The organism is Zoogloea sp., from assembly GCF_023150065.1.
In the GTDB taxonomy this organism is placed as follows: domain Bacteria; phylum Pseudomonadota; class Gammaproteobacteria; order Burkholderiales; family Rhodocyclaceae; genus Zoogloea.
Genome location: NZ_JAKLLN010000004.1, coordinates 1 through 55,073, shown reverse-complemented (window position 1 = coordinate 55,073; position 55,073 = coordinate 1). Strand labels below are relative to the sequence as shown.

The 55,073-nt window shown below is 66.3% G+C and carries 54 protein-coding genes, 1 tRNA gene and 3 pseudogenes (1 of these 58 running past the window's edge); 21 read left to right on the top strand and 37 right to left on the bottom strand.

Annotated features, from left to right (window positions below; translation table 11 throughout):
- Positions 1-179, top strand: partial view of a cupin domain-containing protein gene (locus tag L6Q67_RS06685; protein ID WP_296567166.1) — the 3' portion only. The gene continues 139 nt to the left of window position 1, outside the view; only the last 179 of its 318 coding nucleotides appear in the window; its start codon lies off the left edge, out of view; it ends in the stop codon at positions 177-179.
- 62 nt (positions 180-241) lie between these two features.
- Entirely contained in the window at positions 242-1,219 is a 978-nt protein-coding gene (locus tag L6Q67_RS06680) for an MBL fold metallo-hydrolase (protein WP_296567164.1), read from the top strand.
- A 66-nt stretch (positions 1,220-1,285) separates the two neighbouring features.
- Here the strand turns inward: L6Q67_RS06680 and metK are convergent, their stop codons facing one another.
- Positions 1,286-2,452 carry a methionine adenosyltransferase gene (metK, locus tag L6Q67_RS06675; protein ID WP_296567162.1) on the bottom strand — a complete coding sequence of 389 codons (1,167 nt, stop codon included), beginning with the start codon at positions 2,450-2,452 and terminating at the stop codon, positions 1,286-1,288.
- Positions 2,453-2,667: 215 nt separating this feature from the next.
- On the opposite strand from metK, the gene L6Q67_RS06670 reads away from it, so the two are divergent.
- Both L6Q67_RS06670 and L6Q67_RS06665 read left to right on the top strand, forming a co-directional pair.
- Positions 2,668-3,528, top strand: coding sequence for a lysophospholipid acyltransferase family protein (locus L6Q67_RS06670; RefSeq protein WP_296567159.1), 861 nt, complete (start codon positions 2,668-2,670; stop codon positions 3,526-3,528).
- A gap of 10 nt (positions 3,529-3,538) precedes the next feature.
- The gene (locus L6Q67_RS06665; RefSeq protein WP_296567156.1) at positions 3,539-4,411 is read left to right on the top strand and encodes a lipid A biosynthesis acyltransferase; all 873 of its coding nucleotides are present in this window, start codon (positions 3,539-3,541) and stop codon (positions 4,409-4,411) included.
- Between the two features lie 169 nt (positions 4,412-4,580).
- On the opposite strand, the gene L6Q67_RS06660 is transcribed toward L6Q67_RS06665, so the two are convergent.
- From L6Q67_RS06660 to thiS, 4 genes are all read right to left on the bottom strand, one after another.
- A complete protein-coding gene (locus L6Q67_RS06660; protein WP_296567153.1) occupies positions 4,581-4,808 on the bottom strand; it encodes a hypothetical protein in 228 nt (75 codons plus the stop codon).
- Between the two features lie 2 nt (positions 4,809-4,810).
- On the bottom strand, positions 4,811-5,536 hold the full coding sequence (trmB, locus tag L6Q67_RS06655; protein ID WP_296567126.1) for a tRNA (guanosine(46)-N7)-methyltransferase TrmB: 726 nt from the start codon (positions 5,534-5,536) through the stop codon (positions 4,811-4,813).
- 39 nt (positions 5,537-5,575) lie between these two features.
- Positions 5,576-6,361, bottom strand: coding sequence for a thiazole synthase (locus tag L6Q67_RS06650; protein ID WP_296567124.1), 786 nt, complete (start codon positions 6,359-6,361; stop codon positions 5,576-5,578).
- Between the two features lie 80 nt (positions 6,362-6,441).
- Positions 6,442-6,648 carry a sulfur carrier protein ThiS gene (gene thiS, locus L6Q67_RS06645; RefSeq protein ID WP_296567122.1) on the bottom strand — a complete coding sequence of 69 codons (207 nt, stop codon included), beginning with the start codon at positions 6,646-6,648 and terminating at the stop codon, positions 6,442-6,444.
- A gap of 94 nt (positions 6,649-6,742) precedes the next feature.
- On the opposite strand from thiS, the gene L6Q67_RS06640 reads away from it, so the two are divergent.
- Together L6Q67_RS06640 and L6Q67_RS06635 are read left to right on the top strand one after the other, a co-directional pair.
- Positions 6,743-6,816, top strand: a tRNA-Gly gene (locus L6Q67_RS06640).
- A gap of 238 nt (positions 6,817-7,054) precedes the next feature.
- On the top strand, positions 7,055-8,908 hold the full coding sequence (locus L6Q67_RS06635; protein WP_023085019.1) for an integrase arm-type DNA-binding domain-containing protein: 1,854 nt from the start codon (positions 7,055-7,057) through the stop codon (positions 8,906-8,908).
- 35 nt (positions 8,909-8,943) lie between these two features.
- Here the strand turns inward: L6Q67_RS06635 and cadR are convergent, their stop codons facing one another.
- A complete protein-coding gene (gene cadR, locus L6Q67_RS06630; protein WP_013721909.1) occupies positions 8,944-9,387 on the bottom strand; it encodes a Cd(II)/Pb(II)-responsive transcriptional regulator in 444 nt (147 codons plus the stop codon).
- 162 nt (positions 9,388-9,549) lie between these two features.
- On the opposite strand from cadR, the gene L6Q67_RS06625 reads away from it, so the two are divergent.
- The 3 genes and pseudogenes from L6Q67_RS06625 to L6Q67_RS06615 all read left to right on the top strand — a co-directional run.
- Complete coding sequence (locus L6Q67_RS06625; RefSeq protein ID WP_224787484.1) at positions 9,550-11,871, top strand: heavy metal translocating P-type ATPase; 2,322 nt, start codon at positions 9,550-9,552, stop codon at positions 11,869-11,871.
- The gene (gene lspA / locus L6Q67_RS06620; RefSeq protein ID WP_013721907.1) at positions 11,868-12,947 is read left to right on the top strand and encodes a signal peptidase II; all 1,080 of its coding nucleotides are present in this window, start codon (positions 11,868-11,870) and stop codon (positions 12,945-12,947) included. The genes L6Q67_RS06625 and lspA overlap by 4 nt, the downstream gene beginning before the upstream one ends.
- 12 nt (positions 12,948-12,959) lie before the next feature.
- Positions 12,960-13,184 (top strand): annotated as a pseudogene (locus L6Q67_RS06615) (Tn3 family transposase); the annotation flags it as partial.
- On the opposite strand, the gene L6Q67_RS06610 reads toward L6Q67_RS06615, so the two are convergent.
- Complete coding sequence (locus L6Q67_RS06610; protein ID WP_025991876.1) at positions 13,129-13,755, bottom strand: substrate-binding domain-containing protein; 627 nt, start codon at positions 13,753-13,755, stop codon at positions 13,129-13,131. The pseudogene L6Q67_RS06615 and the gene L6Q67_RS06610 sit on opposite strands and share 56 nt — an antisense overlap.
- 106 nt (positions 13,756-13,861) lie before the next feature.
- Here L6Q67_RS06610 and L6Q67_RS06605 point away from each other — a divergent pair, with 106 nt between their 5' ends.
- On the top strand, positions 13,862-14,161 hold the full coding sequence (locus tag L6Q67_RS06605; protein WP_003282197.1) for a helix-turn-helix transcriptional regulator: 300 nt from the start codon (positions 13,862-13,864) through the stop codon (positions 14,159-14,161).
- A gap of 26 nt (positions 14,162-14,187) precedes the next feature.
- Here the strand turns inward: L6Q67_RS06605 and mobH are convergent, their stop codons facing one another.
- The 3 genes from mobH to L6Q67_RS06590 all read right to left on the bottom strand — a co-directional run bounded on the left by mobH (position 14,188) and on the right by L6Q67_RS06590 (position 17,913).
- Entirely contained in the window at positions 14,188-16,038 is a 1,851-nt protein-coding gene (gene mobH / locus L6Q67_RS06600; RefSeq protein WP_054022056.1) for a MobH family relaxase, read from the bottom strand.
- Between the two features lie 203 nt (positions 16,039-16,241).
- The gene (locus L6Q67_RS06595) at positions 16,242-17,162 is read right to left on the bottom strand and encodes a nucleotidyl transferase AbiEii/AbiGii toxin family protein (RefSeq protein WP_013721904.1); all 921 of its coding nucleotides are present in this window, start codon (positions 17,160-17,162) and stop codon (positions 16,242-16,244) included.
- The gene (locus L6Q67_RS06590; RefSeq protein WP_296567106.1) at positions 17,155-17,913 is read right to left on the bottom strand and encodes a type IV toxin-antitoxin system AbiEi family antitoxin domain-containing protein; all 759 of its coding nucleotides are present in this window, start codon (positions 17,911-17,913) and stop codon (positions 17,155-17,157) included. Before L6Q67_RS06590 ends, L6Q67_RS06595 begins: the two co-directional genes overlap by 8 nt.
- Positions 17,914-18,136: 223 nt before the next feature.
- Here L6Q67_RS06590 and L6Q67_RS06585 point away from each other — a divergent pair, with 223 nt between their 5' ends.
- Positions 18,137-18,505 carry a DUF3742 family protein gene (locus L6Q67_RS06585; protein WP_029133618.1) on the top strand — a complete coding sequence of 123 codons (369 nt, stop codon included), beginning with the start codon at positions 18,137-18,139 and terminating at the stop codon, positions 18,503-18,505.
- 28 nt (positions 18,506-18,533) lie between these two features.
- On the opposite strand, the gene L6Q67_RS06580 is transcribed toward L6Q67_RS06585, so the two are convergent.
- From L6Q67_RS06580 to L6Q67_RS06505, 16 genes are all read right to left on the bottom strand, one after another.
- The gene (locus L6Q67_RS06580; protein ID WP_296567100.1) at positions 18,534-20,066 is read right to left on the bottom strand and encodes a conjugal transfer protein TraG N-terminal domain-containing protein; all 1,533 of its coding nucleotides are present in this window, start codon (positions 20,064-20,066) and stop codon (positions 18,534-18,536) included.
- A 15-nt stretch (positions 20,067-20,081) separates the two neighbouring features.
- On the bottom strand, positions 20,082-20,435 hold the full coding sequence (locus tag L6Q67_RS06575) for a hypothetical protein (RefSeq protein WP_296567098.1): 354 nt from the start codon (positions 20,433-20,435) through the stop codon (positions 20,082-20,084).
- Positions 20,436-20,514: 79 nt separating this feature from the next.
- Positions 20,515-21,921, bottom strand: coding sequence for an integrating conjugative element protein (locus L6Q67_RS06570; RefSeq protein WP_296567095.1), 1,407 nt, complete (start codon positions 21,919-21,921; stop codon positions 20,515-20,517).
- A 10-nt stretch (positions 21,922-21,931) separates the two neighbouring features.
- Positions 21,932-22,876, bottom strand: coding sequence for a TIGR03756 family integrating conjugative element protein (locus L6Q67_RS06565; RefSeq protein ID WP_296567092.1), 945 nt, complete (start codon positions 22,874-22,876; stop codon positions 21,932-21,934).
- Positions 22,873-23,322: a TIGR03757 family integrating conjugative element protein gene (locus L6Q67_RS06560; protein WP_296567089.1), complete on the bottom strand. Its 450-nt coding sequence runs from the start codon at positions 23,320-23,322 to the stop codon at positions 22,873-22,875. The genes L6Q67_RS06565 and L6Q67_RS06560 overlap by 4 nt, the downstream gene beginning before the upstream one ends.
- 168 nt (positions 23,323-23,490) lie before the next feature.
- Positions 23,491-23,985: a DNA repair protein RadC gene (gene radC, locus L6Q67_RS06555; RefSeq protein WP_003292123.1), complete on the bottom strand. Its 495-nt coding sequence runs from the start codon at positions 23,983-23,985 to the stop codon at positions 23,491-23,493.
- Positions 23,986-24,180: 195 nt separating this feature from the next.
- Complete coding sequence (locus tag L6Q67_RS06550; protein ID WP_132657242.1) at positions 24,181-24,924, bottom strand: thioredoxin domain-containing protein; 744 nt, start codon at positions 24,922-24,924, stop codon at positions 24,181-24,183.
- Positions 24,925-24,937: 13 nt separating this feature from the next.
- Positions 24,938-27,826, bottom strand: coding sequence for a conjugative transfer ATPase (locus tag L6Q67_RS06545; RefSeq protein ID WP_296567081.1), 2,889 nt, complete (start codon positions 27,824-27,826; stop codon positions 24,938-24,940).
- Complete coding sequence (locus tag L6Q67_RS06540; RefSeq protein WP_012584734.1) at positions 27,826-28,260, bottom strand: TIGR03751 family conjugal transfer lipoprotein; 435 nt, start codon at positions 28,258-28,260, stop codon at positions 27,826-27,828. The genes L6Q67_RS06545 and L6Q67_RS06540 overlap by 1 nt, the downstream gene beginning before the upstream one ends.
- Positions 28,241-29,674 carry a TIGR03752 family integrating conjugative element protein gene (locus tag L6Q67_RS06535; protein ID WP_134240565.1) on the bottom strand — a complete coding sequence of 478 codons (1,434 nt, stop codon included), beginning with the start codon at positions 29,672-29,674 and terminating at the stop codon, positions 28,241-28,243. The genes L6Q67_RS06540 and L6Q67_RS06535 overlap by 20 nt, the downstream gene beginning before the upstream one ends.
- A complete protein-coding gene (locus tag L6Q67_RS06530; RefSeq protein ID WP_073672131.1) occupies positions 29,664-30,578 on the bottom strand; it encodes a TIGR03749 family integrating conjugative element protein in 915 nt (304 codons plus the stop codon). The genes L6Q67_RS06535 and L6Q67_RS06530 overlap by 11 nt, the downstream gene beginning before the upstream one ends.
- Complete coding sequence (locus L6Q67_RS06525) at positions 30,575-31,267, bottom strand: PFL_4703 family integrating conjugative element protein (RefSeq protein ID WP_010792125.1); 693 nt, start codon at positions 31,265-31,267, stop codon at positions 30,575-30,577. The genes L6Q67_RS06530 and L6Q67_RS06525 overlap by 4 nt, the downstream gene beginning before the upstream one ends.
- The gene (locus L6Q67_RS06520; RefSeq protein ID WP_034005115.1) at positions 31,264-31,674 is read right to left on the bottom strand and encodes a TIGR03750 family conjugal transfer protein; all 411 of its coding nucleotides are present in this window, start codon (positions 31,672-31,674) and stop codon (positions 31,264-31,266) included. Before L6Q67_RS06520 ends, L6Q67_RS06525 begins: the two co-directional genes overlap by 4 nt.
- Positions 31,675-31,686: 12 nt before the next feature.
- Positions 31,687-32,061 (bottom strand): TIGR03745 family integrating conjugative element membrane protein, encoded by a 375-nt coding sequence (locus L6Q67_RS06515; protein WP_108080580.1) that lies wholly within the window; start codon positions 32,059-32,061, stop codon positions 31,687-31,689.
- Positions 32,062-32,083: 22 nt separating this feature from the next.
- Positions 32,084-32,323: a TIGR03758 family integrating conjugative element protein gene (locus tag L6Q67_RS06510; protein WP_010792128.1), complete on the bottom strand. Its 240-nt coding sequence runs from the start codon at positions 32,321-32,323 to the stop codon at positions 32,084-32,086.
- Positions 32,320-32,685: an RAQPRD family integrative conjugative element protein gene (locus tag L6Q67_RS06505; protein ID WP_029133612.1), complete on the bottom strand. Its 366-nt coding sequence runs from the start codon at positions 32,683-32,685 to the stop codon at positions 32,320-32,322. The genes L6Q67_RS06510 and L6Q67_RS06505 overlap by 4 nt, the downstream gene beginning before the upstream one ends.
- Before the next feature lie 224 nt (positions 32,686-32,909).
- On the opposite strand from L6Q67_RS06505, the gene L6Q67_RS06500 reads away from it, so the two are divergent.
- From L6Q67_RS06500 to L6Q67_RS06485, 4 genes and pseudogenes are all read left to right on the top strand, one after another.
- The gene (locus L6Q67_RS06500; RefSeq protein WP_009397209.1) at positions 32,910-33,110 is read left to right on the top strand and encodes a helix-turn-helix domain-containing protein; all 201 of its coding nucleotides are present in this window, start codon (positions 32,910-32,912) and stop codon (positions 33,108-33,110) included.
- Between the two features lie 61 nt (positions 33,111-33,171).
- Positions 33,172-34,596 (top strand): annotated as a pseudogene (locus L6Q67_RS06495) (DNA cytosine methyltransferase); the annotation flags it as partial.
- Between the two features lie 34 nt (positions 34,597-34,630).
- Positions 34,631-34,825: pseudogene (locus L6Q67_RS06490) on the top strand (ATP-binding protein); the annotation flags it as partial.
- An 85-nt stretch (positions 34,826-34,910) separates the two neighbouring features.
- Positions 34,911-35,672: an AAA family ATPase gene (locus tag L6Q67_RS06485; RefSeq protein WP_296567045.1), complete on the top strand. Its 762-nt coding sequence runs from the start codon at positions 34,911-34,913 to the stop codon at positions 35,670-35,672.
- A gap of 91 nt (positions 35,673-35,763) precedes the next feature.
- Here L6Q67_RS06485 and L6Q67_RS06480 read toward each other — a convergent pair whose 3' ends face one another.
- The 11 genes from L6Q67_RS06480 to L6Q67_RS06430 form a co-directional block, all read right to left on the bottom strand.
- Positions 35,764-36,513: a TIGR03747 family integrating conjugative element membrane protein gene (locus L6Q67_RS06480; RefSeq protein WP_043496613.1), complete on the bottom strand. Its 750-nt coding sequence runs from the start codon at positions 36,511-36,513 to the stop codon at positions 35,764-35,766.
- Complete coding sequence (gene traD, locus L6Q67_RS06475; RefSeq protein ID WP_134240558.1) at positions 36,510-38,666, bottom strand: type IV conjugative transfer system coupling protein TraD; 2,157 nt, start codon at positions 38,664-38,666, stop codon at positions 36,510-36,512. Before traD ends, L6Q67_RS06480 begins: the two co-directional genes overlap by 4 nt.
- 8 nt (positions 38,667-38,674) lie before the next feature.
- Positions 38,675-39,208: an integrating conjugative element protein gene (locus L6Q67_RS06470; RefSeq protein ID WP_054019004.1), complete on the bottom strand. Its 534-nt coding sequence runs from the start codon at positions 39,206-39,208 to the stop codon at positions 38,675-38,677.
- Positions 39,205-39,825, bottom strand: coding sequence for a lytic transglycosylase domain-containing protein (locus L6Q67_RS06465; RefSeq protein WP_296567031.1), 621 nt, complete (start codon positions 39,823-39,825; stop codon positions 39,205-39,207). Before L6Q67_RS06465 ends, L6Q67_RS06470 begins: the two co-directional genes overlap by 4 nt.
- Positions 39,810-40,529, bottom strand: a complete 720-nt coding sequence (locus L6Q67_RS06460; protein WP_296567028.1) for a TIGR03759 family integrating conjugative element protein — start codon at positions 40,527-40,529, stop codon at positions 39,810-39,812. Before L6Q67_RS06460 ends, L6Q67_RS06465 begins: the two co-directional genes overlap by 16 nt.
- A 9-nt stretch (positions 40,530-40,538) precedes the next feature.
- Positions 40,539-41,186, bottom strand: coding sequence for a hypothetical protein (locus tag L6Q67_RS06455; protein WP_062798477.1), 648 nt, complete (start codon positions 41,184-41,186; stop codon positions 40,539-40,541).
- Positions 41,183-41,752, bottom strand: a complete 570-nt coding sequence (locus tag L6Q67_RS06450) for a PilL N-terminal domain-containing protein (RefSeq protein ID WP_296567024.1) — start codon at positions 41,750-41,752, stop codon at positions 41,183-41,185. The genes L6Q67_RS06455 and L6Q67_RS06450 overlap by 4 nt, the downstream gene beginning before the upstream one ends.
- 198 nt (positions 41,753-41,950) lie before the next feature.
- Positions 41,951-44,224, bottom strand: coding sequence for a helicase-related protein (locus L6Q67_RS06445; protein WP_296567022.1), 2,274 nt, complete (start codon positions 44,222-44,224; stop codon positions 41,951-41,953).
- Between the two features lie 98 nt (positions 44,225-44,322).
- Positions 44,323-44,628 (bottom strand): hypothetical protein, encoded by a 306-nt coding sequence (locus L6Q67_RS06440; RefSeq protein ID WP_059400668.1) that lies wholly within the window; start codon positions 44,626-44,628, stop codon positions 44,323-44,325.
- A 101-nt stretch (positions 44,629-44,729) separates the two neighbouring features.
- Positions 44,730-45,839, bottom strand: a complete 1,110-nt coding sequence (locus tag L6Q67_RS06435) for a DUF6094 domain-containing protein (protein ID WP_059400667.1) — start codon at positions 45,837-45,839, stop codon at positions 44,730-44,732.
- A 65-nt stretch (positions 45,840-45,904) separates the two neighbouring features.
- Positions 45,905-46,555 (bottom strand): hypothetical protein, encoded by a 651-nt coding sequence (locus tag L6Q67_RS06430; protein ID WP_059400666.1) that lies wholly within the window; start codon positions 46,553-46,555, stop codon positions 45,905-45,907.
- An 869-nt stretch (positions 46,556-47,424) separates the two neighbouring features.
- Between L6Q67_RS06430 and L6Q67_RS06425 the strand changes: the two genes are divergently transcribed.
- From L6Q67_RS06425 to L6Q67_RS06400, 6 genes are all read left to right on the top strand, one after another.
- The gene (locus tag L6Q67_RS06425; protein ID WP_296567013.1) at positions 47,425-49,443 is read left to right on the top strand and encodes a TonB-dependent siderophore receptor; all 2,019 of its coding nucleotides are present in this window, start codon (positions 47,425-47,427) and stop codon (positions 49,441-49,443) included.
- A 33-nt stretch (positions 49,444-49,476) separates the two neighbouring features.
- On the top strand, positions 49,477-50,199 hold the full coding sequence (locus L6Q67_RS06420; protein WP_082136813.1) for an ABC transporter ATP-binding protein: 723 nt from the start codon (positions 49,477-49,479) through the stop codon (positions 50,197-50,199).
- Positions 50,196-51,608: a DUF3526 domain-containing protein gene (locus tag L6Q67_RS06415; RefSeq protein WP_059400664.1), complete on the top strand. Its 1,413-nt coding sequence runs from the start codon at positions 50,196-50,198 to the stop codon at positions 51,606-51,608. The genes L6Q67_RS06420 and L6Q67_RS06415 overlap by 4 nt, the downstream gene beginning before the upstream one ends.
- Positions 51,605-53,005 (top strand): DUF3526 domain-containing protein, encoded by a 1,401-nt coding sequence (locus tag L6Q67_RS06410; RefSeq protein ID WP_260633975.1) that lies wholly within the window; start codon positions 51,605-51,607, stop codon positions 53,003-53,005. Before L6Q67_RS06415 ends, L6Q67_RS06410 begins: the two co-directional genes overlap by 4 nt.
- Before the next feature lies 1 nt (position 53,006).
- Positions 53,007-53,738: a PepSY-associated TM helix domain-containing protein gene (locus tag L6Q67_RS06405; protein WP_059400662.1), complete on the top strand. Its 732-nt coding sequence runs from the start codon at positions 53,007-53,009 to the stop codon at positions 53,736-53,738.
- A gap of 135 nt (positions 53,739-53,873) precedes the next feature.
- Entirely contained in the window at positions 53,874-54,908 is a 1,035-nt protein-coding gene (locus L6Q67_RS06400) for an IS630 family transposase (RefSeq protein WP_059400766.1), read from the top strand.
- The last annotated feature ends 165 nt before the right edge of the window (positions 54,909-55,073 follow it).

Sequence of the window (55,073 nt, the reverse complement as noted above, 5' to 3'; positions counted from 1 at the left end):
AGCAGGCCGACGACGAGTGGGTGATGCTGGCCCAGGGCAGCGCCGAACTCGAATTCGACGACGGCGAACACCTGGCGCTCACCCCCGGCGACTGGCTGCTGATCCCCGCCGGGCGCCGCCATCGGGTCGCGGCCACCGGCCCCGATACCGTCTGGCTGGCCATCCACATGGCACTCTGAACTCCGCAGCGGGCGGATATTTGGGTACTCTCTTGTCCTTTTGCACGCTGGAGCCCAGACCCATGATCCGTCATCGTCTCACCCGCCTGGCCCTCGCCCTGGCCCTTGGCATCACCCTCCTCCCCGCCACCCCGGCACTGGCCGAAGCCCCGGCCGTGCGCACCCAGGTGCCCGGTTTCTACCGCCTCGCCGTGGGTGATGTGGAAGTGACCGCCCTCTACGACGGCTTCATCGATCTCGACACCAAGATCCTCAGCAACACCAGCCCGGCCGAAGTCCAGCGCCTGCTGGCCCGCATGTTCCTGGGGGGCCAGAAGGTCCAGACCGCCGTCAACGCCTTCCTGGTCAACGCCGGTGGCAAGCTGATCCTCGTGGATGCCGGCGCCGCCAAGGCCTTCGGGCCGACCCTCGGCTACATCGGCGACAACCTGAAGGCCGCCGGCTACAGCCCGGAGCAGGTCGATGTGGTGCTGCTCACCCACCTGCACGCCGACCACGCCGCCGGCCTGCTTGGCGCCGACGGCAAGCCCCTGTTCCCCAACGCCCAGGTCCGGGTGGCCCAGGCCGACCACGACTTCTGGCTGTCGGAAGAGATCGCCGCCAAGGCGCCGGACGGCTTCAAACCCTTCTTCAAGCTGGCCCGGGAGGCCGCCGCCCCCTACCAGGCCGCCGGCCGCTGGAAGCCCTTCGCCGGTGAGGTCGAGGTGGCCCCGAGCATCACCGCTGTCGACGCCCACGGCCACACCCCCGGCCACACCGCCTACCTGATCGAATCCAAGGGCCAGCGCCTGCTGATCGTCGGCGATGCAGTGCACAGCCATGCGGTGCAGTTCGCCCGGCCTGAGGTCGCCATCGAGTTCGACAGTGACAAGAAGAAGGCCGTGGCCGCCCGCAAGAAGCTCTTCGCCCGCGCCGCCAAGGAGAAGCTGGCCCTCGCCGGCATGCACCTGCCCTTCCCCGGCCTGGGCCATGTGCGTGCCGAAGGCAAGGGCTACGCCTGGGTACCCGTGGAGTTCAGCCCGATCCGCAGCGACAAGTAAGCCCGTTTCACCCATGCAAAAGGGCGACCCGCGGGTCGCCCTTTTGCATGCCCGGAGCTGGGTGGCTTACAGCCCGGCGTCGGCGCGCAGTGCAGCCGCCTTGTCGGTGTTCTCCCAGGTGAAATCCACCTCGTCGCGACCGAAGTGGCCGTAGGCCGCGGTGCGGGAGTAGATCGGGCGCAGCAGGTCGAGGGCCGCGATGATGCCCTTCGGGCGCAGGTCGAAGTGGGCGCGCACCAGCTCGACGATGCGGTCTTCGGAGATCTTGCCCGTGCCGAAGGTTTCCACCATCAGGCTCACCGGCTGGGCCACGCCGATGGCGTAGGCCACCTGCACTTCGCACTTTTCGGCCAGGCCGGCAGCCACGATGTTCTTGGCCACGTAACGGCCGGCGTAGGCGGCGGAGCGATCCACCTTGGACGGATCCTTGCCCGAGAAGGCGCCACCGCCGTGGTGGGCTGCGCCGCCGTAGGTGTCGACGATGATCTTGCGGCCGGTGAGGCCACAATCGCCGTTCGGGCCACCGATCACGAAACGGCCGGTGGGGTTGATCAGGAAGCGGGTACCGGCGGTGAGCATTTCCTTCGGCAGCACCGGCTTGATGACCTCCTCGATCACGGCCTCGGTGAGGTCGGCGTGGGAGATGTCCGGGTGATGCTGGGTGGACACCACCACGGTGTCGATGGCCACCGGCTTGCCATCCACGTACTTGACGGTGAGCTGGCTCTTGGCGTCGGGGCGCAGCCAGGGCAGGCGGCCGTCCTTACGCACCTCGGCCTGCCGCTGCATGATGCGGTGGGCGTAGTAGATGGGGAAGGGCATCAGGCTCGGCGTTTCATTGGTGGCGTAGCCGAACATCAGGCCCTGGTCGCCGGCCCCCTGGTCCAGATCCAGGCCTTCGCCCTCGTTCACGCCCTGGGCGATGTCGGAAGACTGACGGTTGATGGCGGTGAGCACCGCGCAGCTCTTGTAGTCGAAACCGATGTCGGAATCGTCGTAGCCGATGCGCTTGATGGTCTCGCGGGCGAGATCCATGTAGTTGATGTCGGCTCGGGTGGTGATTTCGCCGGAGATCACCACCAGGCCGGTGGACACCAGGGTCTCGCAGGCCACGCGGCCGCGGGGGTCCTGGGCCAGAATGGCGTCGAGCACCGCATCGGAAATCTGGTCGGCGACCTTGTCCGGATGGCCTTCGGAGACGGACTCAGAAGTAAACAGGAATTCACGGGCCATGCAACGCTCCTCAAAAAACAAAAATCCCCAGTGGTTCGGCGTTGCCGTCTCTGGGGATCTTCGGAGCGGCGACGCTTTAGCAGTATTTTTTGGGCGCCCTGGCAGCTTGGCTGCGCGGTGCCCCCGCCCTGCAAGTTGTCGGATTAACTCGGCGGAATCACAATTATAACTTTGCGCACCCGGCCGTCAATTCGGCCGCAACCCGACCCTGGCTGATGGCGTCCCTGATATTCAAGTTTCTCGCCGGTCTTCCCCTCGGACTCCTCCAGTCCCTGGGCGTTCTCGCCGGCTGGCTCACCTACGCCCTGTCACCCACCTATCGACGGCGCCTGCGCGCCAATCTTGAGCAGGCCCTCGGCCACGACGAGGCCGGGCGCATCTGGCGGCGCTGCGTCGGCGAGATCGGCAAGCAGGCCCTGGAGCTGCCCTGGGTCCTGCTGCGCCCCCAGGACGAGATCACCGCCAAGGTCGTACAGGTGACGGGCTGGGAGCATGTGGAGGCCGCCGAAGCGGGCGGCGGGGGCATCCTGTTCATCACCCCGCACCTGGGCTGCTTCGAGATCTCGGCCCAGTACTTCTCCATGCACAAGCCGATCACCGTGCTCTACCGGGCGCCCAAGAAGGCCGTGCTGCAGCCGGTGATCAATGCCGGCCGCCGCCGCGGCAACATGCACCTGGCCCCGGCCGACGTCAGCGGCGTGCGCCGCCTGATCAAGGCCCTGCGCGCCGGCGAGGCGGTGGGCATGCTGCCCGACCAGGTGCCCGGTGGTGGCGAAGGCGCCTGGCTGCCCTTCTTCGGCCGGCCGGCGTATACGATGACCCTGGCCGCTCGCCTGTCGGAAGTCGCCGGAGTCTCCACCCTCTTCGCCTGGGCCGAGCGCCTGCCCGGCGGCAAGGGCTTTCACCTGCACCTGCGCCCGGCGCTGACGCCCCTCGACGGCGACACCTCCGCCCGGGCCGCCGCCATCAACCGGGAGCTCGAAGCCCAGATCCGCGAGAATCCCGCCCAATACCTGTGGGGCTACAACCGCTACAAGCGCCCGTCCGGCGCACCGCCCGCACCTGCAACCCGGTAATCATCCCCCCATGAGTCGAATCATCGTTGCCCTGCTGTGGCTGATCCACTGGCTGCCCCTGTCCGTCCAGGCCCCCATCGGCCGCAGCATCGGCCTGCTGCTGTACTGGATCATCGCGCCCCGCCGCCGGGTGGTGCACACCAACCTGCGCCTGTGCTTCCCCGATCTGCCCGAGGCTGAACGCCGAGCCCTGGCCAAGGAGCACTTCGCCCTGGCCGGGCGCAGCCTGATCGAGCGCGGCCTGGCCTGGTTTGCGCCGGAGGCGCGGGTGCGCCAGATCGTACAGGTGGAAGGAGAGGAAATCCTGGCCCGCCTGATCGCCGAGCGCCAGCCGGTGATCATGCTGACACCCCACTTTCTCGGCCTGGACCTGGGCGGCACCCGGTTGGCTGCCAGCTTCGATTGCGTCAGCATCTACGCCCGCCAGCGCGACCCGGTGATCGACCACTGGCTGTTTCATGGGCGCAGCCGATTCGGCAGCCAGGTGCTGCTGCGCCGGGACGAAAGCGTGCGCGCCTCCATCAAGGCCATGAAGGAGATGCGGCCCTTCTACTACCTGCCGGACATGGACAACGGCATCGAGGACTCGATCTTCTCGCCCTTCTTCGGCGTGCAGGCCGCGACCCTGTCGGCCCTGCCCCGCCTCACCCGCCTGGGCGGCGCGGTGGTGGTGACCTGCGTGACCCGCATGCTCCCGGGCGGCCAGGGCTACGTGGTGACCCTGAGCGAACCCTGGACGGACTTTCCGAGTGGTGACGTGGAAGCCGACGTGCATCGCATGAACGCCGCCATCGAAGACCTGGTCCGCACCATGCCGGCCCAGTATTACTGGGTGCACCGCCGCTTCAAGACCCGGCCGGAGGGCGAGGCGAAGGTGTATTGAGGGCTGGGAGCCGACATCGCCGGGCGTTCGGCAACTGCCGGCCGGTGCGTCAAGCTACACAGTGCGAATGAAGGTGCCCCCACGAGCTGCGGGGGTTCTCCTGTAGGGACGAATTCATTCGCCCGCGGACCGTGAGCACAGGCACCGCCAATACTCACGAAAACAACCTTCAGCCCTGCCCGTCCTTCGCCGCCAGTTCGGCCAGCACCAGCGGAAACGCCGCGCTGCCCACCAGTGCCACACCGGATACCAACAGCACCAGCCCTGCCCCCGACTCCTGCAACAGAGGATGCAGATCGGTACCGAAGCCCGCCAGCAGCACACCGCCGGCAAGCAGGCACAGCAGGCCGGGCACACCCAGCAGCCAGGCCCCCGCCGGCAAGCGCTTGAGGGCCACCCTCAGACCTTCCGGAAGACCACGTCCCACACCCCGTGGCCCAGCTTGATGCCCCGGTTTTCGAACTTGGTCAGGGGCCGGTAGTCGGGCTTGGGCGCAAAGCCCTCGGCGGTGTTGGCCAGCATCGGCTCCGCAGACAGCACCTCCAGCATCTGGTGGGCGTACTCCTCCCAGTCGGTGGCGCAGTGCAGGTAGCCCCCTGGCGCCAGACGCGAGGCGATCAGCTTGACGAAGGGCCCCTGCACCAGGCGGCGCTTGTGGTGGCGCTTCTTGGGCCAGGGGTCGGGGAAGTAGATATGCACGCCAGCCAGGGAGGCCTCGGGGATCATGTCCCGCAGCACCTCCACCGCGTCGTGCTGGACGATGCGCAGGTTGGTGATGCCACCTTCCTCGATCAGCTTGCACAGGCCACCGACGCCCGGCGCATGCACCTCGATGCCGACGAAATCGTCGTCCGGCCGCGCCTGGGCGATCTGCGCCGTGGCCTGCCCCATGCCAAAGCCGATCTCCACGATCTGCGGTGCCTTGCGGCCAAACACCTGGGCCAGGTCGATGGGCTCGGGGCGGAAAGTGATGCCCACCCTGGGCATCATCTCGTCCAGGAAACGGTGCTGCGCATCCGACATGCGGCCCTGGCGCAGCACGAAGCTGCGGATCGACTGGGAGGTCAGGCGGCCGGCCGGCTGCGCCTCGTCGCCGGACACCGGCTGCTGTTGTTCATCACTCATGGAAAATCCGTCAAACCAAAACGCGGGGGCGAGCCCCCATCAGCTGCCGATCATGCCCGTAGTGGGCGAACTCGGGCTGGCCGTGTAGAACTTGCGGGGCATGCGGCCCGCCAGGAAAGCCTCGCGGCCGGCTTCAACACCCTTCTTCATGGCACCGGCCATCTTCACCGGATCCCTGGCCAGGGCAATGGCCGTATTCATCAGCACCCCGTCGCAACCCAGCTCCATGGCAATGGCCGCATCCGACGCCGTGCCAACGCCGGCATCCAGCAGCACCGGCACCTTCACCGCATCGCGCACCAATTGCACGTTCCAGGGGTTGAGCACGCCCATGCCGGAGCCGATCAGGGAGGCCAGGGGCATCACCGCCACACAGCCGATGTCCTCAAGCATCTTGGCCTGGATGGGGTCATCTGAGCAGTACACCATCACCTCGAAGCCCTCCTTCACCAGCGTCTCGGCGGCCTTGAGGGTCTCGGGCATGTTCGGGAACAGGGTGTGCGGATCGCCCAGCACCTCCAGCTTCACCAGCCGGTGGTCATCCAGCAGCTCCCGCGCCAGGCGCAGAGTGCGCACCGCGTCGTCGGCGCTATAGCAGCCTGCGGTGTTGGGCAGATAGGTGAACTCGGACGGGGGCAGCGCATCCAGCAGGCTGGGCGCGTTCGGGTCCTGGCCGATGTTGGTCCGGCGGATCGCCACGGTGACGATCTGCGCCCCACTGGCCAGCACGGCCTCGCGGGTCTCGGTGAAATCCTTGTACTTGCCCGTGCCCACCAGCAGCCGGGAGGAATAGGCCTTGCCTGCAATCGTCAGCAAATCGTCCATCGAAGCGCCAGTCTGAAATGAGGGATGAGGGGAGAAAGAGGGAAGGGGACGCCACCCGCGCCCCACAACAGCATTGCGGCCTAGCCGCCGCCCACCGCCACCACGATCTCGAGCACGTCGCCCTCGACCAGCGCGGTATCGGCATGGCGCCCCCTGGGCACGATCTCACCATTGCGCTCGACCGCCAGGCGCTTGCCGGTGAGGTTCATCTGATCGAGCAGGTCGGCCACCGACAGGGGCCCGGCCAGGACACGTGCCTCGCCGTTGAGGGTGATGTTGAGAGACACGGAGGAAGAAGCATCAGCACACATGGCTGCCAGTTTACCACGCCCACCCGGTTGCCCTCCGCCCCCGGCCTGCGTACAATCCCGGATCTCCCGAGCGGGCGTCGTATAATGGTAATACCCTAGCTTCCCAAGCTAGAGCCGTGGGTTCGATTCCCATCGCCCGCTCCACTGCATCATTCTGCGGACTTCCGCAGAAGTCCAAGAGAGTCTGCAAGTCGTTGCCACACAAGGACTTTTCCTCTCTTTGACGTTCTGCCGCGGTCCACTGCGATCCATCTACAGCCGGGACTTTTAAGTCCACAAACAAGTCCATTTTTGCGGGCGCGGCTGATTCCGGATTGTTGATGGAGGGGCGAGGTCGACGTGACCAGCATCTGGTTCCTGACTCATGTTCAGGAGCAAGAGCATGGCACTCTCAGACCTGGCCGTTCGACAGGCCAAGGCAACTGGCAAGGCATACACCCTCCCTGACTTGGATGGCCTCTCCCTGGCCGTCACGGCTGCAGGGGGCAGGACTTGGCACTTCCGCTACTACTGGGCGGGCAAGCAGAAGCGGATGTCGCTCGGCACCTACCCGGAGGTGACGCTTCGCGAGGCCCGCAGCCTGCGCGACGAAGCGCGCGCCCTGCTGGCCAAAGGCACCAATCCTCGCGTTCACCGCAAGCAGAAGCGCACCGCTGTCCGGCTCGCCGACGAAAACACCTTCGAGGCGGTGTATCGCAAGTGGCTCAAGCATCGCGGGCTCAGCCTCAAGGAAGGCCGGCAGACGACCCTCTCGATACTTCCGCGCATCTTCGACAAAGATGTGCTGCCCGCCCTGGGCAAGCGGTCGATCTATGAGATCAAGCGTCCCGACCTCTTGGAGGTGATCGCCAAGATCGAGAAGCGCAGGGCGCTCTCCGTCGCCGAGAAAGTCAGGACGTGGTTCAACCAACTGTTCCGCTACGCGCTGGTGATCGTGCCGGGCCTGGAGCAGAACCCCGCCTCCGATCTCGATGTGGTGGCGCTGCCGCTGCCACCCGTCAACCACAACCCGTTCCTGCGCATGGCCGAGCTGCCGAAGCTGTTGCAGCGGCTGCGCAGCTATCGCGGCAGGCGGCAGACCCAGCTCGGGCTGCGGCTATTGCTGCTGACCGGCGTGCGAACCGGCGAGCTGCGACAGGCGATGCCGGATCAATTCGATCTGGACCGTGGGTTGTGGATCATCCCGCCCGACGTCGTGAAGCAACTCCAGTTGGATATGCGCAAGAAGCGGCAGCAGGCGAAGGACATCCCGCCCTACATCGTGCCGCTGTCGATTCAGGCCATGGAGATCGTCCGGCACCTGCTCGATGAGTTCAAGCCGGCCCAGCGCCACCTGTTCCGGCACGACAGCGACTTGAAGAAGCGCATCAGCGAGAACACCCTCAATGGTGCCCTCAAGCGCATGGGCTATCAGGAACGCCTGACCGGACACGGCATCCGCGGCACGATGTCCACTGCGCTCAACGAGATCGGCTACCCGAAAGTCTGGGTGGATGCACAGCTCTCGCACGTCGATCCCAACAAGGTCAGCGCGACCTACAACCATGCCGAGTACGTGGAGCAGCGTCGCCGCATGATGCAGGACTGGGCCGATCGGCTCGACCTCTTCGAGCAGAACCAGGTCGAGGCGGCCAGCATGCCCCTCACCGTGCATCTGGAAGGCGTGCCCGCATTCCCGAGTGAGCAAACCGCAAACGCCCCCTCTACGCCGGTTGCTGCTTCGCCAATCCTGCTCGTGACAAAGCCGGGTGACGCCATGCCGTTGGTTTCTGCCGCCGCACATCGGCTGCCGGCGGTTCCGCCCCCTCGATCGGCCGCGCCGCTGGTGCCTTCGGACATTCAGCGCGAGCGGATGGAGCTGTTCGATGTCTTCGAAGCGCCGCACAACCTTCCCGTCGCTGCGTTTGCCAAGATGGCAGGCAAATCCCGCAGGTGGATCAGCTACGAGATCAAGGCGGGCAACTTGCTGGCTTTGAACGTAGGCAACCGCGGCCAGCGCGTGCCGGACTGGCACCTCGACCCGCTCAAGCACGAGCTGATCCAGTCCGTCCTGAAGCTGACCAGGGATGCGGACCCTTGGCAGATCTACCATGCACTGCTGCAACCGCGCTCGATGCTGCGGGGGCGTTCGGCACTGGAGGGCGTGACTGCCAGCAATCTCGACAAGCTCGCCATGGCAGTGAGCACGGCCGTGAAGGAAAGCGAATGGACCCCGCCGCGAGTCGGGGTCGCCTAGCAGGGGAAGCCACAGAATTTGGGAAAAATCGTACGCTAAACGCCAGCGCTGGCCTCGTCTCGGGTGCTGACGGTATGGCAAGAACAATTCACGAGCCCTTGAAGAATGCCGCACGCCTCGACGGGTCGTGCGCCGGCGCACTTTTCACGCAAGGCCGTCAAATGCAGCCTTAGCTGCAACAACGCCTCGACCCGCGCCTCCACCTGCCGGATATGGTCATCCAGCAGGGCATTCACTTTTCCGCAATCCTGGGTGGGGCTGTCCCACAGGTTCAGTAAGGTCCGAATCTCGCCCAGCGACATGTCCAGCGAACGGCAGTGGCGAATGAACTGCATGCGCTTGACTTGCTCCTCGCCGTACAGCCGATAGTTCCCGCTGCTTCGCGCCGGCTCAGGCAATAGCCCTTCCTTTTCGTAGTAACGAATGGTCACGACCTCGCATCCCGTGCGCTGCGCCAGTTCGCCGATCCTGATTTCCATGCTGGTCCTCCAATGCTTGACCCTATAGCCACTATAGGGATTTTAATGCATTTGAACGAATGACGACGCCGAGGAATTGCTATGAGTTGCGGATCAAGCGGGTACGGTTGTGCTGATGCTCCCGTTCTCAAATCAGAAACACAGACCAGCGCCACTACCGGGGTGGCGGTTGCCGTCTATCACATCGAGAACATGGACTGCCCCACGGAAGAAGCGCTGATCCGGGGCAAGCTGGGCGGCGTGCCCGGCGTGGTGGAGCTCGATTTCAACCTGATGCGGCGCACCTTGACCGTGCGGCACACCCTGGCGTCGTTGGCCCCCGTGGAACAAGCCTTGGCGGCTGTCGATATGCAGGCGGTGCGACAGGACGACCGCTCGGCGGTGCAGACCACCCGCCTTGCCATCGCCAAGATGGATTGTCCGTCCGAGGAGGCGCTGATCCGCAGCAATCTCGCCACGCTGGCCGGTGTGATCGATCTCGACTTCAACCTGATGCAACGCACGCTCACCGTGCGCCATGCCCCAGCCGTGCTGCCTGACGTGCTGGGTGCTCTGCAATCGCTCGGCTTCGAGGCCCAAGTGCTCGAAGAAGCCAACCGCACGCCTGCGTCATCAGCACCGGGGCAGACCACGACCCATTGGTGGCCGCTCGGCATCTCGCTAGTCGCCGCTGTTGCGGCGGAGGCCGTGTACTGGCTCCAAGGCGGCAATCATTGGTCGGTGATGGTTCTGGCTCTGGTCGCCATCCTCACCGGTGGCCTGTCCACCTACAAGAAAGGATGGATTGCCCTCAAGAACCGCAACCTCAACATGAACGCCCTGATGTCGATTGCCGTCACCGGGGCCATGTTGATCGGGCACTGGCCGGAGGCGGCGATGGTGATGGTGTTGTTCGCTTTGGCCGAGGTCATCGAGGCCAAGTCGCTGGACCGCGCCCGCAACGCCATCGCGGGGCTGCTCGATCTGGCCCCGGAGCGAGCCACGGTGCAACAGCCTGATGGCTCATGGCGCGAGGTGGATGCCAAGCAGGTTGCGATCGGCAGCCGGGTGCGAGTGCGGCCTGGCGAACGCATCGCCCTCGATGGGGAGGTCGTAGAAGGCCGCTCGACCGTGAACCAAGCGCCGATCACCGGGGAGAGTCTGCCCGTCGACAAGGGCCTAGGCGATCCCGTCTTTGCGGGTTCCCTCAACGAGTCAGGCTCGTTCGAGTACCGTGTCACGGCGCTGGCGAACAACTCCACGCTGGCCCGCATCATTCATGCGGTGGAGGCCGCACAAGGCAGCCGCGCGCCGACCCAGCGCTTCGTGGATCAGTTCGCGCGCTGGTACACGCCCGCCGTATTCGCCTTGGCCGTGGTCGTCGCACTGGTGCCGCCGCTCTTTGTGGGAGCGGCATGGCTGGATTGGATCTATCGGGCGCTGGTTTTGCTGGTGATCGCCTGCCCGTGCGCGCTGGTGATTTCGACACCCGTCAGCATCGTCAGCGGGTTGGCCGCAGCGGCACGCCACGGCATTCTCATCAAGGGCGGCGTGTATTTGGAAGAGGGCCGCAAGCTGCGCTGGCTGGCCTTGGACAAGACCGGCACCATCACCCACGGCAAGCCCGCGCAGACCGACTTCGTTGCCTTGGGTAACGCTTCGCCCCAGCACGCCCGTAGTCTCGCGGCCAGCCTGGCCAGCCGCTCCGACCATCCGGTGTCCAAGGCAATCGCGCAAGCCGCCCTTGCCGACGGCGTGGCGCTGCGCGAAGTCGCGGAATTCGCCGCATTGCCCGGCCGAGGCGTGCGCGGCGTGATCGACGGAGTGGCCTATCACCTCGGCAACCATCGGATGCTCGACGAGCTGGGACATTGCTCCCCCGCAATGGAACAACGCATCACCGCACTGGAAGCCGAGGGTAAGACGGCGGTGATGCTGGTGGAGCCCGAGGGCGTGCAGGCGCTCATGGCAGTGGCCGACACCATCAAGGACAGCAGCCGGAGCGCCGTGGCCGAACTGCACGCGCTGGGCATCCAGACCATGATGCTGACCGGCGACAACCCACACACCGCCAAGGCGATTGCCACACAGGCCGGGATCGACCGCGCACAAGGCAACCTGCTCCCCGATGACAAACTGCGCGAGATCGAAGCGCTTGCCCAGTCCGGCGGGGTCGGCATGGTCGGTGATGGAATCAACGACGCTCCGGCGTTGGCTCGTGCCGACATTGGCTTCGCGATGGGCGCGGCGGGCACCGACACGGCCATCGAGACGGCCGACGTGGCGCTGATGGACGATGACCTGCGCAAGATTCCGACCTTCGTGCGGCTGTCCCGCACCACGGCACAGGTGCTCACACAGAACATCGCGCTTGCGCTGGGCATCAAGGCCGTGTTCCTGGTGCTCACCTTCACCGGCCACGCGACCATGTGGATGGCGGTGTTCGCCGACATGGGAGCTAGCCTGCTGGTGGTGGGCAATGGCTTGAGGCTGCTGCGCCGATGAGTTGGAAATTCGTGCTGTATGACTGGGCCGGTCTGAATCTCGCGCTATTTCAAGCGATCAATGCTGGGACGCCCGCAGTGCTGTGGCCGCTGGCGTCGCTCTTCAGCCTAATCGGCAGCTACTGGACCGCGCCCCTAACCGTACTGGGCCTATGGGCATGGTCAAAGGCATCTTCCGATCCGGCCCGCGTTCGGCTAGTGCGGAGCCGTTTGTTGCACTTCGGCGTCGCGTTCTTGCTGGCCTTGGCGGCGGCGTCGGCCTTGAAGTGGTGGCTCGACTTTCCGCGCCCGCATGCGGTGCTGGGCGCAGCGGTGCATGTCATCGGCGCTGTGGAGCTGCATTACAGCCTGCCCAGCGGGCACGCGACCTACGCGGCGCTGGTGGCCGCTGCGTTGTGGCCGCTGCTGGCCTGGCGCGGTCGCGGTTGCCTGTTGATGTATGCCGCCCTGGTTGGCTGGTCACGCATGGCGGCAGGTATGCACTTCCCGGGCGACGTGCTGGCAGGCTGGGGGCTGGGCTTGGGCTGCACCGTGCTCTCGCGGTGGCTGATCTCGTTCGCCACTGCGGCGCGCGCAAAGGGGCTGCTCGCGCCGGCCTTGCCGTGGTACGGGGTGGCTGCGGCAGCGGTTGCTGCTGATCAGGCAGCCAAGCTCTCGATCGAACGGGCGTTCGTCTATGGCAAACAGGTCGAGATCACGCCGTTCTTCAACCTCGTGCATGTGCTCAATCCGGGCGCCGCGTTCAGCTTTTTGGCCGGAGCGAGTGGCTGGCAACGTTACTTCTTCATCACGTTAGGACTGCTCGTCGCGGTCTGGCTCATCCGACAACTGAAGCAGACGCTGCCGCGCTTCGAAGCCGTCGGCTACAGCCTCATTCTTGGCGGGGCACTTGGCAACGTGGTGGATCGCCTGCTGCGCGGTCAGGTTGTGGACTTCCTCGACTTCCACTGGCAGGGCATGCACTGGCCCGCGTTCAACCTCGCCGATGTTGCGATCTCCATCGGAGTCGGCTGTTTGATCGCTAGGTTCCTTGAAATTCGAGACAAGGGTAACAAGGGTAGATTGTTGTCAGGATGAGCTGCGACGCAGGCGCTGCGCGACTCCGGCAACGGGATCGACGACGGGTTGCTGCAATACCTGTCGCCGCTGGGCTGGGAGCACATCAATTTGATCGGCGACTACGTATGGCGGCAGAGCCGGAGGGCCGAAGACGTGCAGTTCCGGCCGTTACGCATCAATGGGAAGGCCAGCGCATCAGTCAGGACACCAAGCGCGCGCGGCGGGCGAATCTTGCCTGGGTGTCCGACAAGGTAGCGTTGCGGCGGAGCAGGTAAGCCATCACGATCATTGGTGCGCCGGCCAGCGGCCGTACGGCGATGCCTCGGCGTAGGTAGCTCGCCAGTCTCGCGGCAGGCGCAATGGCGATCCCGTACCCGGCAGCAACCAGCGTCATCGCCACATCGAATGTCTCCACCGTTTGCTCCCGCTCCTGCAGCGCGTTTTCGAACACGCGCTGCACGGTCACGCGCCATGGTTCATCGGCCGTGGACTGCGAGCAGATCAAGGGCTGCTTGAGCACTTCCTCGCACGGCACTTCACGGTAGGCCAGCAGGTGGGAGCGCTTGGCCACGGCGACCGCCAGCGTGTCATGCCACAGCGGCTCGCATATCCAGCCAGGCCACTGCCGGGCAGCCGCAGACAAGGCGAAGTCGAAGCCGTCGCCCGGCAGCTCCGCGCCTCGACCGGGATCTGTCCATCCGGCCAGGACGGCATGAGTCTCCGGCTCTTCGGCGCGCTGCAGGGCGAGCACGTCGGCGAGCTGGGGAGGCACCCATTCGCCGAGGACGGCCATGCGAATTTCGGCGGTGATGTCACTCGATTCCACGTCCAGCTCCCCCCAGGCGGTGAAGTCGTGGCAACTGATCTCGAAGTCGTTGAATGAGTTAAGTTTAACGTGGTTTAAATCGTGACCGTGTTCGACGCTCTTGGCAATGCCAAAGCGTTCGATCCAAAGGGGCCGCCCCACCGGCACCACTACCTACGAAGCGGAACCAGCCATCGCGTTTGGGGCTGCCGTGCGGGAAGAAAGAACCAACCAGGGCATCGCTCAGGAAACGCTGGCCCACATGGCCGGCATCGAACGGTCGCACATGGGCAAGATCGAGCGCGGCGAGCATGTCCCCACGCTCCCTCTCATCCTCAAGATTGCCCGTGCGCTGAAATGCAGTTCCGCCCACTTGATGACTCTGACCGAAGCCAAGCTGGCGGAGTCGGCCCCATCCGCAGATTGAAGCCGGCCCGCACAGCGGTCGCATGCCTACGCCTGATCGTCGTCCTTGGCCCCAAGGGCTGAATCTTCGCGCTTTGCGGCCTCGTTGAGGAGCCGCAGGTATGGGTTGTCTGGCGGCGTCTCCTGGAACAGCGCATCCGGGCTGACGAGCAGGTAGCCGTGCAGCCGGCGCGACTTGCGCGGCCCCGTGACTTCGCAGGTCCAGATGTTCAGCCCGCTCGGCTGCTTGCGGTGCTGTCCCAACTTCTCGAAGCGCTTCTGCACCCACTGCCACCCCTCCAGCTTCTCCTGCTTGGCCAGCGCGGCGACTTGAAGGTACTCCTGCGCGTAGCGCTGGAACACGCCGGGGCTGACGAGATAGGTCGTACCGGCGACGGTATGCACCAGGGCCTTGGCGTCGTTGATGATGAGCTTGCGCGTCTGGACGCTCTGACGCAGCCAGGCCATGAAGTGCGCCCCAGAGGGCTCCGCGCGATCCTGGGAAGGCGCGAGGCTCATCTGCGGCGGGGGCATGGTCGAAGGGGCCGGCTTGGGCTCGGCAACAGGGGAACTCGGGGTCTCCGGCGCGGTGGGTGGAGCGGTGTCGCCCAGCAGGTCGAGCAGCGCTGCGACGCCGGTGTCCATGGCTGCGGATGCGATCGGCGCCGCGCTCGCGGGTGCAGCTTCGGTGCCTTCCACGCGCGGCCCATCAGCCACCGCCGGCGCCTGCGGCGTCGGCTCCGCTTGTTCCTCTTCGACCTGCACACGGCCTGCGAACGGCGCCGGCCGGTCGGCGGCATCCCAGATCATCGCCGGCGAGAGCTTCAGGAAGGTGAAGGCGTGCGACCAGCCGGCGTCGCTGGTGACGGTAGCCTTCCAGATCGCCTTGCCATCCGGCGTCGGTTGCACGATGCCGTGATCCTGCAGCACGTTGAACACCGCCGTATTGCTGGCCGGGATGCCGTCGATGCCCTGTGACAGCAGATGTGCGCGCAGCTTGTCGGAGACAGTCTTGCTCACCAGCCACAAGGCGTCTTGGGTCAGCCAACCGTCCGCCGGGCCGGCCTGGTTCAACTTGAACGCTTCCTTGAGCAGGTAGCGCAAGCCGTCGAGCAATTTGCGTTGCAGCGCATGCTTGGGCGCCGCCAGCGCCTTGCTGGGATCGCCGCCGAGTTCCTGGGCGACCGATGCCTGGTCGGCCTGCACGACCAGCTCGCCGAGCGTGCCGGAGTGCTCGTACTGGCCGGCCAGCACGTACAGCAGCGCGGCCCAGAGGTCGGGATAGCCGCTGAGCCAGTCGAAGATGTCCCGATCGAGAAGGCGCGCGTAGAGCAGCCCGGTGGCGGCGCTGTGCAGGCGGTACTCACGCTCCTTTCGGTAACGGAAGCGGTAGGGCTTTCGCAGTGGGCCGTGCCAGGGATGCCAGACGCTGCCGTCGGCATGCTCGACGTGCAGATCGACCGCAATCTTGCCGATGTCGTGCAGCAGGGCCGCGTAGGCCGTGCCTGCGGTCCAGGCCTCGGCCTGGGCCGCCTGTGCCTCCGGCGTGACGCCCGCAGGCAGCAGGTATGACTGCCGCAGCTTCAGCGCATAGGCGACGATCTCCAGGCCGTGGTCCAGCATGCCGCCCGGATAGGCATGGTGGTGGTTCTCGGAGGCCGGGAACTGCTGGACCAGCTCGGCGTAGCGCTCCAGTGGGGCGAGGTAGAGCGTGGCGAACTGCCGGCGCGAGAGCGATGTGCGCTGCCAGATGTGTTCCAGCAGTTTCTGCCGGCGCGGCGTGGCCAGCAGCGATGCGGCCGACTCCGGCCGCATCGACCCTTTCGGAGTTTCGATGGCGGAGGTGGGCGGCGTGCCGGCGGTGGGTGGCACCCTTTTGCGCTGGAACAGCGAGAGCATGGCGAACCCCGGATGACGGGCTGCTCGGGGGCGCCTTTTGGCCTTTTCAGGATAGGGCCTTTCCCCTTGGCGCCCTTCCTTTGCCCCTTCCCAGCCCTTTGGCCTTTGTCGGAAGCTTTTGGGTATAGGGCCGCTGCTGCGCGGGTGCCACGATGAATGCGGCATGGGGCAATCCCGGCAAGCCGGAAGCTGCGGGATGTTCGTCAGCTCTGGCCCAAGCCGGTGTCGAGGGCGGCGGATTGCGCTGCGAAGTCGTCGGGACGGCGCTTGCGGAAGGTTTCGAGATTGGCGAGCTTCCAGCGCAGTGCCGGCAGTTGCGCGGCGTGCTGGCATTGCACCAGCGACCAGTCCGGTTCTGCGCGCGCCAGCCCGCTCAGAAACTGCTTGTGCGCGGTGCTCAGTCGCTGTGGCAGCTCGCGCCGCACCCTGGCGCGAGCGTCGAGCAGTGTCTCCAGGGAGCAGCCCACTTCGGTCATGCCGACAAAGGCCCGCTCGTACTCGCCGGCGATGTCCTTGTCGTTGCCGAACAGCACTTCGTGGGGCGGCCGGTTGTGGCCCGCCAGATAGATCACGAAGCACTCGACCATGCCGTCGCTGATGTCGCCCGATTCGTAGAGCTGCCACACGTCGAACAGGTCGCGGGGGTGCTGCCGATCCAGCGCGGCCACCAGCTTGCTGGCGTACAGCTCGTCCGGTGCCAGAACCGGCAGCTCGAACTCGACGCCGAACAGATCGCTGGTCTTTGCGCTCAGCGGCCGCCGCTCGACGGGCAGCACGCTGCCTCGGAACACGACGTTGACCTCGATCTTCACCTGGCTGGCGTCGTTCTCGACGATCAGCTTGGTGTCTCCCAGGTCCTTGGCGCGAACCAGGCGTGTCTGCACGCCCAGTGGCGCAACGCGCGTGGCGATGGCGGCCAGCTCCTGGTTGATGGCTTGCAGCGCTTCGTCGCGCGGCGTCTGCCACGGGAGGTACACCACGTCGATGTCCACCGAAAGGCGCGGCATGTCCCGCACGAAGAGGTTGATGGCCGTGCCGCCCTTCATGGCGAAGATGTCGTTGGCGAACACGTCGGGCGCGACGGCCAGCAGCAGGCGAACGGTGTCCGCGTAGGTCTTATCCATGAGGTCTCAGGCTCAGCAAGGTGCCGTCATCGAGCCGGCTCATCCAGCGCGTGTTGCTGCCGGTGCGAACCGGGTACTGCTCCAGCAGGGCATCGACATCCACGAGGCTGGTCTCGCGCGCCCAGGTGAGGAACAGGCGCACGGCCTTCACGCTGGCGCAGCAAGACAGCAGTTGCCCGAGCAAGTCCTTGCGGGGGGAACGCAGTCCATCGAAGAGGTTGCGGGCCTCTTCGAGGCTCTGCTTGACGCCGGCTTCGTACAGCAGCTCCAGAACGGCACGCTCGGGGGCTGCCACCCGCAGATCCTCGGGCAGGCTAGGCGGCGTGGTCAGGGTCTTGCCGGCCAGCGCCGTGTCCGGCCAGTCGAACAGGCGGGCGTGGACATAGCGGGCCGGAAAGCGCGAAGTGAACCAGGCCGGCAACGCGAAACGACCGTCGCCCCACAGCACCAGCGCCTCCCGGCTGCCCAGGTTGTGCCGCACCCCCTGCAGGGCCAGGGCGCTCTTGCCGCCGACGTGCAGGCCGGGCACGCGCTGTTGCAGGAACTTCAGCGCACCGTAGACCCCGAACTCATCGTTCGGGAAGGCATAGACGCCATGGGCCAGGCGCACGAGCCACCCGCCGTCGGCATAGTGGGCGGCGAGCTGGGGCGACACCCCGAACTGGCTCAGGGTGGCAAGGTCGAACGGCGCCCCGCGGGGGAGTCCCGCCTGCAGTCGCTTGATTACCTGGTGCCGAGAATTTCCATCCATGTTATAAAAATAACACAAAATCCAATCGACCCCTAGAGCCATTGCAAGAACGTGCATGGAAAGTAGCATTAGGTTTGATTTATCGTGCAGAATCTAATCGACCTGCGGCCCGAGCCAACCCGGCTCTGCCGGCCGCAACCCGCCCTCCTGATCGCGGTCTATGCTGGAGGGCAGGCCACGACCGGCCGCTCCGCGAGGTGAGGCACCACTGAAGCCGAGGCATATGAGCATGACCACCAACACGCACAACGGGCGCTGGAGCCACCGGCTGGGCCGGGGGGCTGGCCGTGCCTGGCGTGGATACCTGCGCCGCGAGCAGCGTGTAGCCGGCTGGCTGGTGACGCGCGGGGTGCCTGCGGGCGCGATCACGGCGGTGCTCTGGATCGTCAAGCTGGCCGTACTTGGCGTGCTGCTCTACACCGTATCCTGGCTCGTCCTGCTGCTTGCCTTTGCGGTGGTCGCCGCATGGCTCGCGCGGAACGCCGATGCGGATGATGAGAACCAGCCAGAGTGGCGTGAAGGACACTCCGGCCATGGTCTGTACGACAAGAACGAGTGGCGCCACGACATGGGCGACTCTGACGAGTCGTAGCTGCCCCATCGGTGCGAAAGGATGCGCCTTACTTCGCGCCGCCTTTCGACGCAGCCGTCATCGCAAGGCGAGAGCCACTACCTCCAGCCGCCTTTGCGTCGCCGGTAGCGACGGTAAGCGCTCCAAGAATATTGCCTGCCCGTACACCAGCCCAGGCCAGTGCCATCACCCAAAACGTCGGCAGCACGATGAACATCATCGCCATGACGAAGTTGAGCAGCATGTCGCCAAAGGCGTTGTTCAAGCCGATCAGCGGATCGAAGTTCGTGTGCGGCCTGTCCGCGCCAAACCCCCAGCCGTAGAGCGCGTCCAGGATCGTGCTGTCGATCCAGCGCGCGAGCTGGAACCAGAAGTCCACGAAGAACAGCGCGAACTGGACGCAGCTCACCGTCACCACCGTCTTCAGGTCGTAGGTGCCGATCAGCAGCACCAGCGGGATGCAGATGACGAGCGCCATCTTGAGCATGGTCAGCACCATCGGCAGCGCCTGGCGCACCACGTCCATCGCCGGAAAGAAGCCCAGCGAGCCGACGGTCAGCCCCAGGTCGCTCGCGCCGCGCGTGACGACGTTCGGCAGCGTCTTGTCGATCTGGCCGCCGTAGTCGGTGTAGACGGCGCCCTGGTTCATCTTCTGCTGCCTCGGTGAGACCACGGCGCGGATCACCGAGTCATTGACCTCGCTCTGCGACAGGAAGCCCACCCAGCGCCCGATGCGGGTCAGCAGGTCCGGGGCGACCTGTGCCAGCAGCCGGCTGCGCAGTCCCTGGCCGCCATCGGCCCACCACTGCCGGCAGGACGGATAGCCGCCGCCGCTGTCCACCTGTGCCAGCCCCGCATCGCGGGTCGCGTCGTAGGGCCAGGCCGTGCGTGGGGTCTTGGCGCGATAGGTGTCATAGAAGCCGGGCGTGTCGAGGAAGTAACTCGACCCGATCCAGGTGACGTCGTTCATCTGCTCGTCGGAGAGCGTCGGCCGGTTCATGAACAGCTTGGCGCGCGACGGCCCGTAGCAGTCGTGCGTGAAGTCGGCGACCTCCTGTGCCAGCACCGGATCGTCGATGCGCGTGGCATCCACATCCATGCGAATCTGACGCAGGTCCGTGCCGCAGGGGATCGCCGCCACCGCGGAGCCCGTCACGGCTTTCGACAGCGCGTGCATGAAGAACCACCACACCGGCACCAGCGCGCTCTGGTCGTTGAGCGCCGTGTAGACGTTGGACCAGCCCGTGTCGTTGGGCAACGGGACGTTGACCTGGCATTGCGCGGAGCGCGTGGTGTCGAACTTGATCGTGGCGAGATCCACCGGGATGAACGGGATGCCGGCGAACATGATGACCACGATCGCCACCCACACCCGGTTCTCGATGCGCATCGACGACAGCACGCCCTTGTTGCCCTCGTCCGCGCCTTCGCTGCGGGCCTTGAGCCATTCCTGGATCACGATGGCCACGAACGGCAGCGCGAACACGCCGCTGGCCACGAGAATGCTCCAGATGCCGTTGTTGACCACCCAGGCCACCAGGGTCAGGTAATACTCCAGGTAGTCCGTGGTGTAGAGCGTCATGCCTGCCTCCCGGTCTCAGCCGTGCCGCAACAGTTGGCTGGCTTCCAGCGCGACCACGGCGATCACGGCCACGACCTCCGTGCGCAGCAGGCGCTGATGCGTCTCGCAGGACGGCTCCCGCCGCAACAGGCGCCGACGCATCCACCACCAGCCGTAAGCCGTCGCTCCGTAGAGGCACAGCCGCCACACGAAGAAATGGCCGGCATGCGCCTGCAGCCAGTGCTGCCAGCCCTCGACGCCGCCGACGACGTGGATGCCGGCGATGTTCACCGCCACCGCGGCGGCCACCACCAGCAAGGTCCACAACAGCGCCACGCCGATGCGGCGGTTGAACAGCCATGGCAGCCGCAGCCAGGTCAGCCGGTTCACTGGACTACCCTCCTGTCGCTAGCGCGACATCCTCCCCTGGGGAGGTTCGCGCGCCCTTCGGGCGGCCGTGCGGGCGCGCTCATGGCGTACCGCTCCGCGGCTTCTGGACTTCCCGCAGACGGTCACGTGTGGTGTCGCCCTCGAAGACGCCGCGCGAGCCGGCAGCGCGGGTGCTGTGGCGCTGGATGATCGCCATCGCCGAGTTGCCGGCCAGCGTGCGCCGCAGCTCCAGCTCAGTCTTGAGGTTGTTGATCTCCTGCTCCAGTGCGCTGTTCTCCTGGTCGACCGCCTGCACGGCCAGCTCGTTGGCGGCGACGTTCGGCTCCTTCTTGCCGGTCAGCAACGTGCGTTGCAGCAGCAGGGCCTTCTCCAGCACGCTGGACAGCGCCGCCTCGGACGCGAGGCGCCGGCCCAGCACGTCCTGGTCGGGCTCGTCACGCAGGGCCTCGATCACGCCGCGGGTGATCGGCAGCGAACTGCTGCCGGCCGCGTCGAGATTGGCCAGCGTCGTCAGCCGGGCGCCCGTCACCAGTTCCTGCAACACCTGCAGCTTGGTCTCGTACTCTTCCTGGATCATTGGCGTGAGCCCGACGCCAGGCGTGGTCTGGGTCTTCGTGCAGTTTTCGCAGGTGCGTTGCTCGCGTTCGCCCAACACGCGGGTCGCCCAGTCGGCGGCCGCCTGGGGCGAGGACCAGGTTTGGCAGGTCAGGCGGTTGCCGCAGGCGCTGCGCGCGATCGACGAGGTATCGGTGGCGTTGCGCCCGTTGAGCAGGTTGTAGCCCGCTCGCGTCACATCACCGACCACCTTGATCGAACTCTGGCCGGAGCCGCCCGCGTTGCCGCCGCCGACCCAGGGCACGCCGTTGTTCCCTTTGTTGGACTCGGCTTGCTCGATGGCGGAGACGGCATCGGTGCTGCTGACCGCATCCCGCAGCGCCATCCCCTCGGCGAGTTGGTCCCAGCCGGCTTGGCCGCCGGCCATGTCCGCCATCCGATTGGCGATGGCCCGGCAGGTCATCTTCGAGCGGTCGAAGTCCATGCGTGCCTGGAGGATGCCGTTGGTCAGCAGGTTGTAGAGCCCCGGGTCGGCGCGCTGGATGATCAGGGCCGGCAGCGAGGCCACGGCGCTGGTGGCGTTCTGGATCACGTTGCTCATGATCGTCTGGAAGCCGTTGGTGATGCCGTTGAGCTGGTTCTGCAGCGTCGTGGTGATGCTCATGTCGCCGCAGATCAGGTTGCTGTTCCAGCCGATCCCCACGCCGATGCTCTGCATGTTGCCGGCACCACCCATCGACACGGCCCGGCCGCCGCCGATGCTGTAGAGCACGTCGTCGCCGATCACGCTGCCGCTGACGTTCACGCCATTGGGATCGATGCGCGTCTGCGCCCAGGCGACGCCGACGACCAGCGTGATGGCCGCCACGAGCAGCGTGGCCCGCAAGGGCGATTTCGCGCGGTGCAGGAAGTCAGGGAGGGAGGCGTTCATCGTGGGTTCCTCACATGGAATCGACGCTGCCGAGGAAGACCTGGCCACGGCGCCGGCAGCAGGAGTAAGGCCGCCACAAGGCCCAGGCGTAGTCGCCTTGCTGGGCCTGCACGCGGGTGCGGCTGTGCGGGAAGACCACGCAACTGTTCGAGAGCGTGGGCGCCAGCTCCTGCCACTTGCCCGTCGATGCGTCGGTCTCCATCAGCGCGCCGGCCGGCCAGTAGCCGTCGCGGGCGTTGGCCAGCAGAGGCTGGTACACGTGAATCTGGTTGCGGCGCGTCACGATGTCGCCCGCGCGCTGCGCGACCACGGCGCCGCTCTTGTGGTCGTCGGTCTGGTGCAGGAAGCCACCACGGGGATACACGTTGCCCCAGAGGTTCAGGCCGGTGCGCGTACCGATTTCGCGCCGGCCGGGGATGAGCGCTTCGGGGTAGAACGCTTCCGGGATGTTGTAGCGCCAGGCGATCGTGTCGAGCGTGCTCAGCAGGTACGGCATGAAGGCCGTGCCAGCGCCTTCGCAGGTGTAGCCGGAGGCGCTGGCGAACTGGCTGAACACCATCCCGGCCGGATGGCCGATGACATCGGCGTTCTTGAACTTGGCGAGGTTGTTCTCGTTGTCGTTATTGGTCGTGCCGTCACCGCCAGCCTTCGCGGTCGGGTTGGGCATGCTCATCGCCCTGACTTCCAGCCACGGGTTTTCGCCGGTGTTCGAGTAGCTCGACACCACCGCATCGGGGACGTAGTGGCGCACCTTGATGGAGGTGCGCACCGAGCAGCCGAAGGGCGTGCAGTACAGCCAGTAGCAAATACCTGCGACGCGGTACTCCAGGCAGTCGGGGGACAGCGCAGACGAGACGATGGTGGCGGTGTCCAGGGCGAACGTCGATGTGGCCGCGCCCAGCAGCAGCGAGGCGGCGGTGGCGCGCAGACGCCGGGACGCCAGCAGGAGGCTCATGGCTGCGTGCTCCGGTAGGCGTTGATGCGCGCGACGGCGCGGGGCACGTCGGGCTCGCCGTAGACCACGTAGCGTCGATCGACCACCACGGCGGGAATCTTGGCGATGCCCAGTCCCCAGGCATCCACGACACCTTGGTAGGCGTGGCCGATGCGGCGTTGAAGGGCCTCGCCACCGTCATGCAACCGCTGCCGCACCACGGCTGCGGCCTGTTGGGGGTCGGCCGGCAGGTGCGCGGCGAGTTCGACCTCGATGCGCGTGGCCTGGTCCAGCTCGATGATCCGCACGCCGGCCGGGGCCTGCACCGGATGACGGCTGTCGATGACGATGAGCACATCGGCGGCCGCCGCGATGGGACCGAGCAGCGCGGCGCACAGTCCAGCGGCCAGCCTCGTGGCCAGGGGGCGCCGCGAAGCGGCAGGAAGGTTGAGGGAATGAGCCGGCATGTCGCGCCTCCGCGGAGTCGATGCAGACTCGTAGTCGAGCGCAACGCAGATCAGGGGACGACAAAGAAACCGAAACCGGTCAGTCCCGATTTCTCGGCGGGTCGGCGAAAGGAAACGGGAGCCAATGGCTCCCGTGGTGATGACATGAATGCGCGTCCGCTGGTGCTGCTACAGCAAGCCGGCTTCGGCGAACGAGTACGGGCTGCCCTTGCCGACGATGAAGTGATCCAGCACCCGGACATCGACGGTGGCCAGGGCACTCTTCAGCCGCTCGGTGATCGCACGATCAGCGGCCGAGGGCTCGGTGTTCCCCGAGGGGTGCTGATGCGCCAGGATCAGCGCCGAAGCGTTGAGCGCCAGCGCACGCTGGACCACCACCCTCGGATACACCGAAGTCTGGTCGACCGTGCCCTTGAACAGCGGCTCGAAGGCGAGCACCTGGTGCTGGTTGTCGAGAAACACGACGGCGAAGATTTCGTTCGGCTCCGCGACCAGTTTCAGGCGCAGGTAGTCGCGCACGGCGGCGGGACTGCCCAGCGCCGGACCGGCCTTGAACACGCGGTTCTCCAGCAGGGTGATGGCCTGCCGGATGATCCAGTCTTCGTGCTGGGCGGCGATCAGGGTGAGCGACTCCGGGCGGGAGTCGGCGATGACGAGAGACATGGCGAACCTCCAATGGATGAGATAGGAGGGCGCCTGCCCCTGGAGGGCAAACCCTCCTGGGGACGATGGGGATGGAACAGGTGACGAGCGGGCATCCACCACCGCGGATGCGGTGGCTGTTCGCGTCAAGGGATGCGATGCGAACGGGTTTCGATCAACGCGGACGAGCCGCGCCGCAGCCTTGAAGATCGATGGCTACCTGGGCATGTCACCGGCGACGCCGGCGGGCATGTCTGGGGAATGGGCGGGTTCGGCCACGGTCGTGTTGCCGGCGGCGAGCAGGTCGATGGCCGACAGCAAGGCATCGCCTTCGACGGGACCGTGCAGCAGGAGGGTCTTGCCGGACTCGCGGTCGCGCAGTTGCAGGGCCGGCGTGGCCGCGATGCCCTGCTGTGCGGCTTCCACCGCCTGGGCACGGATGACCGCATCGGGGCGCTCGCTGTCGAGACAACCCTGCATGGCTGGCGTGAGGTCGGGATAGCGCAGGCCCTCCGGCAGGCCCTGGCCGTCGCCACGGGTGTTCGAGTAGAGCCACGCCACGGCCTGCCAGAACGTGGCATGTCCGCCCGTCTCGCCCGCGCACTCGGCCAGGCGTGCCTCGGCAGTCGCGGCTGGCTCGTGCATGGACAGCGGCAGGTGGTGCCACTGCCAGTTCACCTCGGGATGGGCGTCGATCCAGCGCTTGAGCGCGGGGAAGTAGGCCCGGCAGTACGGGCACTCCAGGTCGGCGTACCCGACCACCGTGAAGCGCGCATCGGCACGGCCATACAGCCAGGGCGGGCCGGCCGGTTTCGACGCTTCGGACCCGACGGCGGCCAGGGACACGGGCTCGGTCGCCGGATGCGGCGCGAGCAGCAGCATCCACGAGGCAACCCCAATCGTCACCACGATCAGCAGACCGATCCAGGGATGACGGCGGGCGAATGAAGGCATGCGCATCGTGTCGCTCCCGTCAGGCCAACGTGCCCAGCGCCAGGGGTTCGATGCCCCGCGCACGGTCGATCTTCTCGGCCACGCGGAAGGCGGCATCCAATTCGCTGATGCCGTGCTGCTGCATCAACTGGAAGCGTTCGGCCTTCTCCTCGGGCTCGGTCATCGCCATCGCCAGGTAGAGGCTGGGCGGCACAGCGCGGAACAGCACTTCCATCGACTTGGACAGGATGACGCCCTCGCTGAACTTGCCGGCCTCCTTGCGCGCCGAGAGCATCAGCGCCTTCTGCGAAGCGTTGAGTTCGCGGAAGCGCGCGATCTTCTCCACTTCATCGGGTGGCATCGACAGGCAGATCCACCACTCGATCATGTTGAGCATGGGCTCGGCCGCCTTCGGCAAGTCGTCGAGGTTCTGCGTGGCGAGCCAGAACCAGGCGCCGAGCTTGCGCCACATCTTGGTGATCTTGACCACGTAGGGCGCGAGCAGCGGGTTCTTGGTGATGATGTGGCCTTCGTCCGTCACGTTGATGATCGGACGGCCCAGGAACTGGTCGCGCTCGGCGATGTTGTTGACGGTGTTGATGAGCGAGATGTAGGCAATCGAGAGTTGGGCGTTGTAGCCCTCGCGCGCGAAGGTGGCCAGGTCCACGATGGTGATGTCCGCCTCGGGCCACGGCGTGCCGGACCGGTCGAACATCTCGCCGTCCACGTCCTGGCAGAACATATCCATGGCGTCGGCCATCTCCAGCAGCCGTGCGCGCCGCATCTCCGGCAGCGTGGCGTCGCGGGCGCGCTCGCGCAGCGCGTCGCGCACATCGCGCGTGAGCACCGTGCGTCTGTCCGCCACGCAATGCTGGGCCGCATCGAGAATGCACTGGCGGATCAGGCTGCGGTCGGCGCGCGTCATGCGCGCTTCTTCCTTGTCCTCGCCGCCGGTAATCATCAGCCGTGCAGTGATCTCCAGCTCGCCGAGCACGTCGCGCTGCTCGTCGCCTTCCACCGCCATGCCGGCATCGGTCTGGTCTTCGTCGAGCGCATCGGCGTCCAGCGTCTGTACCTGGCTCGGCGTATCGACCAGGCGCCAGGCGTCGGCGAACGGAGCCAGACTGACGCCCGCGCCCGGCGCGAGCTTCACCCGATGCACGGTGAGGCCCAGCCGTGCCGCGAAGTCGCCGAACAGGCCGAAGCTGTTGCCCGCCTCGACGATGAACAGGCGCGGCCGGTAGATCGCCGTCACCTGGTTCAGGATGTTGTTGAGCGTCGCGCTCTTGCCCGAACCCGTGGGGCCGAACAGGAATAGATGCGCGTTCATCTGCCGGTCGAGGCGGTTCAACGGATCGAAGGTGATCGGGCCGCCGCCGCGGTTGAAGAACGTGATGCCCGGATGCCCCGTGCCCTGACTGCGGCCCCAGACCGGCGCCAGGTTCGCCGCATGTTGCGCGAACATGAGCTGGGTGTACCACTGGCGCTTGTCGGCCGCCGGATCGAACACGCACGGCAGCCAGCGTAGATAGCTGTTCAGCGGCGCCACCTCGTCCTCTTCGCGTACCGGTTGCAGGCCGGCGTTGAGCATCACGTTGACGAGCTGCAGGCCGCGCGCATCGAGCTGGGCCAGGTCGCGGCCGCGCAGGTAGAACGCCAGCGCGCCACGGTAGAGCTTGTGCGCGCTGCCGATCAGCCCGCGCGCCTGCTGCACGTCCTGCCGGGTCTGCTCCGAGGCCAGGGTCTCGCCGACGGCCTTCCTGGCGAGGTGGTTGAGGTGCGCCTCCAGCACGTCCTGGGGTGTGGCGACCAGCGTCAGGCACATCACCGTGTCCTCGGGCATCTGGTCGAACAGCGCGTTCATGGCATCGCCGCCTTTGCGCGTCTCGCCCGTCAGATGGCCCGTCACGGGCGGCGTGCGCAGGCGATCCATCACGATCACCCGATGCGGCATGCCGTCGAAGAACCACAGGCCGTTGGGCACGTCCGAGCGGGGCTGGCCGAAGAACAGGCGCTGCGCGAAATCGGTGCCGCTGGCGAGTTCGATCTCGCCCTCCTCCCGCTCTTCCGGGTAGCGGCTCAGCGCATAGAAGCGTTCCCGATCTTCGGCAGTGGCGCCGAGCAAGGTCGGATTCGGGTTGAACCAACGCAGGAGCCAGGCATGGATGTCCGCCGCGCCGAGACGCCGGGCTTTCACGCCGGCATTGGCCAGCCCGCCGGCGAGGCGGTCGCAGATCGTGGTCAGCGCCTGCTCGGGCGACTGGCCGCGCCGCGAGGTCTGGGCCGCGGACGTGCGGCGGTAGACCACCATGCGCACGCGCCGGACTTGGCCGCGCCACGGCAGGCGCGTCACCGTGGTGTCCTCGAACAGGCCACCCGGCTTGGCGATGGCCCGCAGGTGATGGGCGAAGAAGCGCAGGTAGAAGTCGCTGAACGCGCTGCCCTGTGCACGCGGCTGCAGATAGTTCGCCAGGGAGCGCCGATAGTTGTCCCAGTCGGCCTCGTCCTGGGCGTAGAGCTGCACCACCCAGGGGTTGTCGTCCAACTCGTCGAAGGAATCCTGCAGGGCGTTCTCCAGCGCATCGCGCGCCTGCCACAGCCAGGCCATCTCGCGGCCCTCGGTGCCGACCGGCGCCAGCTCGAAGAAGGCCGCCACCGACTGGCCGTCTTCCAGCAACATGCACTTGGTGTCGGGCAGGTACTCGACCCAGGGCAGCAAGTCCGCGAACGACGGCGCGACGCCATAGAGCGCATCGTGGTCGGCCTGGGTGGCCGGTCTGCGCCGGCCCCGGCCGAGCGCGCTGCCCGGCTCGGCGACACCCTGTGCCGCCAAGGCCGTTACGTGCCGTGCCCAGGCATCATCGGTCGTATCCGCGGCGTCAACAGGCGATGCGTCGGGCTTGCGTGACCACGGCAGCGACCAGGCCATCAATAGTCCTCCACGCGCTCGCCCGGCATCGCGTACTGCACGCGCTGGTAGAGCGGGAAGACCGTGCTGTAGCCGGGCACCGGAACCGGGTCGGTGCCCGCCAGGTGCGGGAACACGTACATCACCAGGTCGGGGTTCGGCAGGCGGTGGAACTGGCGGTAAATCTCGTTCTGCGCGGTTCGGGTGTAGCGCGCCTGCACGCCGGGCGCCGCCTGTACATCGGCCTCGACCAGCGGCCGGCGCAGGCCCTGGCGCGCATCGAGCAGTTGCCGGGCGGCCTGGCCGCCGCCCGCGCTGCCGCCGGTCTCCTGATGCCAGATGTCGAGCATGGTGTTGTCGCCGTGCGGCAGCAGCTTCTCCTTGCTGGTGGCGCAGCCGCCGAGCAGGGTGGCCGCCAGCAGCACGGCGGCCGCGTCAATCCAGATCCGAGGCATGGGTTTCTCCGGTGCGGTGGTGGACCCGACGCCCCTTGGCGTCGTAGTCGATGTCGAGCGGCTGCTCCAGATGCACGGCCACCCTGGCGCCGGGCTGCACGTAGACCGCCGCGAAGGCCTGGCCGTAGAGCTTGTTGACCCAATCGGCCATGTCGCGCACGCCGCCCGCGAGGATGCGGCCCATCGCTTCGTTGCCGCTGATGCCGACGGTGCCCAGCGAGCCGTTGCTGTTGGCGACCACGGCCACGCTGCCGTTGTCGGACTTGATGAGCGAGGCCGCGCCGGCGCCGGCCGCGGTGATGAGCGCCTGGCTGCCCAGGTACTGCTGGGCGTTGCTGCGCCGCTCGCCGCTGACGCAGGGAATGCCGTAGGGGTCGCTGATCCAGCCCAGGCCGCCTTGGATGCTGGCGCCGTTGTGACCCGCGTTGCCGCCGCTGCTGCCGCCCTTGCTGCTGTCCTCCGGCACCGTGCGGATGGTGCCGTCCTGGAACACGAACGTGACCGAGCGGATTTGCCCGCGCACGCACGAGAGCGTCCAGTCGCCCGAGGCCGTGCCGCTGACCACGGCGCCGGCCACGTCGGGGATGTCGATGCCGTTGGCCGTGAGGTTGTCCAGGCCGATCAACACCTTGAACGGGTACGGGTCGTTGACGGTTCCGTCGATCGGCACGCGCCCGATCAGCGCCGTCATGGCAATCGACCCCATGAGCGTCGAGTTCGACGGCACGGTGTAGACCGCCTTCGTGGATGCGCCCACCGCGCGGCTGCCGACGTCGGCGACGGATTCCACTGCGGCCGACAGGCTTTTCTGGGCCGGCCCGAAGCTCAGGGGAAAGCTCGGCTCCTTGCTGGCGTTCTTGGCGTCGACCTTGGCATCGTCGGGCTCGACCCACTGCGTGCCACCGACGCCGCGGTTGAAGCGCTGGCCGTCACCCTCTTCCAGCCCCAGCCCGACGGGCAGATCGGACCGGCCACCCTTGCCGGAAAGGCCGTCCAGTTGCCGCTGCAGATCCTGCAGCAGCCCCTGGGTCTGCTGCCTGTCGCTGGCCACCTGATTGCGCTCCTGCTCCAGGCGGCTGCGTTCGCCTTCCAGCGCGCTCTGGATGCGTTGGTCGATCGCGCTTTCCCGGGCACGCAGGCGCTCGTTCTCGGCCTTGTGCTGCTTGTTGTCGCCGAGCGCGCTCTGCAGCTCGGTGCGCAACTGCTTCACCTGGGCCACCAGCGTGGCGACGGTATCGCGCGGCGTGTCGCCTGCGATGCCCAGGGCTTTCATCTCCTCGGGCGTGAGCGTACTGGCCGCGCCCTTGGGGGCGGGCTGGCCGCCGGGGGCGCCGGAGAACAGTTTGACGCCGACGAACACCAGCAGCAGCGCCATCGGGATCAGCAGCCACTTGAGCAGCGGATTACTTTTCATCGCGCGCTCCTCCGGTCGAGCCGGCCGCGGCGGCCGGCGGCAGGTTCGCGGTGGCATCGATCGGGCTCAGCGCCGGCAGCAGCGACTCGGCCAGGCCGTGGCCGCGCGTGACCAGGTAGAGCACCGTGGTGTCGGACGGGGTGCCGGCCGGCCCCAGGTTCGGATGCTGGAAGGTCGCCGCCACGAAGTTCCCCTGCAGGGCGCGCGGGTCGAGGTCGAGCCAACGCGCCGAGGTGTTGGTGAGGCGCACGGCCGTCACCCACTGGTCTTCCAGGCGCCACGCGGCCAATGCCCGCGCGTGCACCGGCAGCGTCGGCAGCAAGGTGTCCAGTGCGAGGCCACGGCGCAGGTTCACGCGCCCGATGCCGGCGACCGGCTCGACGGTGCGCAGCGGCGCGTACAGGTTCTGTGCGGCATGGCGCGTCAGCACGACCGGTACCGGCGTCTCGCGCCGGGGAACGGATTTGTCTGCGGGCGCGTCGGCCTGCTCGTCCGCGCCGCTTGCCGCACCGCCGCCGTAGCGCTTCGCGGGGGCTTCCGCTTCCACGATGCGCACCGGCTCCAGCGGCGCCTGACCGTCCTTCGCCGGCTCGGCGGCGATGTCGAGCAGGATCAGCGCGCCGGATTCCACGTCCTGCAGTTGCAGCCGCGTGGGCGGAATCGGCTCGCTCGCCCGCAGGTAGATCGCGCCGCCGGCACTCTGCACGCGCAGGTGATCGCCGACGCTGGCCGGCACGCCGACGCGCACATTGCGGTCGATGAAGACCACGCGCTCCTGGCCGACCACCAGCGGCACCGGCAGGGGCAGGCGCTCCCAGCGCAGGATTTCCACGGCCTGGCTGGCCGGCACGACACCGAGGATCAGCAGGACGCCGGCCAGGGCCGACAAGGCAATGGGCTTCATGGGGAGTCTCCCTGCAGATGGCCGGAGGCGTTGGCGGGCGCGCCGGCCTGGGTCGGCGTCGGCGGCGGTTCGATGCGCTGGGGTGCGCCGGCGTAGCAGTCCAGCGCCAGGCCGAAGGGGTTGTGCTCCGGGTCGATGTCCAGCCGGACGACCTTGATGGGGTAGCGCACCAGAGCGCGCTTGACCTGCTCGGAGCCGTAGTATTCGTCCGCGCTCACGTCGAGCGTGACGATCCAATCGCGGTCGGAAACCACCTTGACGCGCGTGGCCGGATCATCGCCGTAGCCGCGGCCGGGAATCTCGTAGATGCCGCGCACGCGCTGACGCAGCTCGCCACTGGCGCGCCGGTACTCGTAGTCCTGTTGCAGAAAGGCCCGGCAGCTCGGCGTCAGGTAGGCCGACAGCGCGCGCAGGTTGCGTGGATAGTCTTCTTCGCCGTTCGTGGGCCAGCGCTGCACCTGCTGCCAGATGTAGAACGAGAAGGCATACACACTCTCGGGCGGCACGTCCCACCACTTGCGCGTGCTGCCCGAGCGCAGGTCCGGTGGCACATGGATGGTGAGACTCTTCGGCGCACTCCACCAACCGAAGCCGAGCAGCAGCGCCACCACGAACAGCGCGCCGGCCCCCAGACGCAACGTCTTCACGTGCGCCTGCAGGTGCGCAACCTCGTTCTTGAAACGGCTCATGGCGCCCCTCGATCGGTGTTGCGCCGGGTAGTCCAGTAGCCCGAGCGGGTGATGAGGCGCTGCCCGCCCAGGAGCGCCGCCAGCGCCGGATGCCGCAGGGCCAACCGCCATTGGAGCTGCCGGTACAGCCAGGTGTCGGGCCGGCCGCGCTTCTGCGCGCGCAGGAAGCCTCCGCCGACAAAGACGCCCAACGCGATGCCGGCGACGATCAGCGTGGGCACCATGGCGATGCTGTGCGTGAGCCAGGCCAAGGGCAGGCCGAGCGCGAACCCGGCGGCGGCCGACAGGCCGGCGCAGATCCACAACTCGTCGGCGGTCAGCCCGCGCACGACCACCGGCTGGCGATTCAGCCGGTGCGGCAGGAAGGTCACCAGCGTGTCGCGCGGGGTCTCCGAAGGGACGGCCATCGCTTGCCGCCCTCACAGCACGCCGGTGGCCTTGGTGAGCAGCCAGATGCCGACCACCAGCAGGATCGCGCCCACGGCGACCGTCAGGCCGAACTGGCCCCAGGTGGCGCGGCCGGTGTGGATCTCCGAGTAGCGCGTGTAGGCGTGATAGCAGACACCGACGAACATCGAGGCGACCACGAGCAGCGCGATCAGCAGCACGATGTCGTAGCCGTAGTTCTGCAAGGTCTGCAGGATGCCGCTGCCCTGGCCGCGCGATGGGTCTTCCATGGTCGGCAGGCCCTGCGCGAAGGCCGACAGCGGCAGGCCCGCGAGCGCGAGCGTCAGCGGCAGCAGCGGAGCGGCGATGCGGGACGGAATGCGATGGGATGTCGTTGGAGTGTTCATGGCGTATGGCCTTTCGTGACGGTCAGGAGAGGAGGAAGAAGGTCAGCACCAGGTACATCGCCACGAAGCGCACGACGACGGCGAGGAACTGACGTTCGGTGATGCGGTGCTCGGCCCAGCCGACGTAGGCGGTGCGCATGGCCCACACGCCCCACAGCAGCAACACGGCGAACACGAAGCCCAGCACCACGGCAGAGACGGCCGAAGGCGCAAAGCCGCCGTTGGCCTGGAAGGCGGCGACCTGATCGGCAGAGGGCGTCATGGCGATGGCTCCTCGTCCTCGTCGTCGGCGCGGTCACGGCGGACGTAATCGCCGACCAGCGGGACGGGATCGCGCGGCTGGGCACGCTGGGGCACGAGGTAGTCCTGCAGGCCGGCGCGAACGCGCTTCAGGTCCGCGCGCAGCCGGGCGTAGTCGAAGTGGTAGCGGGCGCGTTCCTGCGGAGCGGTATGGGCGGCGTGCTCGGCGAGGCGGTCGATCAGGTCGAGTTGGCGGGCGAGCGCGGCGAGCTGCTCACGCTCCGGGGTGTCGTCGGCGATGGCGGGTTGCATGGCCGAGAGCAACACGGCCAACAGCACGGCCAGCGAAGGCCATGCGGATGCGCGGCGGTTGGTCTGTCCCATCGTGCCATTCCCCGTTGAAGCGGATGGCCAGATGCTGTGGCGCGCTCTCGCTTTGCGCCGCAGGGAATGGGAACTACGGCATGACCGGATTTCCGGGGCGAGCTGGCGATCAACCGTCCAATGCTCCCGGGATTGTGGAGTTGGCCAGCACCTACCGCAGCTTGGTAGAATTGGCTAAACTTGGCAATCGTAATCAACGAAAGGCCAGATCGGATGGTTTCCGGATGACTGAAGTCGAGAGCGAGATCCTCACGCTTGAGGAGGTCGCGGCCTACCTCAAAGCCGGGAAACGGACGGTCTATCGCCTTGCCCAGAAAGGCGAGATTCCGGCGTTCAAGCTTGGGGGAACCTGGCGCTTTCGCCGCTCGGAGCTGGATCGGTGGATCGCCGAAAGCATCAGCAAGAAGAAGCCGGAGGCAGAGTGAGCGTGCACCAAATCAGCAACCGAATCACATTCGGGAAAGAACCAAGGGGAGGATTGCTGGCGTGCCAGTTCCCATAATTGATCTTTTTGCTGGCCCAGGAGGGCTCGGGGAAGGATTTGCTTCCCTGCAGGGCCACAAACGGCAGCCATTCTTCGAGATCGCCCTTTCCATTGAAAAGGATGCTGTCGCACATCGCACGCTGACGCTCAGGGCAGTGTTCAGGCGTTTGCGTGGCACCAAGGACGTCAAGCACTACTACAGCTACATACGAGGCGAGATCGATGAGGCCGCTTTCCGCAGGATCCCTGCCGTGGCCAGCGCCTTCGAGCATGCTGCCGCCGAAGCGAGGTGCCTAGAGCTTGGCAAGTCCGACGAAGCCAGTATTGATAGGGAAATTCGCGCTGCACTGAAGGGGCAGGAAACCTGGGTGCTGATCGGCGGCCCGCCCTGCCAGGCGTATTCGCTGGCGGGGCGCTCCAGACGCGCCAACGACAAGGACTTTCACAAGGATGAAAAGCACTTCCTCTACAGGGAATACCTGAGAATCATCCAAGTGCACAAGCCCACCATCTTCGTGATGGAAAATGTCAAGGGTCTGCTTTCCTCGAAGCACTCCGGCGACCCAATGTTCGAGAAGATCATTGCGGATCTTTCGATGCCGACCGAGGGGCTCGAATATGAGATCCGATCCTTCACCAAGAAGGGCGACGGCAGTTCGCTGGAACCCACCGACTACCTTATCCATTCTGAGCGCCATGGGATCCCGCAAAGCAGGCATCGCGTGATTCTGCTCGGAGTGAGAAAGGGGCTGGACATGCCTCAACACCAGTTGCTGGCACCAGTAGCGAGGCCTGTCACGGTCAAACAGGCCATTGACGATCTTCCCCGAATCCGCAGCAAGCTGTCGCGTGGCGATTCAGTGGAGGCATGGCGCAAGGCTGTTCAGGCTGGCCCCTCTTACGTCAAGGGATGGAGGACAGAAAACGAGTCCGTCATGATCGGGACAATGCGTGCCTTTGCCGCTGCGGCAACCAGCACCACGACCGGTGGCGCCTTCATTTCACGAGGCTACAGAAGGCCGAAGAAGCCGACCGAGCTTCAGCAATGGCTTCACGACCGAAGCCTGGGTGGTGTCTGTCAGCATGAAGCGCGCGCGCACATGGCATCCGATCTTGCTCGCTATCTTTTCTCGGCCAGCTTCGCTCATTTATGGGGATATTGCCCACGGCTGGATGTGTTCCCTCCCAAGCTGCTTCCCGATCACATCAATGTGCATGTCGATCGGGAATCCGAAACGATCCCGTTCAAGGATCGGTTCCGCGTGCAGTGCAGGAACGAACCGTCCACCACGGTGGTGGCTCACATTGCCAAGGACGGGCACTACTACATCCACTACGACCCCTCCCAATGCAGAAGTCTCACGGTCAGGGAAGCAGCACGGCTCCAGACGTTTCCCGACAACTACGTCTTCGCGGGCAACCGCACTGAGCAGTACACCCATCCTCGACAACGGCAGGGGGATGACGGAAGACGAGCTGCTCGATGCGATGCGTCATGGGACCGGCAACCCCAGGCAGCATCGGTCGCCGAAGGATCTTGGGCGCTTCGGCCTTGGCCTGAAGACAGCCTCGTTTTCCCAATGTCGCTCGCTGACCGTTGTGAGCACACGCGATGGAACTGTCTGCGGAGCCGAATGGAATCTGGATCGCATCGATGCTGCCGACGACTGGATTCTTTCCATCCTGGACGATGCGGACATCCATGGGCTGCCTTATGTCGAACGGCTCACCGCAGTATCAGGTGCGCCTCTTCGCCAAGCCGGATGCCAAGGTCCACGAAATCCTGAGCGAAGGGGAAAAGACCTGCGTGGCGCTGGCCGCCTTCATGACCGAGCTTGCCACCGCGATGCACCGCTCTGCTCTGGTCTTCGATGACCCGGTGTCCTCATTGGACCATCGCTGGCGCGGGCAGGTGGCCAAGCGTCTCGTGGAAGAAGCGGAGAACCGCCAGGTCATCGTCTTCACGCATGATCTGGTGTTCGTGAACGATCTGAATGACCACGCGACGAAGACCGGGCAGGCCGTGCGGCTCACGACGCTCAGTCGTGGCGCCGCGGGAGCCGGTATGGTGGCCGACGGCCTGCCCTGGAAGGCCCAGAGCGTCGAAGATCGCATCGACAAGCTGGAGAAGGCGGCGCGTGCGGCAAAGCTGCTGCATGACAACAACCAGGAAGACGAGTACGCGGTCGAGGTGGCAAAGCTCTACAACTCGCTGCGCGCCACATGGGAGCGCGGCCTGGAGGACATCGCTTTCGTCCGCGTTATTCAACGCCACAGGGACTACATCAACGCCAAGGACCTGAAGAAGGTCAGTGCGCTCAACGAGGCTGACTGCGATGCTTTCGCCGCCGGATTCAAGAAGTGCTGCGACATTGTTGACGCACACGATCCGTCCAGCGGTAGGAATGCCGCGCCGCCACCACCTACTGATCTCTTTCAGGACATCCAGGCTTTGAAGGACTGGGCCGCGTCTCTGCGAGACAGGCAGAAGAAGATTGCTTGAAACGTGTTTGTTCGCGCCAATGCTGACGTTCTTGACGAAGCAGAGCACCGAAACTATGGCATCGTTTATCTGACCTGGCGCAGGGCTGCAGCTACAGGTACTTCTTGAACGTTGCCGCCGCAATGCACACCGCCACGCCGAGCAATGCGGCGCTGGGCAGCAGGATCAGCAACGGGTTCACGCTGACCGGCAGTGCCAGGTAAGTCACCCACGGCAGTACGGCCAGCGGGATCAGGCTGGCCCTGGCGCGGTGATAGATGAACCCCGACTCGCGTCCCGCGCCGAAGCGGCGGATGTCCCGGCGCACCAGGCCGTCCACCAGCCCGACGAAGGCGGCCATCAGGAACAGTGGCAGGGTCAGGCACAGCACCAGCAGCCGCACGAGAAAGACCAGCGTCGTGTAGGCCGCCGCGATCAGGTAGCTCTCCACGTTCACGTAGACCAAGCCGATGTAGTAGCGGAAATCCTTGGTCGGGCGATGGCTGCCGGCGCTGGCCTGCGTCGAGGCGTCGCGTATCCAGTCCAGCAGACCGCTTTTCACGAACAGCCAGTCGTAGCCCTGCTCGACCAGCCGGTGCGCCGTGCGCCCCGGCTCCTGCACGAGTGCGCTGCGCGTGAAATGCGTGGAGAGCTGATCCAGCTCATAGTGCAGCATGCCCTGCGCGTGGCGCCAGCCCTGATCGGGCCAGAAGAAGTGCATGCCGACGCACTCGATCAGGATGCACAGCAGCAGCGCGCCGCAGAGCACGCCGAAGAAGCGGAACGGCAGCGTGACCAGGCCGGCGATCAGGCCTTGCTGTCGTTGCTGCTGGCGTTGGGCCGCGACGGCCGGGTCGCTCATGCTTCGGCCTCTTCAGCGGCGGCCATCTGCTTGAAGTCGTCCAGCAGGTCGTCGGGCAGCGCCTTGTCCTGCAGGCCGGGGATGCCCTGGTTCTCCCACCAGTCTCCTGCCTCGACGTAGTGCTGCCGCATGTAGCCGGCCAGCTCCTGCAGATCCTTCGGCATGGCTTCGTCGGGATCGGGTGCCGGCAGCGGCATGCGGACTTTCCAGAGGTTGCCGCCCTCGATCAGCGCGAAGCATTGCCCCTTGGGCAGCGCCACCACATGCGCGGGCTCGATCAATGGCACGCTGGTCGTGCTGATGCGGTCCTGGGTGTTGGACGTGAACGCGGTATTGCCGTGCGGGTCGGAGCTGTCGGTGGCGCCGCTCATCAGTGCCGTGGCATAGACCTCGACCTTGGGCAGTTGCCGCGTCAGCAGCTCGGCGGTGGCGGTCTCGCGCACGCGCAGCATGAACAGGTTGTTGAAGTTGCCGACCACCTGACCGGCCTTGGCTCGGTTGCCAATGCGGGCCTCGATGTCGCTCAAGGTCTGCGTGTAGGCCGTCACCTGCACGCCGGCACCGCCGCCCTTGTTGACCATCGGGATGAACTCGTCGCCCATGAGTTCATTGAATTCGTCGGCGTGGACGTTGATCGGAATCTTTGTGCCCGCCGCGGCGCCGGGCAGCCCATCGTCGATGCCGAACTTGTAGATGTGGCCGGCGACCGAGACCAGATCGCTGAACATCGAGTTGCCCACCGCCGCTGCGACTTCGGCGTCGGACAGTGCATCCAGCCCCACGTAGACTACCGCGCGTTTGCGGATGACCTGCATCCAGTCGAAGATCGGCCGCGGGTCGGACAGGTCGGAATAGTTCGGTGCGAGCAGTTGCGCGATCTTGCCGGTGGTGAGCTTCTCCAGCAGCGGCAGCAGCGAAGCGACGATCTTGTCGAAGTACGTCCGGTCGTAGCGCACGGCGCTGCGCAGGCCGTCGAGCACCGGGTCATAGATGCGCACCTGGGACAGGTACTGTTCGAGGGCCACCACGCGCTTCTCGCGCCCGATCATGTTGCGCGGGATGTTCTTGTCGTTCAGCTTCGCTTCGAGCTGGACGATGACCTCCCAGGCCTTCGGCTCGTTCCTGGCGAAGTAGTGCTGGGCGTACTCGATGAACAGCGCGTCGATGTTGATGACATGGCGCTGGATCAGCAGGTAGTCCGGCCGCTGCCCCAACTCGACAAGGGCGCGCGCGATGATGTTGACGAAGCGCCAGGCGAATTCGCGGAACGCGGCGCTGTTGCCTTCGCCCGAGAGCTGTCCGGCGATGCGCGTGGCCACCTCGGAGATCCGCCCGAACCGGCCCACGGCGTTGTAGCGCGCCGAGATGTCCGGCCAGCCCAGATGGAAGACGTAGAACTCGCCTTCGCGCCCGGCGCGCTTGGCCTCGACGTACATGCGCTTCAACAGGTCGGCATCGCCCTTGGGGTCGAAGACGATCACCACCTCGTGCTCGCCGCGGACCTTGCGGCGGATGTCCTGGGTGATGAACAGCTCGGCCAGCCGCGTCTTGCCAACGCGCGTGGTACCCAGCACCAGGGTATGGCCGACGCGCTCGCCCAGCGGCAGGGTGACGTCGACCTCGTGCGGCTCGATGCCATGCAGGCGCGGCAGTCCGCCGACCGGCGGCAGCGGCCGCGCCGGGTTGAGCGGGCTGTCCCAGGCCAGCGCGCGCGCCAGCGTCGAGACGGGAAACGGCGCGAACTCTAGCCGCTCCTCCAGCCGGCGAGCGGCCCGGTAGATCGCCGTCGGCTCGACGTAGCGGCGGAACTCCGGCCGGTAGGTCTGCATCAGCCGGTGCGTGTGCCGCTGCTCCCAGCGAAAGCCCCGGCCGACGAACAAGCGTTGCTGACTCACCGGCACGTCGCGGCTGGTCATCACGTAGCGCGGCAGGCGGCGGATGTTGCGGCGATGGCGCAGGATCGCCCAGGCATCGCGCAGGCGAATCGCGCCGAAGGTCAGGAAGGCCAGCGCCGAGCCCAGGCCGAGCAGCGGGTTCAGCGCGAGCGACCACGGTGCCACCAGGCACAGAATCGCGGCGCCGGTGCAGACCGCCACGGTATAAAGCTCCACCGCTGGCCGCAGCAGCACCTCGACCGCATGCGGTTGGGCCATTTGCGCACCTACTGCTCGACGCCGGTGGACGTGATGAGCACCGGGTAGTGGCGCAGGCCCAGGCGCTGGGCCAGGTCGTCGCCGGAGACCGGCGAGAGGGTCAGGCCAGGAGCCAGCCTGCGCAGCGCCGTCAGCGCGGCCATCGACTCCACGTTGACCACCAGGCCCACGGCCTGCAGCTCGCGCAGCGCCGCCTGCCGCTGCCGCAGCCAGGCACGCGACCGCTCGTCGTCGCCGACCAGGAACAGCGCCGTCAGGCCCGGCGCCCGGATGACGCGGCGCTGCACCTCGCCCGGCGACAGTTGCGTCGAGCGCACCGGCAGCATGGCGGCTTCGGCGTCGGCCGCGTTGCCCACGCGCGGGGCTGGCATCGGGGCCGGCGGCGTGGCCTGGTCCGGCTGAGGATTCAGCGACTGGTAGTACGGCAGCGCGGAGTCGCCGCCGCGGTCTTCGACGACGATCAGCGGCGCGGAGGCGATCTGGGCGAAGACCGTGGTCGTGGGCAGCAGCGCGATGGCGCCGATGAGGACGATGTGGTTCATGGCGTGGTGACCTGAAGGGTTGGAACGGGAACGCCGGGGTCGATCACGCGGGTCAGGTGCCGATGCACACTGCGCCGGTAGCGCGCTGCGGGTGCCCCGCCGGCGGGCCGGTGGTAGCGGCCGATGGCAAGCAGCCAGTCCTCGCCCGGCGTGTGCTGTTCGCGCAGGATTTCCGCGGCGACGGCGAGATTGCGGTACGGGTCCAGCAGCTCGCAGGGCTGCGTGTAGCGATGCGCGTGGTAGCCGAGATTGACCTGGCCGAGACCGGCGTCGATGCGATTGGCCGGCGTGTGGGCGAGCGCACGGTGCAGCCCCGCGCAGGCCTCGGCGCGGGTGGCATAGCGCTGCGGCGTGCCGGCGACGTTGAGCGACCACGGCCAGGGGATCAGGCGCCCGCGCAGCATGGCGCCGCTCTCCTGCAAGGCCACCGCGTACAGCACCGCCGCCGGCACGTCTGCACGATGCGCCGCCAGTTGATAGGCCGGCGGCGGCACTTCCCGCGCCAGGGCGGCCAACGCCCAGCCGCCGGTGGCGAGCAGCAGCACGGCGCCGGTACAGCGGATGGCGACGCGGGATGGCCGACGCTCCCGGCCCGGAGTACCTATTGCCGCTGCCATTGGCCGTTCACCTCGCGCACCACGGCCGGCAGATCGCCGGGGAGGCCGAGCGACAGCCAGCGCCCCGCATCGTGGTTGAGCGTGATGGTGCGGGCGCGCACCCTGGCCGGGTCGATGCCCGCCTGGGTGGCCCACTGCCGGATGCGCGCGTCGTCCTGACGGCTGCCGACCATGTAGAGGTCGAAGGCCGTGCCGGCCGCCTGCAACTGCTGCACGCGCTGCGCGCACGGTGCGCAGTCGGCCTTGACGAAGACCGCCAGGCGCCCGGAGCCGGTGTTGCCGGCACCCTGCGCCTTGGCGCCGGGCAGGCTCACGCGCGGCTGGCCGGGAAACAGGCGCTGCCACGCCGCGTCGTAGGCCCGCTGGTAGGCCAGCGTCTTGCCGACGCGCTGGGCCTCGGCCTGCACCTGCAACTCCGCGTAGCGCCTGCGCTCCTCCTCGCTGCGGGCCTCGATGCCCAGCGCCGTGAGCGGATCGAGCTGGGGCGAATAGACCCCGAGCGGCCCCTGCATCAGTTGCCGGTAACGCGCCCACTCCTCGGGCTGAAGCCCCCATTCCCGTGCCTGCCTCTCGTCGAGCGCAGCATCGGCGCCCGGCTGCACCTGGGCGGGCACCATGCGCGAGTTCGTCACCGGGGCCGGCTGGGCGGATGCGCCGAAAGCGGCGAACAGAACGACGGCAGCGAGCAACGGCCGCAGGTTCATGGCGACCTCCTACGGCACCGCAACGCGCTGCGTCTGGCCGTTCACCTGGAACACGCCCGCCTGCGCCTCGATGGACTGCAGTTGCCAGCCGCCCTCGGCATCGCCCTCGCGCAGCAGCCGGGCGCCCGCGAGCGAGGCCGCGGCGGTGGAGGTGATCGACAGAAAGCGCTCGCCTCCCCGCAGCTCCACGCCGAGCACACGGAACGGCGGCTCCGGCACCTTGGGCTTCGTCACAACCGGAGCGCGCGGGCGAGCGGCGGATGCCACCTGCCGGGTCTTCTCCAGGCGGGTCTCGATTCCGTTCACGCGCGCCTGCAGCGTCTGCAGGTCGACGGCCATGGCCCTCGCCTCGTCGGCCTCTTCGAGGCGCGTCATCCGTTCGTCCAGCGCCTGCCGCGCGTTGGCGAATTCGGCCTGACTGATCGGCGCCGGCCGGCGCTTGTCCGAATCGGCCCGTTGTTCGAGATCGGCCACGCGCAGGCCCAGCGCATTGAGCTGCGCATCCTGTGCGCTGCTCTGGGCTTGTTCGGCGAGCCGCGACAGGCCGACGCTGTTGATGAGTGCCACGGCACTGATGAGGACCAGCCAGAAGGCCGCGGCGACCTTGAGCCAGCGCGTGCGGGTATCGCGCTCGGATGGCGCTTGGGGAAAGGTCATGGCTGCGTCTCCTCGGGCCGGTCGGCGTCCGGCACGGACGTGGCGGCGCCGGGCGAGTTGGCGGAAAGGAAGGTGGGAGCACCGTGCCGGCTGAAGCAGACCTGGCGGGTCAAGTCATCGACCGACAGCTCCCAGGCGGGGCCGGCAAGGGTCAGCAAGGCATCGCGCAGCATCAGCGGGCCCAGGCGCAGGTGCGCGGCAGGCAGCGGCAGCGCGTAGAGCGTGGCGGCCTCGGCCGCATCGCAGAGCCGGTAGCCGGAGCGCAGCAACACGTGGCGCATGGCATCGCCCACGCTGGCATCGAGCATGGGCGGAATAGAGACCTCCACCGCCTGCTGCAAGAGATCGCGCTGCGCAGGTTCCGGCACCAGCTCGACCAGGGTGTAGCGTCCGTAGCGGGCCACGGGAACGAAACCCGGCTCCGGCGCGACGGCGGTTGGCGATGCGGCCGGCACCGCTGCCGCAGACGGCGCGGCGGTCGTGGCGCAGCCGGCGGCCAACAGGCTGCCGGACAGCAAGCCAGCGGCGAGGGCCAGGCGGTGAACAGCGCGGATGGATGGTTGCATGGAGGGCGCTTCCCTGGAACACGGAGCGCTCACCATCGCCGCCGCTTGGCCGACGGGCAGCAAACAAAACGCACTGACGCCCGCCCGAATACTTGGCGGGGCGGCGCCATGGACTGTCATACGCCCAAGAAAAACGGCCCCGAAGGGCCGTGGAAAGAAGCCGGCGACCCCGAGGGGCCGCCGGCATGAGCACATGGATCAGACCGTGACAAGCTGCCGTGCCAGCGCCACCTCTACCGAGTCGCCGTCCTGGTTCAGGACATCGAGTCCGGACTCGGGCACGTCGCCCGACGTGCTCTGCGACACCGTGATCTTCCGGGCCATCAACCCCAGGCAGGTCATCTGCGAGGAGTTGGCGTAGCCCAGGTAGATCACGCGCACCGGCTGCTTCTGGCCGATGCGCCAGGAGCGCCGGGCAGCCTGCTGCAACGAATACACGTTGTAGCCCGACTGGAGGAACACGATGGTCGGGAACTCCAGCAGGTCCAGGCCGGTTTTCACCAGCTCGGGATTGGTGATGAGCACGTCGATGCCACGGTCCAACTGCTCGGCGATCCAGTCCTCGCGGCGGGAGGCATCCACGCTCGCGCGCAGTACCGCCACCTTGAAGCCTTCCTGCTCCAGCAGCACCTTCAAACGCGACGTGGTGTCGCGCGTGCCGGTGTAGACCGAATAGACCAGGGTCTTGCGACCTTCTGCCTTCTCCTGCTTGCAGATCTCGATCAGCTCGCGTTCCTTGGGCATCACCTCCAGCTCGTTGAACTGAGCCGGCACGAACGCCAAGGTGTTGCGCGTGCGCGGATGCACCACCGTTTCCGACCGGAAGCAGCAGTCCGGCCAGGCCAGCAGCACGTTGAGGACTACACCGAGCAGCGTCGTGTCGCGCTTCGCCAGGGCCTGCTTCAGCTCCTGGGTCAGGCGACCCGCCAGATCGCGGTAGGCCGCGGCTTGCGCCGTGTCCATCGCGACTTCGCGGAACTCCTCGTCGTAAGGCGGCAGCACGTTGCCGCCGATGTCCTTCAACTTGAGGAAGACCGTGAACGGCAGAACGCAACGCAGCACGCCCTTCGGGCCGAAGCCCGGCGCCTTGACCGTGCGCACCGATACCTTGGTGCCCTTGGCGGTCTTGTGCGCCGTGCCGGTGCTCTCGGAATAGATGTCCTTGAGCACGCCGTGATCGCGCATGAACGCCATCGCAGCCGACGTCATGCTGCCGCTCTTCGTCGGGCGGTACCCGTCTTCGATCATCCGCCCCGGCAGGGCTCGGAACAGCAGGTGGAACAGGTCGTCGCCGTAGCCGCCCATCAGCGTGCCGGTGAGCAGCAGCGTCTTGCGCGCCTTGGCCGCCAACACCCCCATGGCCTGGCCCTGTGCGGAGCCGCCGTTCTTGTACTCGTGCGCCTCGTCGGCGATGAGCAGGTCGAACGTGCCTTGGGGAAGCTGCCTCTTGATGAACTCGGACGGCTGGTAGCCGCCCTCGCCGAAGCCGAACTCCATGTTGGCCATCGCACGTTCCATGCGATGGGCTTGCCGGTCCGAGAAGACCAGCTCGCCGTTGCCATCCATCAGGTTGATGAACTCGTGGATGTTGTCCCCGAGCATCGATGCGAGGAAGGCGTCGCCGAACTTCTGCATCAGCTTCTGCGCGGTGACTTCGCCTATGGTCGGAATGCGCTTCAGTGCCTTGAGCACGGTCGAGGACTGGTCGCTGGCGGACAGGCCTCTGGGACGGATCAACGACCACAGCGGTGCACGGCAGTGGCTGCACTTGCGGCGGGACTCCTCGGCTTCCAGCTCGACCGGGTTGATCGGCTCGCCGTCGAGGTCGGTGATGACATGCCCGCAATCCGGGCAGGCCCCCACGTCGCCATGAGGCGTGCGCCGGCGAGCGAAGACAGGTTTCCAGTGGAACCCCATCCGCATCCGCACGCGGCCCAGGACGAAGAACTCCTGGCCCTGAGCCGGCACGCCCAACTGCCCGCGCAGTTTCAGCAGCTTGACCAGCGTGTCCGGGCCATTGAGCACCCAGACCTTGGCGCCGGCCACCGTCTCCTGGATCTCGCGCCGCCACTTGTAGACCAGGTGGGGTGGCGAGAGCACCAGGGTGCGGCGGTAGCCTTCGGCGTTGAGCACGGCGGCCGTGGCGATGCCGACGGTCGTCTTGCCGCAGCCCATCTCGCCATTGACGATCGCGGCGCGTTCGCCGCGATCGACCAACAGCTCAGTGACGGCGTGGACCACATCGGCTTGCGCGGGGAACAGCTTGCGCTTGAGCGCGGCGAGGATCATTTGCCGATGCACCCGCACCTGGCCGGTGTAGACCGGCGGATTGGCGCGGTTGAGGGAATCCAGCAGCTCGTCGCCGAATTCGGACACGAAGTCCTGCAGGCTGAGGGTGAGAGGAGAAGCGGCCGCTTCGAGCAGGGCTCCCTGCACAGCGGTTTCGGGAATGGTTTCGAGATCGAGGGACATGGTGATGCTCCAAGGTGAAGGGGCACGCACCGCCCCCGCGGGCATTGGCGTGCCCCGGGGTGGGAAGAAAGGAACGGCGCAGGGCCGCTGAATGCCGATCAATACTCGCTGGGCAGCAGCAGCGTGGTGACGCTGCGATCCCATTCGGTGATGATCCAGAGCTTCAGGTCAGGCGTGACCTGGTAGGACGAAAACAGACGATCCTCGCCGGACTTCAGCGCGGCGTCGTTCAGACGTCGATCTTCGTCGCTCAGGTCGCCCCAGTCGCCATGAAGATGGCGGCGCAGGTACGGCGTGGGGTTGAGCCGGCCCTGTCGGACCAGTTCGTCGACGCCGGCGGTCATGACCACCTGCCCGGGCGAAAAGCGTGGCTGTGACGCGAGGTTGAGGACAGCAAGTGCCATGGTGGTTTCTCCTTCTCGAAGAAGGGGGCACGGCACCCCATCGGGGCGACATGACCCCGGTGGGTGGATGAAAGCGACGGCGAGCCGTCAGGGAACAACAATCAGCGGATGGTCAGCACCTCGCCCCGTGTCGGGGAACCTGGCGTCATGTCCCAGGCGCGGATGACCGGCACGAACTTGTCGGTGAGGATGCGCGTCTCGGCCACGGAGCCGTCGTCGCGTTCGGTGTATTCCGTTTGGAGGGTCTTCTCCTTGTGAGTATCACCTTTGACGACGAGCACCCGACCGGCCCCGGACCTCACCACGCCGGAGATCGCGCCCGCGGCCAAGGCCAGAGCAAGATGCCAGTGCGACAAGGCCCGCGCCGGCGGGCGCAGCGACTGCTGCGCGGCGCCCAGGTGCGTCTCGAGCGCCGGCCAGAGCCCTTGCAGCCGGCCGACCTCATTGGCGAACTGCTCGGGTTCCATCGTCACGCGATAGAAGTGCTCCGGCTCGACCGGGCTGGCAGGGACGGTGTACGGCAGGAACGGCCATTCGAGCGGCAGTTCCTCGGCTTCGGCGTCACCCTGTCCGATCTGCAGCAGCAGACCGCGCACGGCTTTGACCGAATCCGAAGCCTGGTCGCGCTGGCGAACCCGGCGGCCGAAGACCACCACCTGCTTGAACTGCGTCTCCACCGCGCGGTAGATGCGCAGGTCGGCGAAGTGGCGCGTCAGCCATCCGACCAGCTCGGCGTCGAGCACGTAGGACGGCACGATGAAGATCAGCACGCCACCGTACTGCAGCAGCGGCAGCGCACGCTGGTAGAACAGCTTTTCCAGCCTGGCGCGGCCTTGGCCCTGGTAGCCGATGTTGCCGTTGGCGTCCTTGCTCAGGTCGCCATAGGGCGGGTTGAGCCACAGCAGCCCGAAGGACTGGCGCGAGATCAGCGTGTCCATCAGGTCACCGTGGATGCAGCGATCGACCAGTTGCCGTGCGTGGCGGGCACGCTCGGCGTCGTACTCGACGGCGAAGGCCTGGACCTGCTCGCGCCCGAGGGCGTGGGCGGCTTCGGCGATCGCCACGCCTTCGCCGGCGCAGGGATCGAGGATGGACATGGCGCCGGGAGACGGCGCCAGCGCGGACAAGGCCCGCTCCAGCGTCGGTTCGTCGGTGGGGAAGTAGCCGTTACGAATGAAATTGCGCGCCAGGCGCGGAAACATGAGTGCCATGGATTTCTCCTGATGATGGATGAGGGAAGGCGGGCACGCGTGGCGCGCATGCCCGTGGGGATGGCTCACGCCACACGCCGAAGCGGTGCGTTCGCGGCCAGTTCGTACTGCATGGCGCCGAGGGTGCCGTTGCGGATCAGCTCGCCCAACGCCTTCGTCAGCGCCGGGACATCGAGGGCCAGCCGATGGCCTTCCAGCGGCCCGAGGGCCAAGGGAAGACCGGTCAGCATCCGCCGTGTCTGCAACAGCGCCAGCACGGTGTCGCGCCAGTGGTCGAGCAGTGGCAGCGGGCAGGTGTCCTGCACCAGCGTCCACAGCCGGTCGAGCCGGTGTGCGGACTCGCGCGGCAGAAGCGCCAGCGCGCTGGCGTTGGCCTTGTCGGGCTTCACGGCGCGACGGTCGAACAGCCACACGTTGGTCAGCGAGCCGAACAGCGTGCGGCGGTAGGCGCGGGTAATGCGCTTCTCCAGGTTCTCGACGTTGCCGACGAAAACCGGGACGCTCGCGCCCTGGTCGGTGATGACATGGAACTGGTCCAGCCCCTGCTCATCGCGCCCGAGGGTCAGGCGAGCCAGGAACTCCTGAACGGCGGTGTCGCGCGCCCAGATCGAGAGAAAGACCAGGTTGCCGTTCTCGTCACCGATGCAGCCGTCGGCCATGAGGTCGGGGCATTCGTCGATGCGATACAGCGTCTTGGAAGGATGGGTGACAGGCATGGTGTTGTCCTCGAAGGAATCGGAGGCAGCACGGCCCGCCGGGGCAGTCACTGCCCCAAGGGGTGGAAGAAAACGCCGCGAGCGGCTTGGCGAAGAAGAACGACCTGCGCGTCGCAACGCACCGTAGCCTTGAAGGTCTTGGCTACCTGGGCATGCTGTCGGCTTCGCCGACGGACATGGGCCTAGCCTGCTTCAATACGTGGCGGGGGCGGGAGCAACAAACCGCTGCGCACGGTGCCCCCCTTTGGTAGGCCCTTATCGCCGGACCAAGGAACCACTTGGTGCCGAATGCGCGCCGAACCGTCGTGCCTGTTCACACGGGTCATGCCTTCTTTGGGAAGCGCTTATCGAGGAAAGCGATCAGCGCCGTCGTGATGGCCAGGTCCAGCACCGACTTGGCACGAGGCATTTGCCAGCCACGCGCGCTCATGCAGTGGTCGCCCGGCACCGCCCTACGATGCCGCCGTGAATTCCTCGATCCGAACCCATTCTTGCCGGCGTGGATTCGAACGGATGGGCAAAGCGCTAGGAAAGTGCTCCAGCTCTTACAAAATATAATGGTTCTCATGTATAATTCGCGGCGCGACAGCATGCCCACCGAAAAATTGATTGTTGCCAAGTAAATAACCCATCACTGCACGAGCCAGCCGTCGCCAGCCAGTGCCCACTCTGAACACAGGAGAAGCACTATGCTGCGAATGACCCCGGTCGCGCTGGCACTTGGTGTTGTCTGGGGTCTCGCACCTCTCGCAGCAATCGCCCAGCAAGCCCCTTCGACAACTGCCGCGCCCACCGCCCCGGTGCAGGCTGAACCCGTCTTGCCGGCGCAGATCCCCCAGAACCAAGAGGCCAAACTGCCCACGGTCACGGTGAGGGGCTCTGTCGCGCCCGGCGTGACGCCCGGCACGATCACCAGCACCACCAAGGGCGAGGCGCGTGCGCTGGAGACACCGCAGTCGATCACCGTGCTGACGCGTGAGAGACTCGACCAGACCCAGGTCAAGACTCTGGTCGAGGCGCTGGGCAGCGTGGCCGGCGTGGTGGCCGGCGATCACGGCAACCGCGGCTTCGACGATTTCGGCATCCGCGGCGTCGACGTTGGCAGCAACCAGGAAAAGTACGTCGACGGCCTGAACACCATGCGTTCCGGCTACGTCCCGGCCGAGGAGATCTTCGGCGCCGAGCGCATCGAGGTGCTCAAGGGCTCCGCCTCGCTGCTGTTCGGCCAGGTACGCCCGGGCGGGCTGGTCAACATCGTGAGCAAGCGCCCCCGGCCCGAGGCCTTCGGCGAGGTGGGCGTGACCGTGGGCAATCTCGGCATGAGGCAGGTCACCGCGGATCTGGGCCGGCCACTGTCGGCCGACGGTCGCTCGGGGTTCCGCGTCGCCGCGCTGGTCAACGAAAGCGACGACGTGACGGACCACGTGTTCTACAAGAACAATTACATCGCCCCCTCGTTTGCCGTCGCGCTGGGCGAGCGCACAGACCTGACGATACTTACCAGCTTCCTGGACCGCGAGTTCCTGCGCAACCAGGCCCTGCCGGCCAAGGGCACGGTGCTGCCCAACATCAACGGCCGGGTGGATCGCAGCCTGTTCATCGGCGATCCCTCCTTCGGCACCGTCGAGGCCCGACGCGCGCGTGCAGGCTACGAGTTGCAGCACCGCTTCGCCAACGGCTGGAAGCTGCAGCAGAATTTCCGCTGGGAGGACTACACGATGAAGCAGCGCAACACGGCTTTCATCGACACGCTGGCCGCCGACGAGCGCACCCAGTCGCGCACCGGCAACATCCAGCACGACGACTACCGCGCACTGGCATTGGATACCTACGTCAACGGCAAGCTCGGGTCGCCGATCGGCACGCACGAGATCACGGTGGGGCTGGACCTGGGCGACAAACATGGCCGCCTGTCCATGCGCAACTGCACCTCGGCCGACCTGGGCACGATCGATCTTTTCGCGCCGACCTACGGCCGCTTCACTACCTCCACACGCTGCACCGGTGCCTTCAGCGACAGCACGCAGGACATCCGCACGGCCGGGGTCTATGCACGCGACCACCTGCGTATCGGGCAGCAACTGCACCTGACTTTCGGCGCGCGCCATGATCGTGTGACGACGCGTACCTTCAACGAAGTCAAGTCCGTGGTCTCCAGCGAACCGAAGGACTCGGCCACCACCGGCATGGTCGGCCTGGTCTGGGAAGTGCTGCCGGGCATGGCCCCGTATGCCAGCCTGGCCAACTCGTTCAATCCCGTATCCGGCGTGGACCGGAGCGGCGACATGTTCAAGCCCGAGGCCGGCAAGCAGGCCGAGATCGGGGTCAAGTTCGAACGCGACGGCGGGCGGCAAACGGCATCGGTGGCGGCCTACGACCTCAGGCGCACCAACGTGCTGACGGTCGACCCGGTCAATTCCGCGTTCAACGTGCAGACCGGCGAGCACCACATCCGGGGTCTGGAAGCCGAAGTGGCCGCCGATCTGCGCAACGGCTTCAGTCTCACCGCAGCCTATGCCTACACCGACGCCGAGGTCTCGAAGAGCAACAAGGCAAGCGAGGTCGGGCGCACCGTCAACAACGTGCCGCGCCACAACGTGAGCGTCTGGGGCCTGTATCGCGTCAGCGCCGGACCGCTGGAAGGCTGGGGCTTCGGGCTGGGCCTGCGGCATGTGAGCGAACGCACCGGTTACTCCTACGACTTCACCATCCCCGGCTACACCGTCTTCGATGCCGCCGTGCACTACCAGGGCCAGGGCTGGCGTGCCGCGCTGAACGTCAGAAACCTGGCTGACAAGACCGTCTACGGCGGCTCCTTCAGCAGCAACAATCTCGTCACCCTCGGCGACCCACGCCAGATACGCCTCAACGTGGTGACCGAGTTCTGATCATGCCTAGTCAATCAAGCAAGGAGGCAGCATATGTCTGATGCAAAGCTGCTGGAAACCAGAAAGCTGGTGGTCGACTTCAACCGGCGGCGGGTGATCGATGCGCTCGACATTGCGGTGCCGGCGGGTACTGTTTATGCGCTGCTGGGCGGCAACGGTGCGGGCAAGACGACGACCATCAACACCTTCCTGGGGTTTGTCAGACCGGCCGGCGGCGAGATTCTGATCGATGGCCAATCGCCCCACGGAAATGCCGGGCTGGTTCGTTCCGTTGTCGCCTATCTGCCCGAGAATGTGGCGCTGTATCACTACATGAGCGGACGCGAGAACCTGAGTTTCTTCTGCGCGCTGGCCGGCCTGCAGATCACCCGCGCTCGCGCGCATGAACTGCTGTCGAGTGCCGGTCTGCAGGAGCAGGCGCATGATCAGCGTGTCAGTGCCTATTCCAAGGGCATGCGCCAGAAGGTCGGGCTGGCCATTGCGTCCGCCAAACAGGCCAAGGTGATGCTGCTCGATGAGCCGACCTCCGGCCTCGACCCGAGCGCGGCGAACGATTTCGCCCAGCAGGTGCGCACCGCGGCGGAGCGCGGCATGGCGGTGCTGATGGCCACTCACGACCTGTTCAACGCCAAGCAGGTGGCGGACCGTATCGGCATCATGAAGGAAGGGCGACTGGTGGAGGCGTTCGACGCGCATACCGTCGCGCATGACGAACTGGAACAGAAATACCTGGCGCATGCGCGGGGGCTGTCATGATCGGCGCCATCCTGCGCAAGGAAGCCCTGTCCATCCTGCGCGATGGGCGGCTGCTGCTGTTGGCGGTATCGCTGTTTGCGGTGCTGCTCGGTTTCTTTCTTGCCGCGACGCAAGAGTATCGGCACATGCGCAATGAAAAACAGGCAGCGGGAGAAACGGTGCGCGCGCAATGGGAGGCGCAAGGGGTCAAGGGCACCCACCAGGCGGCACACTTCGGCATCTACGTTTTCAAACCCGAGTCGCCGCTGGCCGCCATCGACCCCGGCCTGCGCCAGTTCACGGGACAAGCGCTGTGGCTGGAGCCGCACAAGCGCAACCTGGCGCGCTTCAGCCCGGCGGCCGATCAGGGCATTGCCACCCGCTTCGGTCAGATGAGCGCCGCGTTCGTGCTGCATACCTTGTTGCCGCTGCTGATCGTGGCGCTGGCCTTCAACGCCGTCACGCATGAACGCGAGCAAGGCACCTTGCGCATGTTGCATAGCCTTGGATTGTCCGCCAGGAAACTCCTGTTCGGAAAATTCTTCGGCTTGCTGCTGGCCTTTACCCTGCTGCTCCTGCCGTCCCTCTTGATCGGCATCTTCCTGTTGTTCGGCGTCAGCAGTGTCGGTAGCGACGACATCCTGCGCGGCGTCGTGCTGGGTTTTGCCTACCTCCTGTATTACGGCATCTTTGCCGCGCTGGCCATGGCGGCATCGGCCTGGCTCAAGAGCAGCCGCCTGGCATTTTTCGTCCTGGTCGCCTTCTGGCTGTCCAGTGTCCTGGTCGCGCCGCGCGTTGGCGCCATCATGGCCGAGGCGCTGGTCCCCATCCCCAGCGCCACGCAGTTCTGGGCGTCGATCCAGCAGGATATCGAGCATGGGCTGAACCAGGATGGCGATTCGACGACACGGTTGAAGGCTTTCGAGGCGCAGACGCTCCATCGATACGGGGTCAAGCGCGTGGAAGACCTGCCGGAGGGCTTTCACGCACTCCGCCGCCACTTCAAGGACGCCTATTCCAACCGAGTGCATGCGCTGCATTTCGACCGGCTGTGGGATAGCTTCGAGCGGCAAGGGACATTCATGCGCTCCGGCTCCTTGCTGGGTCCATCCATCGCCATGCGGGCGCTGTCGATGAGCCTTTCGATGACGGACTTTTCGCAGCAAAGGCATTTCGAAAATGCCGCTGAAGCCTACCGGCAATACTTCGTCGGTCTGACCGACATGTGGGACTGGCAGCGGACCCGGGGCACGGAGGTCGGCGGCCAAGGAAGCGCTGCCGATTGGCGCAGTGTCGACCGCTTCGAGTATCGGGCGCCACCCCTGTCCTTTGCGTTGCAGGCCAGCCGTATGGACATTGCCGTACTTTTGTTCTGGGCTTTGGCCGCCGCTGTGGCTCTGCTCATTTCAGCCAGGAAATTGACGCCATGACCTTGTTACTTCGCATGGAAGGTCTGCGCTTCGTCCGCAACCCGATCAATCTATGGGTGATTGCGGCCTTCGCACTGGTGCTGATCATGGCGGCGGTAGAGGGCGGCCTGAGCGCGCGCGCATGGCGTGAGCAGGCCGCGCAGGCGGAGGCGCAATGGCACAAATCCCTTGCCGCACAACAGGCAAAGGCAGCCCAGGCAAGCATTGGCGGCCTGAACGCGCCAGATTTGTCGGCGCTCGCCGCCAACAACGCCATCGCCCCGAGCGTGCGCCTTACTGCACAGGGCGGCCTGGCCCTGAGCGTGCCTCAGTTCGATCTGCTGAGCCCTGAAATCCATATCGACGCGATCCCGCGTAGCCGCCATACCGATGGCCGCAACAGCGACCAGATCTTCAACCCGCTATTGCGCGAAATCGGCGCGCTCGGTTTTTCCACCTTGGTGGCACTCCTGCTGCCGTTGGCGGTGATTGGCCTCGGCTATGGCCTGGTTCATGAGGAACGTGAGCAAGGCATCTGGCGGCTGGTCTGCGCACAGACTCGGCATGCCTGGGCAGGCGTCTTCGCCGCGCTAGGCATACGCTTCGGCGCCGTGTTGCTGGCTGCGCTCATCCCCTCTCTGCTGGCTCTGGCCCTGGATCCGGGCGCGACGCTGGCAGCCGCCGCCTGGTGGGCGGCCACGCTCGCAGCACTGACCTTCGTGTGGGTGGCCATCGTCGGGGTATTCACGCTTTTGCCGGTATCCTCCGGCGCCGGTGCGGTGGGCATGTTGGGTGTGTGGCTGGCGCTGACTTTTGCTGTACCGGCCGGTTTGGAGTGGGCGGCGAATCTGGAACAACCCATGCCGTCGCGCCTGGCGACCGTCATCGATCTGCGCAAGGCCATGCTCCAGACCGAAGCACAGCAGTCCGAGTTACTGGCGGCCTGGTACAGAAACAACCCGGCACATACGCCCGCCGCTCCCGCCGCGAACCCGCCCTGGCAGCAAGTCAGACTGCCGCGTTACCTCGCCTTCGATGCGACGGCCCGGCCAATGATGGCGACTTTCGATGAAGTTCGTGCCAGCCATTTCACCTTCCTGGAGCGCTTGGCCTGGCTTTCGCCGGGATTGGCCGCCGTGCTGTCCGCCGATCGTCTGGCGGGAATCGACGCTCCGCGCTATCTCGGCTATATCCACGCCGTCAATGGCTTCGAGGATGAATGGCGAGCGTTCTTCGTTCCGCGCATCATGAGCAACCAGAAATTGGCCGCATCGGAATACGACACGATGCCGCGGTTTTCCCGCCAGGCAGCCATTGCCGGCAGCTCGCCCATTTCCTCCATTCTGCGCCAATTTCTGACAGGCCTTGGCTTGCTTGCCGTACTGGTTGCGTGCCGCTTCAGAATCAACAGGCTGTGAGATGGAAGGTTTCGACCCGGTAGCCATGCCCGCGTTCCGTACACCCGCTACCTGCCCGCCAGGTGCGCGCGCTGCGCCGGATCGAACCCCGGCGCAGCGCGCGCCTCGCCGCAGCGCGCGGTTCCTGCGCTGGCTGCGCAAGATCCACCTGTACGTGGGCCTGTGGGGCGCGGCCCTGGGCTTTCTGTTCGGCGCCACCGGCATCCTGCTGAATCACCGCGCGGTCCTGAATCTCCCGGTGGAGAAGGTGGTGCAGAAGAGTACCCAGTTCCCGCTGCCGGACCCGGCGCTGCGCAGCTTCAAGACGCCGGAAGACATGGCCCGGTGGCTGCAAGCCGAACTGAAGTTCGAGGGGCTGCAAACGCGCATCAAGGCCGACCCCGCCAAAACGGTGACCTGGGCCGACCGCGAGGTGACGCAACCCGCACGCTGGACCTTCAACCTGCAAAGCCCGCAGCGCGGCGTCAATGCCGAGTACTACCTCGGCAACCGCTTCATCAAGGTGGAGACGCAGGACGCAACGCCGATCGGCACGCTGACGCGACTGCACATGTCGGTCGGCGTAAGCGCCTTCTGGGTGTTGCTGTCGGACACCATCGCCGGCGGCCTGATCGTGCTGAGCGTCACCGGCCTCCTGCTGTGGTCGCGCCTGCACACGATCCGCCTGTCGGCCGTGTGCGTCAGCCTGGCCGCGCTGCTGGCCGGCATCTGGTTCATGTGGACTGCTATCTGAGATTCTCTTTAACCCCGTCGAAAGGAACATTCCTGAAAACCGCTTCACTTCCCTGATAAGGGGATGGCCCCCAGGGCATTATTGACGCGGCCATAAATTGTTGAAACGTTCTTGCGTTTGGTGCGTTGAATGAAGATGGAAAGAACAGACGCGAGAACTTTGGGAATTGAGGCGCTCAACGAGCGACGGCGGCGAGCCGTGAAGCTGCGGTTGAGCGGAATGAAATTGGATGACGTTGTCGCGCAGGCGGAATTGAGCAAGGGCACGATCATCGCGGCGATGAAAGCCTACAAGGCCGGAGGGTGGCCGGCGGTGGCAGTTGGCGAGCGAGGCCGGGGAACGGGCGATGGTCGAACGCTGACGGCCGATCAGGAGGCGGCCATTCGCCGGATGATCTGCGACCGGACGCCGGATCAGATGAAGATGCCGTTTGCGTTGTGGAACCGGGCGGCAGTTGGCGAACTGATCCGGCAGCAGACGGGGCTCAAGATGCCGGTGCGGACAGTGGGCCACTACTTGAAGCGCTGGGGATTCACGCCGCAGAAGCCGATCAGGAAAGCCTACGAGCAGCGGCCGGCGGAAGTTCAGACATGGCTGAATGAGGAATTTCCGGCGATCGCCGATCGTGCCAAGACCGAAGGCGCCGAGATTCATTGGGGCGACGAGACGGGGCTGCGTTCCGACGATGTGCGCGGACGGGGTTACGCGCCGAAGGGTCAAACACCGGTCGTGCGCATCTGCAACAAGCGCGAGAACGTTTCGTTGATCTCGACGGTCACCAACCAGGGCAAGGTTCGCTGGATGGTTTTCGATGGCGCACTCAACGCCAAGATCCTGATCGATTTCTTCAAGCGACTGATCAAGGACGCCGAGCGCAAGATCTTCCTGATTCTCGACAACCTGCGCGTTCATCACGCCAAGGTCGTGCGGGAATGGCTGGACGAGAACACCGAGCGGATCGAGGTTTTCTATCTGCCGTCGTACAGCCCAGAACTCAATCCCGACGAATGCCTCAACGCCGACCTCAAGCAAGCCGTCACAACGAAGGCTCCGCTTCGAGCCAAGGGACAACTGAAGAAGGCAACCGTCAGCCATCTGCGCAAGCTCTCAAAATCCCCGAAACGCGTCGCCGCATACTTTCACCACAAACCGGTCCGCTATGCAGCGTGAGTTCGATATTTCATGGCCGGATCAATAATGGCATACGGGCGTAGCAGCGTAAATTGGGCTTTGGCGAAGTGCCGGGTGGGAGCCCCGACATCGGGATAGGGGCGGTCAGATAATCTGACCGTTCCCCTCCCACACCACCCGGCATGCGGGTCCGCACCGGGCGGT

Excerpts from the sequence above, each read along its gene's own strand:
- L6Q67_RS06680 (WP_296567164.1), top strand. The coding sequence starts at position 242 with ATGATCCGTCATCGTCTCACCCGCCTGGCCCTCGCCCTGGCCCTTGGC.
- metK (WP_296567162.1), bottom strand. The coding sequence starts at position 2,452 with ATGGCCCGTGAATTCCTGTTTACTTCTGAGTCCGTCTCCGAAGGCCAT.
- L6Q67_RS06670 (WP_296567159.1), top strand. The coding sequence starts at position 2,668 with ATGGCGTCCCTGATATTCAAGTTTCTCGCCGGTCTTCCCCTCGGACTC.
- L6Q67_RS06665 (WP_296567156.1), top strand. The coding sequence starts at position 3,539 with ATGAGTCGAATCATCGTTGCCCTGCTGTGGCTGATCCACTGGCTGCCC.
- trmB (WP_296567126.1), bottom strand. The coding sequence starts at position 5,536 with ATGAGTGATGAACAACAGCAGCCGGTGTCCGGCGACGAGGCGCAGCCG.
- L6Q67_RS06650 (WP_296567124.1), bottom strand. The coding sequence starts at position 6,361 with ATGGACGATTTGCTGACGATTGCAGGCAAGGCCTATTCCTCCCGGCTG.
- L6Q67_RS06635 (WP_023085019.1), top strand. The coding sequence starts at position 7,055 with ATGGCACTCTCAGACCTGGCCGTTCGACAGGCCAAGGCAACTGGCAAG.
- cadR (WP_013721909.1), bottom strand. The coding sequence starts at position 9,387 with ATGGAAATCAGGATCGGCGAACTGGCGCAGCGCACGGGATGCGAGGTC.
- lspA (WP_013721907.1), top strand. The coding sequence starts at position 11,868 with ATGAGTTGGAAATTCGTGCTGTATGACTGGGCCGGTCTGAATCTCGCG.
- L6Q67_RS06605 (WP_003282197.1), top strand. The coding sequence starts at position 13,862 with ATGCCAAAGCGTTCGATCCAAAGGGGCCGCCCCACCGGCACCACTACC.
- mobH (WP_054022056.1), bottom strand. The coding sequence starts at position 16,038 with ATGCTCTCGCTGTTCCAGCGCAAAAGGGTGCCACCCACCGCCGGCACG.
- L6Q67_RS06595 (WP_013721904.1), bottom strand. The coding sequence starts at position 17,162 with ATGGATAAGACCTACGCGGACACCGTTCGCCTGCTGCTGGCCGTCGCG.
- L6Q67_RS06590 (WP_296567106.1), bottom strand. The coding sequence starts at position 17,913 with ATGGATGGAAATTCTCGGCACCAGGTAATCAAGCGACTGCAGGCGGGA.
- L6Q67_RS06585 (WP_029133618.1), top strand. The coding sequence starts at position 18,137 with ATGAGCATGACCACCAACACGCACAACGGGCGCTGGAGCCACCGGCTG.
- L6Q67_RS06580 (WP_296567100.1), bottom strand. The coding sequence starts at position 20,066 with ATGACGCTCTACACCACGGACTACCTGGAGTATTACCTGACCCTGGTG.
- L6Q67_RS06570 (WP_296567095.1), bottom strand. The coding sequence starts at position 21,921 with ATGAACGCCTCCCTCCCTGACTTCCTGCACCGCGCGAAATCGCCCTTG.
- L6Q67_RS06565 (WP_296567092.1), bottom strand. The coding sequence starts at position 22,876 with ATGAGCCTCCTGCTGGCGTCCCGGCGTCTGCGCGCCACCGCCGCCTCG.
- L6Q67_RS06560 (WP_296567089.1), bottom strand. The coding sequence starts at position 23,322 with ATGCCGGCTCATTCCCTCAACCTTCCTGCCGCTTCGCGGCGCCCCCTG.
- radC (WP_003292123.1), bottom strand. The coding sequence starts at position 23,985 with ATGTCTCTCGTCATCGCCGACTCCCGCCCGGAGTCGCTCACCCTGATC.
- L6Q67_RS06550 (WP_132657242.1), bottom strand. The coding sequence starts at position 24,924 with ATGCGCATGCCTTCATTCGCCCGCCGTCATCCCTGGATCGGTCTGCTG.
- L6Q67_RS06545 (WP_296567081.1), bottom strand. The coding sequence starts at position 27,826 with ATGGCCTGGTCGCTGCCGTGGTCACGCAAGCCCGACGCATCGCCTGTT.
- L6Q67_RS06540 (WP_012584734.1), bottom strand. The coding sequence starts at position 28,260 with ATGCCTCGGATCTGGATTGACGCGGCCGCCGTGCTGCTGGCGGCCACC.
- L6Q67_RS06535 (WP_134240565.1), bottom strand. The coding sequence starts at position 29,674 with ATGAAAAGTAATCCGCTGCTCAAGTGGCTGCTGATCCCGATGGCGCTG.
- L6Q67_RS06530 (WP_073672131.1), bottom strand. The coding sequence starts at position 30,578 with ATGAAGCCCATTGCCTTGTCGGCCCTGGCCGGCGTCCTGCTGATCCTC.
- L6Q67_RS06525 (WP_010792125.1), bottom strand. The coding sequence starts at position 31,267 with ATGAGCCGTTTCAAGAACGAGGTTGCGCACCTGCAGGCGCACGTGAAG.
- L6Q67_RS06520 (WP_034005115.1), bottom strand. The coding sequence starts at position 31,674 with ATGGCCGTCCCTTCGGAGACCCCGCGCGACACGCTGGTGACCTTCCTG.
- L6Q67_RS06515 (WP_108080580.1), bottom strand. The coding sequence starts at position 32,061 with ATGAACACTCCAACGACATCCCATCGCATTCCGTCCCGCATCGCCGCT.
- L6Q67_RS06510 (WP_010792128.1), bottom strand. The coding sequence starts at position 32,323 with ATGACGCCCTCTGCCGATCAGGTCGCCGCCTTCCAGGCCAACGGCGGC.
- L6Q67_RS06505 (WP_029133612.1), bottom strand. The coding sequence starts at position 32,685 with ATGGGACAGACCAACCGCCGCGCATCCGCATGGCCTTCGCTGGCCGTG.
- L6Q67_RS06500 (WP_009397209.1), top strand. The coding sequence starts at position 32,910 with ATGACTGAAGTCGAGAGCGAGATCCTCACGCTTGAGGAGGTCGCGGCC.
- L6Q67_RS06480 (WP_043496613.1), bottom strand. The coding sequence starts at position 36,513 with ATGAGCGACCCGGCCGTCGCGGCCCAACGCCAGCAGCAACGACAGCAA.
- traD (WP_134240558.1), bottom strand. The coding sequence starts at position 38,666 with ATGGCCCAACCGCATGCGGTCGAGGTGCTGCTGCGGCCAGCGGTGGAG.
- L6Q67_RS06470 (WP_054019004.1), bottom strand. The coding sequence starts at position 39,208 with ATGAACCACATCGTCCTCATCGGCGCCATCGCGCTGCTGCCCACGACC.
- L6Q67_RS06465 (WP_296567031.1), bottom strand. The coding sequence starts at position 39,825 with ATGGCAGCGGCAATAGGTACTCCGGGCCGGGAGCGTCGGCCATCCCGC.
- L6Q67_RS06460 (WP_296567028.1), bottom strand. The coding sequence starts at position 40,529 with ATGAACCTGCGGCCGTTGCTCGCTGCCGTCGTTCTGTTCGCCGCTTTC.
- L6Q67_RS06455 (WP_062798477.1), bottom strand. The coding sequence starts at position 41,186 with ATGACCTTTCCCCAAGCGCCATCCGAGCGCGATACCCGCACGCGCTGG.
- L6Q67_RS06450 (WP_296567024.1), bottom strand. The coding sequence starts at position 41,752 with ATGCAACCATCCATCCGCGCTGTTCACCGCCTGGCCCTCGCCGCTGGC.
- L6Q67_RS06445 (WP_296567022.1), bottom strand. The coding sequence starts at position 44,224 with ATGTCCCTCGATCTCGAAACCATTCCCGAAACCGCTGTGCAGGGAGCC.
- L6Q67_RS06440 (WP_059400668.1), bottom strand. The coding sequence starts at position 44,628 with ATGGCACTTGCTGTCCTCAACCTCGCGTCACAGCCACGCTTTTCGCCC.
- L6Q67_RS06435 (WP_059400667.1), bottom strand. The coding sequence starts at position 45,839 with ATGGCACTCATGTTTCCGCGCCTGGCGCGCAATTTCATTCGTAACGGC.
- L6Q67_RS06430 (WP_059400666.1), bottom strand. The coding sequence starts at position 46,555 with ATGCCTGTCACCCATCCTTCCAAGACGCTGTATCGCATCGACGAATGC.
- L6Q67_RS06420 (WP_082136813.1), top strand. The coding sequence starts at position 49,477 with ATGTCTGATGCAAAGCTGCTGGAAACCAGAAAGCTGGTGGTCGACTTC.
- L6Q67_RS06415 (WP_059400664.1), top strand. The coding sequence starts at position 50,196 with ATGATCGGCGCCATCCTGCGCAAGGAAGCCCTGTCCATCCTGCGCGAT.
- L6Q67_RS06410 (WP_260633975.1), top strand. The coding sequence starts at position 51,605 with ATGACCTTGTTACTTCGCATGGAAGGTCTGCGCTTCGTCCGCAACCCG.
- L6Q67_RS06405 (WP_059400662.1), top strand. The coding sequence starts at position 53,007 with ATGGAAGGTTTCGACCCGGTAGCCATGCCCGCGTTCCGTACACCCGCT.
- L6Q67_RS06400 (WP_059400766.1), top strand. The coding sequence starts at position 53,874 with ATGGAAAGAACAGACGCGAGAACTTTGGGAATTGAGGCGCTCAACGAG.